A 56,137-nucleotide genomic window follows, 5' to 3' on the forward strand; every position below is an offset into this window, starting at 1 on the left:
GCAATCGGCATTGCGCGCCTATCTCTCAGCGCTGGCGGGACAGCGCCCCCCTCTGTCCTGCCGGACATCTCCCCCACAAGGGGGGAGATCGGATGTCGCGCCGGCTTTCGCCAATCTTCAGCCTGGCAGAATTGAGCGGCGCGCCAACGCTGCTAATCTCCCCCCTCGTGGGGGAGATGTCCGGCAGGACAGAGGGGGGCGCGAAGGAATGATGCGTGGGGAAAGCTTGCCTCGTGCCGCTACGCCTTTTCTGGGCTTCGCCCGCCTGCTGCGCCGTCACGCCTTCGCCATCGCACCCGAACAGGTAACTAGCTTCATGCAGGCAGTCACCCTGCTCGGACCGCGCTCGATGAACGACATCCGCGAAGCAGCCCTTGCCACGCTGGCGCCCTCGCCCGACCGCCGCGGCGAATTCGACGCGCACTTTCGCGGCTACTTCTATGGCGACGCCAAGCCTTTGATCGAAGGCGAGGAGGACGACGAAACCCGCGTCAAGGACGATCGCGGCGCGCGGGAGGAAGAAAATCAGGTCACTCGCCAGGAAAAGGGCGGCGAACTGTCCTCAGCGCTCGAGCAGTTGAGCGCACGCGACTTCCAGCGCCATCCCGATGACCTTGGCTCATTCCGCCGCAAGCTTGCTGGTGCCCTGCCCGTGCGCCGTTCCTTTCGCACCGCGCGCACCCGCTCGCGCGGCACGCTCGATCTCCGCCGCTCGCTCAGCGAAATCGTCAGCGCCGACGGCGACATCCCCGCGCCGCAGCTGCGCCGTCGCCAGACCGTATCGCGAAAACTGCTCCTGCTCATCGATGTGTCAGGCTCGATGAAGCAGCACACCGCCGACTACCTCAAGCTGGCCCACGCGGCCGTGCAAGGCGTGGACCGCGCCGAAGTCTTCACCTTCGGCACGCGCCTCACCCGCATCACCTCGGCGCTGCGCATTCGTGACCGCGAGCAAGCGCTTGCCCGCGCCGCGGCGCTCGTCGACGATTGGGACGGCGGCACCCGCATGGGGCCGACATTGCTTGCCTTCCTGTCGGTGCCGCGCTTTTCCGCCTTCGCGCGCGGCGCCTGCGTCGTCATCCTGTCCGATGGCCTGGAACGCGGCGACCATTCCGACCTCGAAACCGCGATGCGCCGCTTCAGCGCCCGCGCTTTCCGGCTGTCGCTGGCGACGCCGCTCGCCGGCGATCCGCGCTTTCGCCCGGCGACGGCGGCACTCCGCGCCATCCTGCCGATGCTCGACGATCTGGTCGACGGCTCGTCGGTGGGAAGCCAGACCGATTTCATCCTGTCGCTCGCCCGTCCTGCGCCTGCGGCTTCAGCCATCTGGAAAAGTGTATCGTGATGCAGAAAGCCATCGACGCCCATTTCCACATCTGGCGCCAAAAGGACCAGCCCTGGCTGGTCGGCCCCATGGTGCCGCGCATCTTCGGCCCCTACGAGCCGATCCGCCGCGACTATCCGATCACGGAGTTCCTCGAAGACCAGAAAGGCTCGGGCGTCGAGAAAGCCGTCTATGTCCAGACCAACTGGGCCAAGGAGGATTTCGAAAAAGAGGTCGCCTTCCTGCAGAAGACCGCCGACGAAACCGGCTGGCCGCATGCCATCGTCGGCTACGCCGACATGACCGTGGACGATGTCCGACCGCAGATCGACCGGCTGATGAAATACAAGCTGCTTCGCGGCGTTCGCATGCAGCTCCACTGGCACGAGACGCCGGCCTTCCGCTTCGCGGCCTCGGCCGATCAGGTGATCGATCCCAAGGTGCGCGCCAACGTGGCGCGGCTGAAGGACTACGGCCTCTCCTTCGACCTGCAGCTTTTCCCCGCCCAGATGAAAGATGGTCTGACGCTTGTCGGCGAGAACCCCGAAACCGATTTCATCCTCACCCATGCCGGCATGCTGACCGATATGGCGCCCGAAACGACAGAAGCCTGGAAGGCCGGCTTGCGCACGCTATCGGCCGCGCCCAATTTCTACGCCAAGCTTTCCGGCCTCGGCACCTTCGTGCACCGCAACGATCCGGATCTGATCGCTTACATCGTCGAAAACGCGATCGAAATCCTTGGGGCTGACCATCTGATGTTCGGCTCGAACTTCCCGATCGAAAAGCTGTGGACCAGCCATGCCGAGCTGATCAAGGCGCACCGCGCTGCGGTTGCCGGGTACGGCGCCAAGGCCGAGGCGGACATCTTCTGGAACACGGCGGAGAAGGTTTACCGGCCGGTATAGCGCTCCACAAGCCGCCGCGCCGGGTAGGCGCGACGGCTTGCGGAGCAAGCAGTTATTGCGTCGGCAACATGCCTTCGACGTCGCTCGCGGCGTCGGCAAGCGCTTCCTTCGGCGTCGCCGACTGGTCGACGATGCGGGACAGATTGTCGACGATGGTCTGCGTCACCTTGACTCCGTTGGTGCCGGGGAAGGCGTACCACGGAACCATCACAGGCATCTGGCTGAGGCCGGCCTGGAACAGCGGGTTCTTCTTGTAGAAATCGCCGAGATAATCAGGTGATTTCGCGGCGAGTTCGTTGTTGGGGACATAGCCGGTGCCGGGCACCACCACCGACGCGCCGTACGGGCCGGCGGCGAACTTGGCGAACTTCCAGGCGGCTTCCTGCTTCGCGGTGTCCTTGGTCAGGATGACAACCGCATTGCCGCCGGTCGGCAAACGGCCGTTGACCGGATCGATCAGCGGGATCTTGGCCGTGCGCAGCGTGAACTTGTCGCCGACATTCTTGATCGTGTTGACCAGCGCGCCTGTGGTCTGGAATTCGAAGCCGACCTTGCCGGCCGCGAAAGCCTGCTCGCCCGCCGGCTTGGTGAAGACCGGCATGCCGCCTTCCTTCACCATCCGCTCGATAAGCTCGACAGCCTTCTCGCCTTCTGGACTGTTGAAAGCGACCTTGCTCTCGTCGCCGTTCAGCATCTTGCCCCCGGCGCCAAACAGCAGCGCCGAGAACATCCAATCATCGCCCTGCCAGCGGAAGTCGATGCCGTCGACACCGTTGCCGAGCGCCTTGATCTTGCCGCCAAGCGCGATCACCTCGTCCCAGGTCTTGGGCGGATTGTCCGGATCGCCACCGGCCGCCTTAACCAGGTCGGCGTTGTAATACATGATCGGATTGGAGGTGGCGAAGGCCAGCCCGATCTGCTTGCCGTTCACCTGCGCGAGCTTCAGTATGGTGTCGGAGAAGCCTTGCTCGGCCATGTTGCCGTCCTTCTTCACCAGCGGCCCGAGGTCGACGGCGACGTCGCGCTCGTTGAGCATGCGCAGGCGATTGAGGCCGATGAAGGTGATGTCGGGCATCTCGTCGGTGCCGGCCTGACGAAGAATGGTCTGGATGCCTTCCTCATAGGTCGCGGACGGGCTGGCGAACTGGATCTTGATGTCGGGATTCTCTTCCATGAACTTCTTCGAGATCGTGTCCATCACGTTCTTGAAGAAACCGGGCATCGGATAGTGGACCGTCAGTGTCGTGTCGGCATAGGCCGGAAGGGCCGATGCCAGCGACACCGCCGCCATGGCAATAATCCTGGAGAAATGCTTCATTGCTCGTGCTCCTTGTTGGCCGGTCAGCCTTTGAGACCGGTCATGGTGATGCCTTCGACGAAGCGCTTCTGCGCGAGCAGGAAGGCGACGACGAGAGGAAGGGTGATGATCAGCGTCGCGGCCATCAGGGCACCGTAGTCGTCGCCCGCTTCCGCGGCGCGGAAATACATCAGGCCGAGCGGCGGCGTGGCGTAGGCCTGCTTGCTGATGACGATCAGCGGCCAGTAGAGATCGTTCCAGTGCGCGACGACGGAAAAGATCGCGAAGGCGGTGACGGCCGGCCAGGCGTTGGGCACGATGACGCGTGCGACGATGCCGAGCTCCGACATGCCGTCGAGCCGCGCCGCGTGGATGAGGTCGTCGGGCATCGCGCGGAAGAATTGCAGGAACATGAAGATCGCGAACACCGAGATCGTGAACGGAGCGACCAGCGCGGTGTAGCTGTTGAGCAGCGACATGCGGTCGAACGCGACATAGAGCGGCAGAGCGGTCGCATGGATGGGAACCAGAAGGCCGAGCATGACCAGCACCATCATCATGCGCGCCGCGCGAAATTTCAGCTTGGCCATCGCGTAGGCGCAAGGGATCGCGACCGCGACCTGGAAGAAGAAGATCAGTCCGCACACGACGATGCCGTTCCACAGCAGCGTTGCCATTGGCACCCTCTCCAGCGCCTTGGCGAAATTCTCAGCGAAGAAGGGATGCTGCGGAATCAGCGAAAGCGCCGCGGTGAAGATGTCGCTCTGCGTCTTGCCGGCGGTCGAGATCATGAAGATGTAGGGCGCCAGAATCATCAGCGCTCCGAGCGAAAGCAGCGTGAAGCGGACGATGCGGCCGACCGGGATGCTGGTCATGTGTAGTGCACCCGCCGGTCGAGGACGCGATACTGCAGGAACATCAAAACGACGAGGATCGCCAGGAAAACCACCGTCATCGCCGACGCATAGCCGACGCGCATATAGACGAAGCCCTCCTGGTAGATGGTGAAGAGGAGCACTTCGGACGCCTTGTTCGGGCCTCCGTCAGTCAGCATCTTCACGGTCTCGAAAACCTTAACCGCATTGGTGATGCTGATGGTGACGACGAACAGCGTCGTTGGCCCGAGCATCGGCCAGGTGACCAGGAAGAACCGGTCGAGCGCCGATTTCGCGCCGTCGACTTCAGCCGCTGCATAGAGCTCGCGCGGGATCGCCGTCAGGCCGGCCAGGAACAGCACCATGTTGAAGCCGACCGACTGCCAGACGCCGATGATCGACAGGCTGTAGAGGACGGTGTTCGAGGCGCCGAGCCAGTTTGGGCCGGGAATGCCGACAAGCGAAAGCAGCGCGTTGAGCGGCCCGATAGTCGGATGGAAGATATACTGCCAGACGGTTGCCATCGCGACGATCAGCGAGGCCACGGGCAGGAAGTAGACGGTGCGGAAGAAAGCCCGCGCGCGCAATTCGCCTTCGATCAGAAGCGCGACACCCAAGCCGAGCGCGATCGAGACCGGGGCGACCATCGCCGTGTAGAGAGTGGTGTTCCACAGCGATTTTCGGAAGGTGCGGTCGCTGAACAGATGCGCGTAGTTCTCGAAGCCCACGATACGGAATTTGCCGTAGCCGAGCTCGAAATCGGTGAAGCCCAGAAAGACGACGGCAACCACCGGCAACAGCACGAACAGGAAGAGCAGCACGATCGCCGGCAGCGCCAGCAGCCAGGCGGTCCGGTCCTCGCTGCGCGCACGCAGTACCGCGGCGCTCAGGACATTGCCCGCCAGCGCGACGCTAGACATAGGCCGGCTCCTGCCGCGCGCCCGCCACTTCCGCGATGCGCAGCCGGCGTCCCTCAGTCCCGAAGACCATCGCCTGCTCAGGAGCCAGAAGGATGCCCACCGGCATTCCGCCGATCAGGTCCTTCGCCTCCTGCGGCGCCAGCTTGGCGATGACGCTGTCGCCGGAGATGTCGAGCCGGCAATGGGCAATGACTTCCGAGCCAAGGAATTCCAGCCGCTCAATCCGCCCGGCAACGCCGCTCCGCCCGCTGGGGGACAGTTTGACGAATTCCGGGCGAATGCCGAGGCTGATCGGGCCGTTCGCCACCTTCTCCAGCAAAGCCAGCCGCATGCCTTCGAAGTCGACACGACCGTTTTCGGCGATCGCCTGCAGGATGTTGATCCTCGGCTGGCCGACGAACCGCGCGACCTCGATATGGGTGGGGTCGTTGTAGATCGTCTCAGGCGTGGCGAGCTGAAGCAGATGGCCGCCGATCATGACGGCGACGCGATCGGCCATCGACAGCGCCTCGGCCTGGTCATGCGTCACATAGAGCGTTGGCACACCGGCGCGCCGGTGCAATTCCACGATCTCGCCACGCGCATGGACGCGCAGATTGGCATCCAGGTTGGAAAGCGGTTCGTCCATGAGGAAGATGCTGGGATGGCGCACCATCGCGCGCGCCAGCGCCACGCGCTGCCTCTGCCCGCCAGACATCTGTCCGGGCTTGCGGTCGAGCAAATGGTCGATCTTCAGCAAGGCGGCCATCTCGCGCACATCGCGCGCGATGCCGGCGCGTATCTCCCCCTGGCCCGGTAGCCAAGCGCCGATCAGCGGCAGGCGCTGCGTGAGGCTCAGCCGCTTCATGGCAAGCGGGACGGCGATGTTCTGGCCAGCCGTCAGATGCGGGTAGAGCGCGTAGGACTGGAACACCATGGCGATGTTCCGGTTGGCCGCGGCAATGTTCGACATGTCCTTGCCACCGACCATTATCTCACCGGCATCGGCATGGTCGAGTCCCGCGAGAATACGCAGCAAGGTGCTTTTCCCGCACCCCGACGGGCCGACCAGGGCGATGAATTCGCCGGGTTCCGCATCGAGGCTGACGCCATTCAGTACGGCGTTGCCGGCAAAGGCCTTGCTCAGGCCACGCAGCGACAGCACGCCCATCACCCAGCCTTCCTGCGGACCTTGTGGGCCTCGTGCGGATAGACTTCCTCGACCACGTCATCGAGAACATGAAGGGTCATGCCGGGAACGGCGACGATCTCGCTCGCGACCGCGTCATCAAAATGATGCATGACGGCGCCGATCAGTTGTTCGCCCGGCATCTTGCGTTCCATGGTGTCGACGATGAAGGCGGCGGACGGCCCCCATACCAGGGAGGTGCCGGCGTATTTGCCCTTCCACGCCCAGTGCAGGTGGCCGCTCGCATGCAGGGCCACGTCGTGGGCGGCGATCAGATCGTAGAGACGCCTGCGCTGGGTCGGCCGGATGCTCCAATAGCCGGTATCGCCTTCGTCCGGATCGTCGACAAAAAGCGGCTTGTGGGCAAACATCGCGACGCGGCGGCCGCCACGGCTTTCCAGCGTTTTCCGCAGCCATTCTAACTGGGCTTCCTCCGCGGCATCGTTGAAGCCCATCACCTGGCTGTTTAGCCCAATGAGCCGCCAGTTTCCCGCATCCTCGGACCAGTAGTCAGGACCGGCCAGGCGGCGCCAGCGCTCCAGCCGTTCCGCATCGACCGGCTGCAGCGAATCCGGCAGATGGCCGACGTCGTGGTTGCCGGGCACCAGCAGCATGGGTCTCGATACCTCCCGCATCAGCCCCATGCAGAAGCTGATGTCGTCATCCTTGTCGGCTCCGTCGACGGTCAGATCGCCGGTGTGGATGACGAGATCGGCGCCGCTTTGCTCGATCCAGTCGGCCAGCGGCTCCCAATTGCCGTTGAAATGCGGCTTGGTCGGGCTGAAATGGGTATCGGTGATCTGAACGATTTTCATGACGGCTCCGCCGCGAAAGCCGTGCCGGAAACCAAGGGCGAACGACTGCGCGTGCGGCTTCCTTAGTGCCGTTACATGTCACTTCCTTAACAGCGCCGGGGCAAAGTTTGATTCAAGCACACAAGCCTGTGAAATGCGCGAACGGCCGCCGCCGGACGATATTTTTTTTGCTGGCAGCGACACGGGAACGCCGTGACGCTCCCCCGACTCACTTCACCTCGAACTGCGGGTCGACTGGAATCTGCAGGGATGTCACCAGATGGTTCGTCTGCCCTGCCAGGCCGATGATCGACACCAGCTCGCCATGTTGCGCGTCGGTCATGCCCTTGGCCCGCGCGGCGGCCGTGTGCGAGTGGATGCAGTAGGAACAGCCATTGGCGACTGAGACCGCGATGTAGATCATTTCCTTGGTCAGCGGATCGATGGCGCTGTCGGCGACCATCACCGCCTTCAACTGCTCCCACACTCGCTTCAGCGCCGCCGGATCGTTGGCCAGCCCACGCCAGAAATTGTTGACGAAGTCGGATTTCCGCGTCGCGCGGATATCATCGAACACGGCCTTCACCGCCGGGATTTTGTCGACCTCGGCATCGCTGAGCAGCTTTGTGGTGGCCATGGTGTGGTCCTTTCGTTTGAATCGCCGTCGAGGTCGTTAAATCAAGAGTTGCGCATAGACGGCTAAGCAGTTTGTCCGGCTAGTTTTTAGCGCGGGAAAGCACGCGACTGCGGAGATTGGCCGAAGCACCTCAGCGTCGTCATTCTAGGGCGGAGCAAGGAGCGAAGCGACGCGCGCAGACCCGAGGATCCATGCCATGACCTCGCACGAAGGGTGCAGCGGAGCAGAGTTCTGGACCGTAGCGACGCCTAAAAGTCACGGAATGGATCCTCGGGTCTGCGCTGCGTCGCTTCGCTCCTTGCTCCGCCCGTGGATGACGAAATGACGGACGCCTCGGCTAATCTCCCGTGGTGTGCGATCGTCGGCCATTCCCCTGCTACCCTAGTGCACCGCCGCATACATAATCTTCTCCTCCGTCGCCTCCGCCGGCGAGAACTCCTCGACGATGCGGCCCTGGCGGCAGACCAAGATGCGGTCGGAAAGGTTCATGATCTCCGGCAGGTAGGACGAGATGACGACGACGGCGAGCCCTTCGTCGGCCAGCCGATTGATGATCTGGTGGATCTCGGCGATGGCGCCGACATCGACGCCGCGGGTCGGCTCGTCGAAGATGACGATGCGCGGCTGCTGCACAAGCCCCTTGCCGATCACCACCTTCTGCTGGTTGCCGCCGGAAAGCTCGACCACGCGGGCATTGTCGTTGATCGCCTTGATGTTGAGCGTCTTGGTCCATTCGGCGGAAAGCTGCCGCATCTCCTGCTGGTTGATCACCCAGGCCTTTTCGCGGCCCGCTGCGAGCAGCCCGCCGAACAGGTTCTCGGCGATGCCCATCGTCTCGAAGATGCCTTCGCTCTTGCGGTCCTCGGTGACGTAGACGATGCCGTCGGCCACCGCCTCGCTCGGTACGAGATAGCGCACCGGCTTGTCGTCGAGCTCGATCGCGCCACCGCGCCGAAAATCGCGCTTGTAGATGCCCGACACGATCTTGAAGGTCTCGGTGCGGCCGGAGCCGATCAGCCCGAACACGCCGGTGATCTGGCCCTCGAAGATCGAGAAGGAATTGTTGCGCACGATGTTGCTCATCGAGATGTCCTGCACCGAGAGCACTTTCTTGCCCGCCTTGCGCAATTTCGTGTCGTCGCGCTGGCGGTAGATCTGCCCCGACAGCGAGCGCCCGACCATGGCGGCGACGATCCTGTCGCGGTCGAAGGCCGATGTCTCGTCGGTGATCACCAGTTCGCCGTCCCGCAGGATGGTGATGCGGTCGGCGATCATCAGCGCCTCTTCCAGCGCGTGGCTGATGAAGACGATCGACACGCCGCGCGCCTTCAGCCGGCGGATCAGCGCGAAGAAATGGCGCTTCTCCTCAGGCGTCAGCGTCGCCGTCGGCTCGTCGAAGATGATGATCTCGGCATTGTGGTGGACGGCGCGCGCGATCTCGACCATCTGCCGCTTGGCCGCGCCAAGCGTCGCCACCATCGCGTTCGGATCGACCTGAAAATTCAGCGACTGCAGGAATTGCTGCGCCGAGATGTAGGTGCCGCGCAGCCGGTTGAGGAATTTCTCGGTGCCGAGATAAAGGTTCTGCGCCACCGTCATCGACGGCACCAGGCTGGTCTCCTGGAACACCATGGCAATGCCGGCTTCCAGCGCGGCATGCGGCGAGGCGTAAGCCGTCTCGACGCCCTTGTGGAACATCTTGCCGGAGGTGGCATCGACGACGCCGGCGATGATCTTGGTCAGCGTCGACTTGCCGGCGCCGTTCTCGCCGAGCAGCGCGTGGATCTCGCCTTTCCTCAGATCGAAGCTGACATTCTTCACTGCCGGCACGCCGCGATAAGTTTTGGTGACGTCTTCGAGACGGACGATCGGTTCCATCAGAAACCTCCCGAAGCGAGGGCGACGGCAAGCACGCAATCGCCGCCTTTCGAGGCGATGAACAGGCGGCCGTCCTGTTCCGCAACGCTGCATATGCCGTGGCGCGTGCCATTGGCGCGGCTGTGCAGGCTGAATTGCGGCTGCAGGGTCCGGTCGAGCTTCACGACGAGCCCGTAGGAGCGGCTGGGCGACCACGGCTTGTGGATGCCCATGGTGCGGATGCTGCCGCATTGCAGCGGCTCGAGAAAACTGCGGTTGGAGGCCAGCGCCGGCGCGATCCAGTAGGCCGGCGGCACCTGGTCGATCATGTCCTGGCGATAATGCGTTTCCTGCAGCACGAATTCGATCAGCCGGTTGCGCGGCGCAAACAGGGTCAGCCACGCTCCGCCGTCGCCAGATGGCGACAGGCGAGCGGGATAGCCGGGCAGATGCGTCAATACGGTCGAACGGTTTCCGGTCGCGCCATCGAAGCGGATGAGCTGATGACGCCAGCTCTCGCTCACCAGCACATCGCTGCCGACGGGATGGAGCCCATAGGGAAAAGCGAGATCACCAGCCATTTTGCGGAAGTCACCGCCGGCTGGGTCTCGCTTCCAGAGCGAGCCGGACACGCCCTTCTTCATCAGGTCGGCGGCCCATTGCGACGGCGCATGCTCGGCCGAGCCGTTGGCCAACCAGAGCGTGCCATCCTTGGCATAGGCAAGCGCGGTGATGCAGCGCACGCCAGCCGGCAGTGAAACATCCTTGCCGCCAATCAGCAGTTTGCCACTTTCGAGCGCCACCGTCAGGTCGCCTGACGGCGACTGCGCCAGTGCGGTGATGGGGGACGGAAAGGTCTCGACAATCTCGGCCTCGGCTCCGCCGGCAAGCGAATGGACGGCGTTGCCGCTGGATGCGAGTAGCCGCTCGTCGGCAATCACCAGATTGTCCGGTTCGATCAGCCCGGCGAAGGCCGGCGCGTCGTCCAGCCGCGTGTTCGGGCGGAAGGCGCCGTCGAGCGGCGGTATGGTGACCGCCTTGCCGCGGAAGACATCCAGGATCGGATCGAGGATCATGGCTTGCCTCCCCAATAGGAAGCGGGGCTCGTCCAGTTCGGATCCGCGCCGGCGATCTTGTAGCGCCCGATGCGATTGTTGAGGATGCCGCCGACGAACAGATAACCCTTGTGCTCGCGCATCGAGGTCACCATCGGATGCGCGTTGCCGGAAAGATCGCCGAGCGTCTCGACGATGCCGCCCTTCTCGTTGAACTTCACCACCCCGCCGGTGTTGATGTTGGGGAACAGCCACTCGTCCTGCGGCAGGCGCCGCGTCATGCGCTTGCGCATATCAGGGTGGCGCAGCGACAGGTCGAAGCTCGGGGTGCGCATGCCGAGCCAGGCCATCCAGTAATTGCCGTCGGAGGCCCGGTTGATGTTGTCGGCGTAGCCCGGCATGTCGCGGATGACGCATTCGGCGGTACCGGCCTTCGGCCCTTCCAGCCAGTAGCGGTGCACGCGGCAGGCCCAGCTTTCGGCGAAGAACAGAGACTTGCCGTCATGCGCCATGCACACGCCGTTGGTGTAGCGATAGCCGTCGAGCAGCGTCTTGGTCGAACCGTCCTTCGGGTCGTAGACCAGAAGGCGGCCCGTGGCGCGGTTCTCGATCGAGTCCAAGGCCCAATCGTGGGCGTCATAGCGCTTGGTGGAATCGGTGAAATAGATACGGCCGTCCGGCGCGATATCGCAATCGTTGGGATCGCGCAGCCGCGCATCGTCGACGATCGAGGTCCAGGAGCGCGTCGTCTCGGCCGACAGGCGCTTCACATCCCGCTCCGGCGAGACCGAATAGAGCCCCATGGCGCCGACGCAGCTGATCAGATTGCCTTCCTTGTCGAAGGCCAGGCCCAGCGGGAAGCCGCCGATATGGGCAAACACTTCCGACTTCACATAGTCAGGCGCGAAGAAGCGGACGATCTCGCCATGGCGCGTGCCGCAATAGAGATGGTCGTCGCGGTCGAGGATCACGTCCTCCGGCCCTTCCAGTTCGCCGAGCCCGATATGGTCCGCGGCAGAGAGCCGGTTGTCGAGTTCGTAGGACGTGCCGGAACCAGGCGCGGCTGATTGCGTCTCACCCATCTTGAGGTAGACTGGCGCGACATAGACCTCGTTCAGCACCTTGTGGCGGTTCTTCAGCCAGCGGATGTCGATGGTGACGGCGACCGCGAGCAGGATGCCGAGCACCATCTGGTTGGTGCCGGTGCCGTAACCCAGCCGGATCAGACCGTTGGTCATGGTAAGCACGATGATGGCGCCCATCAGGCCCTTGACCACAGAGCCGCGTCCGCCGCCCAGGCTGACGCCGCCGACCACCGCTGCCGTCAGCGCCATGATCTCGAGATTGAGGCCGGTGCCCGGCCCCGCCCCGCTCAACCGGCAGGCGATGAGGAAGCCGCCGATCGAGGCGCAGAAGCCGGAGAAAACATAGGTCATGAACACGGTGCGGCGCACCCGGATGCCGGCATTATGCGCCGAGCGCCGGGAGCCGCCGACCGCCAGCACATGCCAGCCGGGGCGCGATCGCGTCAGCGCGATATGCGTGACGATGGCCAGGACGATTGCCAGCCAGACCGAGACCGACAGACCCCAGAACGTGCCGTCGCCGATGAAGTCGAGCACATCGGAGCTCGCCTGGGAAAGCTGCACGTCGGCGGCATATGTGGTGACGAGGATGTCGAACAGCGCCCGCCCGAAAATGAAGGTGACCAGCGTGGTGAGGAAGGCGCGCAGCCTGAGATAGCCGACCAGGTAGCCATTGATGGCGCCGAAGACGAGCCCCGTGCAAAGTGCCGCGGCCAATGCGAGCCAGATCGACTGTTCGAGAATGAAGAAGACGTAGACGGCCGAGAAGCAGGACAGCGCGAAGATCGAGCCGACCGAAAGATCGATGCCGCCGCCCAGCATCACCACGGTCATGCCGATCACCACAAGCGAGAACTCGCCCAGCTGGCGGGTCGATTCCTGCAGCGAGGTGAGCTTGAAGAAGCCCGGAATGACCGAGCCGAACACGCTGAGCGTCGCCACCAGCGCCAGGAAAGGTATGGCGTTGTCGGTCCAGCGTTTGGTCAGGATCTCGCCGACCAGATGGTCGGGCACGAGATTGTAGCGCCAGGCCTGGAGGCGTTCACGAAAATTCATCGGCTGCTGCTGTCATCAATGGGAAAGAGGTGGCCGGAACGATCCGGCCACCCCGTGGATGCGTTCTGGCTGCGCTGCTTATTTCGCCGCCGCTTCGGCCTGCAGCGCCTTCAGGTCCCAGCAGCTGTCGGGCTTGAGGTCCGCCTTGGTCGTCGCTTTCTCCAGCGTGTAGATATAGGTGTGCGAGGTGCCCGCCGGCTGCCCGCTCTGCAGCAGGAATTTTATGATGGCGTTCATGTCGCCCGACTGGCGGGCAAGATCGGTCATCACCACGGCGCCATAGGTGCCGTCCACGAGCTTGTCGCAATCGGCCGCCTTCTCGCCGCCGCCGGTGGTGACCAGGAACACCTTGCCGTCGAGCTTGGCGTCGCGGATCGCGGCCGAGGCGCCGGTGGCGTCGCCATCCCAGAAGTCGATGATCGAGCAGATGTCCGGGTGCTGCTGCAGCATCGTCGTCGTCACGTTGCGTGAGGTGGTCGCGTCCCAGTTCGAGTCGGGCTTTGCCACCACCTGGAAGTCGGGATGCTTCTCGAGCACCTTCATGATGCCGGCATACTGGTAGAGGCTGGAGGAGTTTGCCTGGTCGCCCTGCACCAGCCCGATTTTCTTGGAGGAATTCTCGCCGCAGCCCTTGATCGCCGCTTCGGCCTCGAGCTGGCCGAGCTTGTCCCAGTCGCTGCCGACGAAGGCGTCGGCCGGGAAGTTGGCCGGATTGTCGACCAGCAGCACATAGGTGCCGGCGGCCTGCGCCTTCTTCATCAGCTTCGAATAGGAGTTGAGGTCGGGCGCATGGATGATGAGCACGTCAGGCCGCGTGTCCGAAGCGATAGCGTCGGTGATCGCCTGCGCGCCGGCATCCACGACCCAGTTCGGGTCACGGGTCTCGAAGGTGCCGCCCCAGGCCTCGACTTCCTTCTTCAGATAGTGCGCCCAGCCCTGCGCCAGGTCGAAGCCCATCGCCAGCGGCACCAGCATGACACGTTTGCCGTTGAGCGACTTGGCATAGGCGGCCGGACCCGGATCGTCGGCGGCGAAGCTCGGCGCCACGAAGGCGGTAACGGCGAGCGCCGTGGCGGCGGCCATCAATGTTCTGAGTAGTTTCATGTCACATCCTCTGGTTCGGTTTTCATTGCCGGCCGATCGTCGCGATCGCTCCGGGTACCCCGAGAGCAAGATGGGCTAGCCCATCTGCTCTAAATGTCGCCTTGTTGCGCCGTCTGTTCGTCGCGCGGATTGATGATGCCGTCGACGATGATGGCCCCTAACAGGATCGCCGCCTTGATCAGGTTCTGGTAGAGCAGCGGAATGTCGATGATGGTCATGGCGTTGAGCAGGATGCCGATCAGCGCCGCTCCCACCAGCACGTTGCGCACCCCGCCCCTGCCGCCCGAAAGGCCGATGCCGCCGATCACCGCAACCAGCACGATGTCGTAGAGCAGCGTCGAATTGACGATGCGGGTGTTGATCGAATGCAGGCTGGCCGCCGTCAGCAGGCCGGCGATCAGGGCCACGAAAGCCGACAGCACATAGCGCAGCACCAGCATGGGCCGCACCGGGACGCCGATGTTGCGGGCGGCGACCGGATTGTCGCCGGCGAAATAGATGAAGCGGCCCCATTTGGTGTAGCGCAGGAACAGGAAGACCAGGAAGGCCAGCCCGGCGAAGACGAACACCTCGACCGGAATATCGAGGAAGCGGATGCCGCCGAGCAGCTCGACCCAGTGCCCCCCGGGCACCGGCACGGCATCCTGGGTGATCAGTTGCGAGCGCACATAGCCGAACACGAAGGAGCCGGTGGCCAAAGTGACGAATATAGCCGGGACGTCGGCATAGGCGACGAGAAAGCCGTTGAGCAGGCCGATGGCGAGCACGCCCGCTAGCACATAGACGAAGGCGAGCCCCTCCGAGGTGCCGGTGTTGAGCAATTGCAGGTACCAGGCGACCGACATCGCCATGATCGCCACCGCCGACAGGTCGATGCCGCGGCCGATGATGACGACCGCCATGCCGAGTGCCAGAATGCCAAGCACAGAGACCGAGCGAACGATGGCCACCAGATTGTCGGCTGTCAGGAATCCCGGCAGGCCCAGCGCAGCGGCGGCGAACAGCAGGATGGCGATGGCAAAGACGATGCCTTCTTGATTAAGGCGCCTCCAGTTCGGCCAGCCGATCGCATTCATCGCCTATGTCTTTCGCCCCGATGGCAAGGCCGTGTCGGCTCCCATCCCGCCCGAAAGCTAATCGGCTCAACAGTGGCTCGTCAAATGAATCCGCGTTCAAGACCCGTGCCTCTGCAACTATTTTCCAAGTGGACGCATCGATTGCCGAAACTGGCGCAATAGCCGGAAACTCCTGCGCTTTTGGCTATCCGTTGCCCCGATCGCCCGGTCGGCGGAAGAGCCCGTTCGACGGCGGCGGAGCCGACGCAATTTAAGTCCGAAAAATGCGACCGGCGCGACCTCAATTGTTCGTCGAATGGCCAGAAACCTCAGCCCCGGCATTGGCCGGCAGGACCAGGAAGCGCATCGCCGCGGCGAGACCGAGCAGGCCAATCGCGACAAAGGTGATTCTGAAGTCGGCTAGGTCGGGCACGGCTTCGCCCCTGACGATCTGCGACAGATTGAGGATCGCCGCCGCGATCGCCACGCCGAACAGCATCGCTATCTGCTGCAGCATGCTGGAGAGCGTCGCGGCTGAACTTCGCTGCGGCGCGCCGATATCGGCGAAGGCAAGCGTGTTCAAAGCGGTGAATTGCATCGAGCGCGTGAGACCAGCAACCAGCATCAGCGCGACGGTCAGCGCCAGCGGCGTCTGCGGCGAGATCGCGCCGCAAGCCATGATCGCCAGCGATGCGATCGCTCCGTTCACCACCATCACGGTGCGGAAGCCGAAGCGCCTCAGCGTCGGTGTGGTCACGGTCTTCATGCCGAGATTGCCGAGGAAATAGGCCAGCACCAACAGGCCGGCATCGACTGGACGCAACCCGAAGCCGATCTGGAACAGCAGCGGCAGCAGGAAAGGCGTGGCGTTGATCGCGACACGGAAGACCGTACCCGCGGCAAGCGTCGAGATCGCGAAGGTCAGTATCTTGAAGGCCGAAAGGTCGAGCAGCGGATGCCGGGCCTGCAAGAGGTGGCGAACGGCGAACCAGCCGATCACTATGCCAATGCCGATGGAGCCTATCGTCGGCAGCAAGCCGTCCTCGGGATGCGCCAGGCGCTCAAGCCCGTAAAGCATCACCGCAAGGCCGAGCGAGGTGAGGAAAAAGCCCGGCCAATCGAATGGCTTCGCCTCGGATACGCGATCGCCCGGCACGAACCGGGCGACCAGCGCAAGTCCGGCCAACCCCAGCGGCGCGTTGATGAAGAAGTTCCAATGCCAGGAGAGATAGGTGGTGATGAAGCCGCCGAGCACCGGACCGACCACCGGCGCGAACAGGGCGGGCCAGGTGATCAGCGCCGTGGCGTTGAGCAACTCCGACTTTTCGGCGTTGCGCAGCACCAGGATACGACCCACCGGCGTCATCAGCGCGCTGCCAAGGCCCTGCACGATGCGGGCCGCGACGAACTCCGTCAGGCTCCGCGAAAAGCCACAGGCGATCGAGGCCAGCGTGAACAGCGCGATCGCCACGAGGAAGATGTTGCGCGCGCCGAACCGGTCGGCAAGCCACGCCGACAGCGGCACGAACACCGCCATGGTCAGCATATAGGCAGTGATACCGATGCTCATCGCCACCGCCGGCACGCCGAAGGACTGCCCCATCTGCGGCAGCGAGGTCGAGATAATCGTCGAATCCAGCAGTTGCATGAAGAAGGCGACCGCCACGATCAGCGCGACGCGCCGCGACTGCCTTGCGGAATCCATCGGCCGGGACACGTCTTCGTTGTCGGGGATGCTGGTCATGACGCGCTGGTTGAACAGCATAAGCATGGTCCAGTCCAGAGCTTATCCAACAAACTTCCGTGTCGCCGTTTCGCCTGTTATGGATGAGCCCGGGGTGGCCGAGGAAAACGCATGAAGCCCATCTATATCGACTACCTCAATGCTCTCGACATCGAAGCGCTTGCCATGACCGACGCCGAGATCATCGGCGCCGTGGAAGCCGGGCTCGTCGCGCAGGGCAACGGCCGGACTGTGATCGAGCCGCGCGTCCATCTCGAGCCCGACCCGTCCTTCCACGGCCACTTCAACGTGCTGCGCGGCTATGTGGCGCCGCTCGACGCCGCCGGCGTGAAGATCGTCGGCGACTATGTCGACAACTACAAGCACGGCCTGCCGTCGGAATTCGGCATCCTCAACCTTTTCGATCCGCGCACCGGCGCGCCACGCGCCATCCTCGACGCCACCGTCATCACCGACATGCGCACCGGCGCCGTCACCGCCATCGGCGCCAGGCACCTGGCGAAGAAGTCGTCCAAGGTGCTCGGCCATATCGGCGCGCGCGGCACCGCCTATTGGAATGTGCGCCTGCTCGACCATCTCTTCGACTTCGACGAGATCCGCGTCCATTCGCGCCGGCCGGAAAGCCGCGACGCCTTCGCCGCGAAGCTGGCCGCCGACCTCGGCAAGCCGGTCCTGGCCGTGGCAGACTGGAAAAGCTGCGTCGAAGGCGCGGATATCGTGGTCGAGGCCTCGCGGCTGCCGGAGCCGCAGCCGCTGCTCAAGACCGAATGGATCAAGCGGGGCGCGCTGGTCGTGCCCTACGGCACGATGAGCGCCGTCGAACTGTCGCTCACCGACACCATGCAAAAGATCGTCGTCGACGACTGGGGGCAGTGCAAGGGCGGCAAGTTCGGCTCGCTGCGCGCCCATGTCGAGACGGGACGGCTGAGCGAGGCGACGCTCCACGCCGAACTGGGCCAGATCGCGGCCGGCCTGAAGCCGGGCCGGCAAAGCGATGGCGAGACGATCCTGTTCTGGCATCGCGGCCTCTCGCTCTCCGACATTGCGCTCGGCAAGGCCATGCTCGCCAAGGCCGGCGAAAACGGCATCGGCCAGCGGCTGCGCTTCGCATGAGCCCGCTCGTTCTCACCGGCGCCGGCGTCAGCATCGAGGATGTGGTTGCCGCCGCGCGCAATGCCTGCAAGGTCGAGGTCACGCCTGCCGTCCTCGAAAAGCTCGCCAAGGCACGCCAGGTCCTCGATGCCGCCGCGGCCGGCGGCCAGCAGATCTACGGGTTGAACAGAGGTCTCGGCGCCAATCTCGTCACCGCGGTCGAAGGCGACGCGAGCGCCTTCCAGCGCCAGTTGATCGAAGGCCGCAGCGCCGCCGTCGGCGAGGCCCTGCCCGTGCCGGCGGTGCGGGCGGCGATGTTCGCCCGCCTTGCGATGCTCGCTTCCGGCGGTTCGGGTCTGTCGCCGCGCGTGTTCACGGCGCTGGTCGAGGCGCTCAATGCCGGCGTGCATCCGGTGATGCCATCGCTTGGCTCGATCGGCGCCGGCGACCTCCTGCTGATGACGGCGATCGCCAGGGTGCTGATCGGCGAAGGCGAAGCGGAATACCAGGGCCGCCGCATGCCTGCCGCCAAGGCGCTGATGATGGCGCGGCTTGCGCCCGTCACGTTCTCGCCGAAGGACGGCCTCTCCCTGATCAACGCTTCGGCGGTTTCCGCCGGCACCGGGGCGCTGGCGCTGACCGATGCGCTGTCGGCGCTCGAACAGCAACAGCAGGCCGGCGCGCTGACGATGGAAGGTATTGGCGCCAACCGCACCATCCTCGATCCGCGCCAGCACCAGGCACGTCCTGGCGCCTGCCAGCAGCTTGCGGCGAAGGCGCTGCGCGACCTGCTGGCGCGCGATGAAGCGCCGGCGCCGACCACGATCCAGGATCCGCTGTCGATCCGCTGCATGCCCTCGATCCATGGCGCGCTGATCCAGGCGATCGACCATGCGCGGCTGGCGGTCGAGATCGAGCTCAACGCCGCCGCCGACAATCCGCTGGTGCTTGCCGAGGATGCGCTGGTCATGTCGACCGGCAACTTCCACACCGCGTCGCTGGCGCTCGCCTTCGAGACGCTTGGCCTGGCGATCGCGCAATGCGCGGCGGCGTCAGCCGCGCGCTTCATCCAGCTCACCGGCTCAACCCGCCACGGCCTGCCGAAATACCTCTCGCCGATCGGCGGCGCCTCGGCGGGCTTCGTCCCGCTGCAGAAAACGGTGACGGCTATCCTGGCCGCGATCCGTCATAAGGCCAATCCGGTGATGCTCGATTTCCTGCCGGTGTCCGAAGGCGTCGAGGATCACGCGACGCAGACGCCGCTCGCTGTCGCCAAATGCGCCGAGATGACCGTGCTGTGGCGGCGGTTGATTGCCTTCGAGCTGATGGCGGCGGCGCAGGCCGTCGATTTGCGCGAGGGCATAACGCTCGCGCCGGCCACGGGCGCAATCCACGCGGCCATACGTTCGCATGTGGCCACGCTCAAGGAAGACAGGCCGCTCGGCATTGATTCCGAGGCGCTCTATGCCGTCCTCGCCAGCGGAATCTGGCGAGGTTTACCAGCTGCGGGCTGAAGCTCGCGGCGGATCAGGACTTTGCGTCCACCTTCTTCATGAAGAGGGTGAGCTCGTCCGGGTCCATGTGCACGATATGCCTGTCTTCCGGATAGGCGCCGCTGTCGACGTCGGCGACATATTCCGAAAACGCCGCGATACGTTCCGCCTGCAGCCGATCGTATTCGGCGGCGAAGTTGCGGTAGACTTTCGAGTGGCGCGGCATGTGACCGCGATTGGTGCCGAGAATATCCTCGGCGAACAGATATTGCGCATCGCAGCCCGTACCCGCGCCCATCGACAGCATGATCAGCGAAGTGCGCTCGGAGATCGCTTTCGCCACCTCCACCGGCACCACTTCGATCTCGGCGCCGATGGCGCCGGCGGCCTCCAGCTGCTTCACCGCCTCGAACACCTGCATGGCCGTATCGGCGGTCTTGCCGACCGCCTTGAAGCCGCCGGTCCAGGTGGCGCGCGACGGGATCAGCCCGACATGACCAATGACCGGAATCGCATCGTCAGCCATGCGCTTGATCGTGGCGTAGCCGGCGCTGCAATAGACGGCGTCGGCGCCGGCTTTGTAGAGCCGGAACGACCAGCGCACGAAATCGTCGGTGGTGCCGATCTCGAAAAAATTGTCGCCCGGCATGGTGAAGAGGCTGGGCGCGGCATCGCGATATTGCGGATTGACCACCAGTTCCGGCGGCACCGAGACGATGTCTACCCCTGCCCGTTCGGCGGCCTCGGCTTCCTCCAGCGTCAGCACGCGTAGCATGGTAAGCTGCCGCTTGCCCTTCATGGCGCGCAGATCGGCAACGGTCGGTCTCTTTCGGCTCATCGGTACATCCTGTTTTTGTCTGACGGCTTTCAGCCGATATCGATCATCACCTTACCGGCCTCGACCTTGACCCGATAGGTCTTGAGGTCGACGCAGACCGGCGCGCCCTTGGCCTGGCCGGTCTTGTAGTTGAAGCGGCCATTGTGCTTGGGGCATTCGATGATGTCGTCCATCACCAGCCCGTCTGCCAGATGGGCCTTTTCATGGGTGCAGAACCCGTCGGTCGCGAAGAAATCATTATCCGGCGAGCGGTAGATCGCGAAGGTACGGCCGCCATCGTCGAAGCGGATCACATCCTCCTCGTCCACATCACCCACCGCGCATGCTTCGACCCACTCCGCCATCGACCCACTCCGCCATCGTCTTTCTCTGGATTGCTGCGCCACGCCTACTCGGCGGCCGCGGCCGTTATGTCGAGATCATGAAATTCGCCACGATAGGGCTTGGCCGTCGGCGGCAATTCGCGCTTGAGATAATAGTCCTCGTATTTCAGCTGCCTGAGCAGCACCGGCCAGACCTCGCGATAGGCGTGCCACATCGACGGGTTCGGCACCGGCAGATCGTGCTTGATCAGTTCATGCAGTTTCGGCAGCGCGTGATAGGGCACCATCGGAAACATGTGGTGCTCCACATGGTAGTTCATGTTCCAGTAGATGAACCGGCTGATCGGGTTCATATAGACGGTGCGCGTGTTGAGCCGATGGTCGGTGACGTTGTCGGCCAACCCGATATGCTGCAATAGACCGGTCGTCACCATGTGCCAGGTGCCGTAGAGGCGCGGCAGGCCGATCAGCACCAGCGGTATCCACGACTTAAGCGCGATCGCGGCAGCGATCGTCGCAACATAGACCGCCATATGCCAGCGCGCCGCGGTCACCGCCTTGTGCTGCTCTATCTCCGGGACGTAGCTCTTCTCGTCGTCCGACAATGTGCCGAAGGCCTGGCGCACCAGCGTCGGCAGCGAATAGCGGAAATCGAGGATGCCGGTGAAAGCGAGCGCCGCCTTGATGAGATCCGGCGGCCGCATCACCGCGATCTCGGCGTCACGGCCGACGATGATGGTGTCGGTGTGATGGCGCGCATGGCTCCAGCGCCACTGCACCGGATTGCGCATCAGCATGAACGAGGCGATGTGATAGACGACGTCGTTCATCCAGCGCGTGCGGAAGGCAGTGCCGTGGCCGCATTCGTGCCAGCGCGAGTCGCTCGAAGAGCCATAGAGCACGCCATAGACGAACAGGAACGGCACGACCCACCAGGTGCCCCAGAACCGGACGATGCCGGCGGCCGAGCCCAGGATCGCGGCGATCCAGATGATGGTGTCGCGGATCGCCGGCCCGTCGGAGCGCTGCATCAATTCCTTCATGGTCTTGCGCGCCACGTCGGTGTGATACCACTCGGCCGAGGCAAGTCCGGTCTCGATCGCCGTACGCGTGCTTTCGCCGACAAGGCTGTAGTCGCGCTTTTTCGCCATGGTCAAATCGGCCTCCAATCAAATCCGGTCCGCCGGCCGGAGGGCTTGCTATGGATATTTGTCGCGCTCATGTCCTGCCCGCCAGTCTTGGAAACTTGCCGGAGGGCTGAGGATAATCCTGCTCGGGCTGGCGGGCGATGGCAGCGATCCTGCGTTCAGCATCAGCAATCGCCTTCTTGCCGTCGAGGACGCGGAACACCGCGTCATAGGCGCGGGTCTCGTCGTGCTCCAGCCAGATCATCTCGCCACGCTCGCGCGCGGCAAGATTGCCGAGCACATGGTGCGTCGACGGCTCGATGCCAAGCGCATACTGTCCGGCCTGGAAATTCTGCCATTCATAACAACAAGGCAACTGGTCCTTGCGGGTGACGACCTCGAAGCCGAGGCCGAGGCGGTCATTGACGACAGCCACCGGCACCTCGCCCGTGGCGTCGTCGCCTAGCTCATGCTGCCAGACCTGCTCGCTGAAGCCGAGCTGTGGCTCAGGCATGGTGCGGTAGCCGACCTCCTGCGCTTCGTAGCGCTCGCCGGCATGCGCGGCCCAGACCACGTCGCGGATCGGCGCCAGGTAGCGCGAGCCTGCGTCGAGCAGCGGATGCCCGACATTGACGTGGTAGAAATACATATGCGGCGTGCGGTGGAAGCCGTGATTGACGACGCGGTCCGAGAGCCGGATCTCGTTGCCGCCGACATCGGCCTCGATGCGGCGGATGAGGTGCAGATCCTCACCGAACACGCTCGCCTGCTGGACGATGCCTTCGGCCCACAAAACGCAGCGGTCGCCGTTCCAGGCCTCGCCATAGCCCGTGAGCCGCGCCGGAATGGTGCCGATGCGCCCATGCAGCGAATGCGTCACGGTCTTGCGTCCAGGATAATTGTAGTTTTCGGCCGGCACCTCGTTGCGGCCGAGAATGTGGTCGAGGCCGCAGGTGACCAGCAGGCCGGAGAAGGACCGTCCCCAGGCAAAGCCGTCCTCGCCTTCATAATCGTGCAGGCCTGGGTTGCGAAACCCGCTCGGCGAATGCCAGCCGATCGCTTGGCCCTTGTACTCGCAATCGGCGATGTCGAGCGCGCGGTCGACCAACGCCGTGAAGCGCAGGCCCGAGCCGGTGCGGAACTCGAGCATGCGGATGCCGCGCTCGACGCCGTCGCCAAGCGTCATCAGCCGCACCCCGGCGAATTGCGACAGCATGCCGGAGCGTTCGGCGACCTGCCGGCGCGAAAGCGTTTGTCCGTAGAGCTTCACCATGCCGTCACTGCGCCCTTTTCATCAGGGCCGACAGGTCGGCGCCGGTTATCAGGCTTTCCACCGTCAAAAGATCGGTGTCGGCGACCGTCTGTTCGGCGACGATCTCGCCGCGGCGCATGACGATGATGCGGTCGGCGACCTCGAACACATGGTGGATGTTGTGGGTGATCAAGAGCACCGAATGCCCGGCCTCGCGCATCTCTTTGACGAAGCGCAGCACGCCATGCGTTTCCTCGACGCCGAGATTGTTGGTCGGCTCGTCGAGGATGATCACCTTGGCGGCGAACTGCATGGCGCGCGAGATCGCGATCGACTGCCGCTCGCCGCCGGAAAGCGTCGAGACCAACGCGTCGGCGTCGAGCTTCTTCGAGATGCCGACGCGCTTCAGCAGCGCTGAGGCAGCATTGCGCAGCTTGGCGAGGTCGAGCGGCGCGAAGACGCCCAGCCATTTGAGATTGACCGGCTCGCGGCCAAGGAACAGGTTGCGCGCGATGCTGAGGTCCGGCGCAAGCGATGTGTCCTGGTGGATGGTCTCGATGCCGAGGTCCATCGCCTCGCGCGTCGAGCGGATCGAGACCTTTTCGCCGCGCACATAGATGTCGCCGCGATCGATCGGGAAAACGCCCGAGATCGCCTTGATCAGCGTCGATTTGCCGGCGCCGTTGTCGCCAAGCAGCGCCACCACTTCGCCTTCCTTGAGCGTCAGCGAGGCATTCTTCAGCGCGCGCACGCTGCCGAAGGATTTTTGCAGATTCTGCAGCCGGAGCACTTCCTGCATCATCATCAGCTCCTTGCGGCGTTTTTCTGCAGCAGTGCGTGCAGGATGAGCATGGCGAGGATGATGACGCCGACGAAGATGTTGTAGGCGAGCCCGGGCACGCCGACGAGCACGATGCCGTTGCGGATCGCGCGCAGCATCAGCGCGCCGACGATGGTGCCGAGGATGGTGCCGCGACCGCCGGTCAGCGCCGTGCCGCCGACCACCACCATGGCGATCACTTCGAGCTCATAGCCGGTTCCCGCCACCGGCGAGGCCGCCGAAATGCGGAAGGCGCTGATCATGCCGGCGAGCCCGGCAAGCACCGAGGTCAGGACGAACAGCCAGATCTTGACCGCGTCGGCCGGCACGCCGCGCGCCACCGCCGCGTTGCGGTTGGAGCCGATGGCGCTGATCCAGTTGCCGAGCTTGGCGTAGCGCAGGATGTAGATCGCAAGCAGCGACAGGCCGACGAACCACCACAGCGAGGTGTAGAAGCGGAACGAACCAACATTGAAGCTGCCGGCGAGCAGCGTGACGAAAAACCCGGGCTGGTCCCATGACTTCAGCGGAAAGCCCTGCGTGATGTAGAGCGCCGCACCCCGCACGATCAAAAGCATCGACAGCGTCACCAGGAAGGACGAGATGCCGATCTTGGTGACGATCACGCCGTTGATCGCGCCGATGACGATGCACAGCAAAAGCCCGGCCAGCAGCGCCACGCCGATATCGACGCCGGCGTTCTGCACCAGCAGCATCACCACCACCGGCGCCAGGCCGAACACCGCGCCGACCGACAGGTCGAATTCGCCGGCAGTCAGAAGCAGCGTCATGCCGAGCGCGATGATGCCGAGCTCCGGCAGGAACGCCATCATGTTGGAGATGTTGAGCGGCGACAGGAAATTGCTGTCGGCGACGCCGAACACCACGAGAAGCATGATGAGAATGACGAACGACGAGAATTGCGGCGAGCGCATCAGCCTCGACCTGCTCCTTGCCCCTCGTGCGCCGTCTTCCGCGGTGACTGCCATGACCTGTTGAACCATGCTTGCTGCGTGGCGCCCGCCGCTCACGCGGCGGGCGCCAGTTCCTCACTTCTTGTCGTAGAGCTTCAGGATCGGCTCGACGCTGGAGGCGTCGTAGAGGCCGAAGGTGTGGATGTCGTAGCCGATCGGCTCGCCCGAAGCCGCAAGCCCGAGCAGCGCGACAGGCATGAAGCCTTGCGCCGAGGGATACTGCCAGGCGGCGGCGTTGACGAAGCCGTCCTTCACCGCCTGCGCCGTCTCCTTGGAATTGCCCCAGCCGACCACCGGGATCTTGCCGGCCGGAATGCCGGCGCCGTCGAACACCCGCTTGACGCTGGCTGCCACGGAATCGCCCAGCGCGATGATCGCCGGCGGATTGTTGGCGACCATGTAGTCGGTCATCTTGGCGATGATGCCGGCCGGATCGGTGCCGCAGTCGACCACGTCATACTTGATGCCAAGCGGATCAAAGACGCCGGCGATGCCTTCCGTCTCGAGCTGCTGGTAGCTGGCGCCCGGAACCTCGACCGGCAGGAACACCTTGTCGCCCTGCTTCACCATTTTGTGGTCGACGAGATATTTCGCCCAGATGGCGCCGGCTTCCTTGAGGTCGGCGCCGACATAGGCCTGGCGACCGGTCGCCGGGTCGTCCGTGTTGAAGAACACGATCGGTATGCCGGCAGCCTTGGCGGCCTTCACTTCCTCGGTCCACAGTCCGGGCTGCGCTGACGTCGTGGCGATGCCGTCCGGCTTGGCGGCCAGCGCCGAGTTGAAAGCCTCTTTCTGGGCCGCCATGTCGCCGCCGCTGAAAGAGATCTTGCAGGTCACCTTGAGCTGGTCGCAGGCCTTGGTCGCGCCGGCGTTCCAGTCGATCCAGAACGCGTCGGACGGGCCGCCATGTGACAAAAGATAGAACGTCTTCTGGCCGTCAGCAGCCTGCGCCGCCGAGCCGAACGCGACGCTGGCGAACACGGCCGCCGCGGCCGCCAGCTTCAATCCAAACTTCAACATCTCGTTTCCTCCTATCTTGCAAATGCAGGGGCCGCTCCGGAATGGGCGCCGCCCTGCGATCTCACAGACCGCTGGCGCGCAGCTTCCCGTCGAGGAATTTCTTGGCGCGCGGCACGTCGTCTTCCGACAGATGCTCGATGATCATCGGGATGTTCGGATGCTTTTCGGCGAGCCGCTGAAGATAGAGGTCGTAGTTCAGCGAGCCGAGGCCCGGCGCCGGCAGTTCGATTTCGCCGACACCGCGGAAGGTGTGGCTTTCCATCGCGTCGGCGTCGCCGATATCGGCATGCTTCTCGGACTTGTCGTCGCCCGAGCGCTTCACATCCTTGGCGTGGGCTATTCTGATCTTGTCGGTCAGCGTGTCGAAGACCTGGTTGAGGATCTGGTCCATCCGGTCGATGTTGTGGGTCTCGAAATAGTTGGTCGGGTCCATCAGCAGGCCAAGGCCGGGATGGTCGACCTGCGCGAACATCTTCACCGTCTCCTCGACCGAGCCGACGACATTGTTGACATAGGTTTCGAGCAGGAACACCGCGCCGTGGTCGTAAGCCGTCTGTGCAAGGTCGGCGATCACCTTGCGGCATTCCTCGAACCCTTCCTCGGTCTTGTTCTTCGGATGATGCACCCAGTCGGACTCGGTGTTGTAGGTGCCGGTCTCCGAGATCACGTAAGGCGAGCCGAAATGGCGCGCATTGCGGATGATCTCCTTGAGATAGCCGACGCGCTTCTCGCGCTCCGCCTTGTCCGGGTGGATGATGTTCGTATAGCCCGACACGCAGCAGACCGGCAGGTTATGGTCGCGGAAGGTGTCGCGCACCTTCTTCGCCTTGTCCCTGGTGATCTGGCCGGCCGACAGGTCGACATCCTTGAAATGCAGATCGAGCTGCACCGTGTTGAAACCGAGGCCGCGGATCTTTTGCGCCGTCTCTTCGAGGCCATACGGGAAATAACCCGTGAAAATGCCTGCCTGCATCATGATGTGAATTCCTCCCTGTAAGCGATTCAGTTGCCAGTAATTTCAGTTGATTGGGTTGATTCAGTTTGTCGGGATTTCGGAGAGCTTGACCGTGCGGCCCGAGGCCATCGAGCGGTAGCCTGCCTCGACCAGCGCCATGGTCTTGACGTTGTCGGCGACGGAGAGCGCCGGCGGCGTGCTGGTCTTCACCGCGTGCTGCAACTGCTCCATGACGCCGATGAAGGCGTGCGGGAACCACATCGTTTCCCAGCTCGGGCTCACCCATTCGCCGCCGGTCGTCTCGGCCGAAGCGTAGGTCAGCGTCGAGGCGGCACCGGTCGGCCAGCCGATCGTGCCCTTGGCGACGCCCTTGGTGCCGTCGACACGCCAGTTGATATGTTGGTCGTCCTTGTAGCCGTCCTGGCGCGGGCCGGACCACACGTCCTCGAGCGACACGGCAAGCACACCCGACGGAAAGCGCAGCGTCGATACGGTGATGCCGTCGGAGTGGTCGAACTGAGTACGCGGGTCCTTGCGCGTCAGCGTGGTGATCTCGTCCGGGTCGCCGAACAGGAAGCGCAGCACGTCGAGGTGGTGCACGCTCATATTGGCGAGCGTCAGCCGGTCGTAGCCCTGAAGGAAAGTCTGCCAATGCGGGATCGCGTGCATGTCGATCTGCGCGAAGACGATGTCGCCGAGCGCGCCGCTGTCGATGATCTGCTTCAACACGCGCATCGACTGGTCGTAGCGCATGTTCTGGTTGACCGAGAGGACCTTGCCGGCCTTCGCCGCCTCGTCGCGCAGTTTGACGGCTTCCTCGACCGACAGCGCCAGGGGCTTCTGCGCCAGGATCGCCTTGATATGCTTCTGCTTCAACGCGTGCCGGATCAGCGCCGGCTGCTGGTCTGGCGGAAAGGCCAGGTCGATGATGTCGACGTTGGTATCCTCGATCAGCTTTTCCGGCGTGTCGTGAACGGTCGGAATGTCCCAGCGGGTGGCGACCTTCTCAGCATTCGCCTTGGTGCGCGAGGCGATCGCCACCACCGGAAAGCCGGCTTCCTTGTAAGCCGCCAGATGGCACTCGGCCATGATCATGCCGGCGCCGACGCAGCCGATTTTGTAATCCCTGGTGCGAACCTTGACGTCCGGCTCGAAGCCTTTGCCTGCCATCTCTTCCTCCCGAAATTCTTTCCTCGCGGCCGTCGTCACAGCGCGCCTCCATCCTGGCCGAAATAATGCACGCGACCCGGCTCGCAGGATATCGTCACCATCGCGTCCGGCCTGATATCGGGCTGGCCGCGCAGCAGTGCCCTAAGCCGCGCTTGCCCTGCCGCGAGCGTCACCACGGTGTAGCCGCCGAGCGGCTCGACCTCGAACACCCGCGCCGGGCGGCCTTCCACTGTCCCGTTGTCCGTCCAGGGCCGGACCTTGAGGTCTTCCGGCCTGAGTCCGATCTCGATCGCCTCGGCCGGCGCCTTGGCACCGGTGATGCGTATTGTCCCTTCAGCAGCCTCGATCCCACCCACGCCGTGCACCGACGGCAGGATGTTCATCATCGGCGAGCCGAGCATGCGCGCCACATAGGCGCTTGCCGGCCGATCGTAGATCTCGGCCGGCGCGCCGATCTGCCGGATCCGGCCATTCTCCAGGATCGCCATGCGGTCGGCGACCGACATCGCCTCCTCCTGGTCGTGCGTGACATAGATCAGCGTCTTGCCGAGCTCCCGCTGGATGCGCTTCAGCTCGACGCGCGTCTCCTCGCGCAACCTGGCATCGAGCGCCGAGATCGGATCGTCCATCAGATAGGCCGCCGGGTCGCGCACCAGGGCCCGCGCGATCGCCACGCGCTGCCGCTCGCCGCCGGAAAGCTGCGCCGGCGGCTTGTGCAGGATGTGGCCGATGTGCAGCTTGGCGGCGACGTCGGCCAGCCGCTTCTCGATCTCGGCCTCGGCCACCTTCCGCTCGACCAGCGGGAAGCGGACATTGTCGCGCGCGCTCATATGCGGAAACAGCGCCAGGTTCTGGAACACCATGGCGACGTTGCGCTCGGCCGGCGAGACGCTGTTGACCGGCTTGCCGCCGATCAGGATCTCGCCCTGATCCGGCGCTTCCAATCCCAGCACCAGGCGCAGGATCGTCGACTTGCCGGACAGCGGCGGCCCGAAGAAGCAGAAGAACTCGTTGTCGTTGACGGTGAACGAGGCGTCGTCGACGGCAAGCGTGTTGCCGTAGCGCTTCGTGACATTGCGAAAGATGATGTCGGCCATGTCTCAGCCCGCCTTCACTGCGAGGCCGCTGGCGGCGTCGAAGACGCGCACCGACGAGGCCGGCGGCGCGACGACCGCCGTCTGCCCGACCGACAGCCCGACATCGTTCTCGAACACCGCCTTCACCGCGCTCTCGCCTTCGCCGAGATGGACGATGGTGCGCGCGCCGATCCGCTCGACGAAGCTTACCGGCATCGACAGCCCGCGCTCTGCAAGCGCCACCTGCTCGGGCCGGAAACCGTAGAGCACGTCGCCGCGCGCCGCTCTCGCAGCTGAAGCCAGTTCATCCGGCAAGGGCGGCGTGACGCCGAGGGGTCCGAGATCGATCACCAGTCCGCGATCGCTTTCCGCCGGCCTGCCTTTCAGCAGGTTCATGCCGGGCGCGCCGATGAAGCGCGCGACGAAGACGTTGGCCGGATTGTTGTAGACCTCGAGCGGCGTGCCGACCTGCTGCAGCACGCCATGATCCATCACCGCGATGCGGTCCGCCATGGTCATGGCTTCGAGCTGGTCATGCGTGACATAGACCATGGTCTGCCTGAACTGGCGCTGCAGCTGCTTGAGCTCGGTGCGCATCACCGCGCGGAAGGCGGCGTCGACATTGGACAGCGGCTCGTCGAGCAGGAAGATCGCCGGCTCCATGATCGCGGAGCGGCCGATCGCCACGCGCTGCAGGATGTTGACTGACAGCCGGTCCGCCTTGCGGTCGAGCAGCGGCGAAAGCTGCAGCATCTCGGCGATGGCGCCGACGCGGCGATCGATCTCGGCTTTGGCGGCGCCGCGCATCCTCGGCCCGTAGGCGAGGTTCTGCCGAACCGTCATATGGGTGAAGATGGCGTAGTTCTGGAAGACGAAGCCGACGCCGCGCCGCCCCATCGGCACGCCGACCATGTCGCGCTCGCCGAACAGGATCTTGCCGCTGGTCGGTTCCTCCATGCCGGCGATCATGTTCATCGTCGTCGACTTGCCGCAGCCGGACGGCCCGAGCAGCGCCATGAACTCGCCGTCGGCGATTTCGAGGTCCATCGTCTTCAGCGCGGTGAAGTCGCCGAATGTCTTGACCAGGTTCTTGAGGTGGATGGCGCTCATGCCGGCACCTCCCGCGCCTTCTCCATGCGCTTCATGGCGTAGACCGCGACGATCGAAAGCACGATCAGGATGGCCAGCGCGATCGCCGCCACATAGCCCCAGATCAGGTCCTGCGTGGTGACCTTGTAGATGTAGACCGAGATCGTCTCGGTGGCCACGCCGGGACCGCCGCCGGTCATGATGTAGAGCGTGTCGAATATCTTGAAATTCTCGATCACCCTTATCGCCAGCGCGATGATGATGATCGTCTTCATCTTCGGCAGCACGATGGTGATGAAGCGCTGCCAGGCATTGGCGCCGAGCAGGGTCGCCGCCTTCATCTGGTCTTCCGGCACGCCGACCAGGCCGGCGAGCAGGATGAGGAACATCAGCGGCGTCCACTGCCAGATGTCGGCGATCATGACCGCGATCAACGCGAGGTTCGGATCGGACAGCCAGGCAATCGTCACCGGCGTGCCGACGATCCGCGACAGGATGTCGTTCACCGGGCCGCCCGACTGGAACAGCATGAAGAACATGTAGCCGGCAACCGCGGGCACGACCATCATCGGCATCAGCAGGATCGAATAGAAGATGCGCTTGCCGGGAAACTCGTCGGCGAACAGCGTCGCCAGAGCCAGGCCCAGCAGGAACTCCGCCGGCACGCAGACCAGCATGACGATCGCCGTGCGCTGCAGCGCGCTCCAGAAGCGGGTATCGGCCGCGAGATCGGTGTAGTTGGCGAAACTGTTCCACATCTCCCAGGCGTTCCACCAGCCGGCGCCCGAAAGCGGCGACCAGTCGGTGACGCTGATGTAAAGCTGCATCAGCAGCGGAAAGGCCGAGATGAACAGCACCAGGATCTGCGCCGGCAAGGTCAGTCGGAAGCCCAGCCTCGCGCCCTCGTCAGGCGTGGCGGGCTTTGTCCGCACGCCCATCTCGTCCTCCGAAATCGTCGCCGTCACCGCGCTCATTGCTTGAGCGCTCCGAAGGTCAGCCCGCGCACCAGGTGGCGCTGGATGGCGATGCCCATGATGACCGGCGGCACCGCCGCGATCAGGCCGAGCGCGGCCTTGGCGCCGTAGAGCTGTCCGGTCATCGAGGACGACAGCGACGCCATGTAGACGGGGATCGTCACCCATTCGCGCGTGGTGAGCAGCAGCGCGATGAGATAATCCGACCAGTTGAGGATGAACACGAAGAGCGCGGCACTCGCCAGCGGCGCGCGCATCATCGGCAGCGTGATGCGGGTGAAGACGCGCAGCCGCGAGCAGCCCTCGACAAGTGCTGCCTCCTCGATCTCGCGCGGCATGTCGTCGAAGAAGGTCTTCATCAGCCAGAAGGCGAAGGGCAGCGTGACGATGCCGTAGATAAGCGCCAGCCCCCACCATGTGTCGTTGAGATTGAGGAATGCCCACATGATCATCACCGGGATCATGACGGCCATCGGCGGAAATAGCCTCAGCTGGATCAGCGCCAGCGGCAGGTTCTGGCCGGAGCCGAAGCGCGACAGGCCGTAGGCCGCGGCGGTGCCGGCCGACATGGCGATCACGGTCCCGAACACCGCCGACAAGAGCGACGACAGGATCGGCTTCAGCGCCGTGTGGTCGAGCGCGACGATCAGATCGTTGTCGGATTCGCCGAACACGAAGCGGAAATTGCTGAGCGTGGGTTGCTTCGGCCACCAAGTGAGGTCGGCGCCGGTCGCCGACCACTCGCCGATCGGCTTGAAGGCCATCGACACCATCCACAGGATCGGCACCAGCGTCACCGCCATCGCCGCGAAGATCGCGGCGTAGCGGAATATCTCGAAGGGAACGGAACGCTTCATCTGGCTGCTTTGCTGGTGGCGTTGCTGGCGAAGGGGAGGAGCAGTCGCCCCTCCCCTCCTTTTCTGATCCAGGGAGACGGATCAGCTGATCGGATCGAGAACGGTGGGCCATGCCTCCTTGTTGGTCTTGATGGCTTCGAGAAGCTTGTCCTCGCCGATGCGGCGCGCGATCTTCTTCCATTCGCGTTCGGTATCGGCCATCGCCTGCTCCGGCGTCTTGGCCTTGGTCAGCGAGGCCATCAGGTTCTCGTCGAGCGCATTGTGGAAGGCGGTGGCGCCGGGATAGTTGATGGTCGGCACCGTGCGCGCCACCGTCTCGCGAACGACGTCCATGTGGTAGGCGTGATAGGTCTGGCGGACCAGCGGATCGGCGAAATCCGAGAGCCGGAACGGATCGAGATAGCCGCCGGGATTGGCGCTCATCCAGGCATAGATGCGGGCCGAGCCCAGCCACTGCAGCAGAAGGTAAGCAGCCTCCGGATTCTTCGACTGCGACGACACCATGCCGGTCAGCGAGAACCACAGAACAGAGCGGCTGATCAGCTTGCCGTCGATCTCGCGTCCCGGCGGCAGCATCGAGCCGATCTTGCCGGTGACGGCGGAATCCTTGTTGCCGGCATTGTCGAGGAATTTAGGCAGGTTGGAGAAGGCGCAGGTCATCGCCGCACCGCCCTTGGCGAAATTGCCATACTGCTCCGGCCAGCCCCACGAGATCGCGTCCGGCGAATGATGCGCCAGCGAATCCACATATTCCTTGGTGGCGGCGATGCCTTGCTCGGAATTGATCAGCGGCTTGCCGTCGTCGCCGAACAGGAACTGGTTGGGCGAGGCCATCGAGACATAGCGCTGGTACCAGTTGGTGTAGCCCCAGCCCTGGTTGCGCAGGTCGGTGGAGCCGAACAGGCCCTTGTCCGGCCGCTGGAAGAAGGCCGCGACATCGCTGTGCTGCTTCCAGGTCTTCGGCGGCGCAAGGTCGTAGCCGTACTTGTCCTTGAACGCCTTCTGCTCCGCGGCCTCGCCGAACAGGTCGGCGCGGTAGACCCATGTCTGGAAGTCGCCGTCCAGCGACACGCCGTAGGTCGAGCCGCGATACTGGTTGAGCAGCGACACGCCCTTGGCGCCGTTGACGTAACCCTGCTTCGGGTCGTCCCACTCCGGCTTGTGCTTGGCGACGAAGTCGTCGAGCTTGGCGATGCCGCCGGTTTCGGCGAGATCGCCGAGGCGGTTCCATTCGGTCGAATAGATGTCGTAGGCCCCACCCTTGGTGGAGATGTCCTGCATCGTCTTGGTGAATTCCTGGCCGTTCGGCAGGCCGACGATCTCGATCTGGATGCCGGTTTCCTTCTCCCACAGGTCCTTGATCGACGGCGCGCCGGCGGGGAACGGCTTGGTCAGCTGGCCGATCGAGCCGTCGGAGAGGCCAAGCACGATCTTCGCCGGCGCCTTGCCGGCCGCCTTCAGGGCCTTGGCAGCCTCGACCGCACGCCCTTCCGGCGTGTCGGGTCCGTACTGGTAGCGTTCGGCGCCGTCGAAGCCGGTCGGCCCGCCGATCATGCCGGGCGCCAGCGCATCCGCCGCGAAGGCGCGGCCGGGACGAATGAACTGCGGTGCGATACCAGTCGCGGCGACAAACACCGCCGCCTTTCCTCCGGACGCCAGCAGGCGGCGCCGCGACATGCGGATCAAATGAGACATCGAATTCCTCCCTCGGGGCCTGTTCCTCCATGGCCCACGTGAGGGATATTGACGACAGCGCGTGAAGCCTGTCAACATCATAAATACTCAAAACACGTCATAAGATCGCAAATGAGGGAGAAAATGCAGTCCGCCGAACCCGTCACGTCGCACCCATTGCTTGGATTTGAGGGGCTTTCGCCTCAATCCGACCGCCTTGGCCGGACCTTCGCCGCCTTATGTAGCGCGCCGGCTTGCGCGCAAGCCAAGGGCGGTTACATCATTTCACATCAGAATCGCGGTCGCCGCCGAGGCGTTTTCCGGAACTGAGTGGAAGCTGCGTGATTTTGATGCTTGCGATGAGGTGCTCGACGTGCGGTCAACCCTGACAGACATAGCCCGGGAAGCCGGCGTTTCTCCGGCCACGGTCGACCGCGTGCTCAACAACCGGCCAGGCGTGCGCGCCCGCACGCGCGAGATCGTCATCGAGATGGCGCAGCGCCTTGGCTATATCGCCGAGACGCCGAACGGCGTGCCGCAGCGAACCGCGCCGGGACAGACGATCAGGCTCGACTTCGCGCTGCCCGCCGGCACCAACTCCTTCATCAAGCTGCTGCACCGGCACATCGAGGCGCAGGCGCTGACGCGGCCCGATCTCGACGTCCGCGTGACGACCATCGAAGGCTTCAACCCCGACCGGCTCGCCCGCCTGCTGCAGGACCTGCATGGCCAGACGCAAGGCGTCGGCGTCATCGCGCTCGACCATCCGACGGTGCGCGAGGCGATCCGCTCGCTGTCGGCCAGCGACATCAAGGTCGTCACCATCGCCTCCGACATCCTGCATGTGCCGCGGGTCGCCTATATCGGCATCGACAATCGCGCCGCCGGACGATTGGCCGGCTATCTTCTCAACCGCTTCATGGGCGCCGGACGTCCGGGCAAGGTGGCGCTGTTCGCAGGCTCGCTCGCCTATCGCGGCCATGAGGAACGCGAGATGGGTTTCCACCATATCCTCGCCGAAGAGTCCCCCAACCTCGAGATCGTCGAGATGCGTGAAATGCTCGACGACCGCGAAAAGGCCTATTCGGAAGCCTCCGCTTTGCTCGAGCGCCACCCCGACCTCGCCGCGATCTACAATGTCGGCGCCGGCAACACCGGCATCGCCCGCGCGCTGAAGGAACGCGGACGCGCCAAAGAGATCATCTTCCTCGGCCATGAGGTGACGGACGGCACCAAGGAACTCCTGCTCGACGGCACGCTCGACGCGGTGATCGACCAGAACCCGCGCGTCGAGGCCAGGGAGGCGCTCAACATCCTGGCCCACTCGGTCAGGAGGTTGCCCTACGAGCTCCACCAGCCGCGGCTGCAGGTGATCTTCCGCGAGAGCATCCCGGAGATTTGAGCGATCTCAGCCCGGCTGCGAGGATCGGCAGTCTCAGGCCGCGATAAGCACCGTGCTGTCCGGCGACCAGCTAAGAACTACGGGCTGACCTTCGGCAAGCCGCTCGGCGCCCGTGTTCTGGACGATCACTTTCAGCGTCTGGCCGTCGCGGTCGACGAAATAGGTGCTGTTGTTGCCGGCAAAGATGCGTTTCGAGACTTGTCCCTTGAGCGTGTTCGCGTTGCCTTCATCAGCCTTCCCCGCGCCGGTCGAAATCCGGATGCGTTCGGGCCGCACGGCACAGCTCGCCTTGGCCCCGGCCGGCACCGATGCGCCTGTCGATGCCGCGATCGTCGTGCCGTCCGGCAGCTTGATCCCGGAGCCGGTCGCATCGCCGCGAAAAATATTGGCGTCGCCGAGGAAGGTCGCGGCGAACTCGCTTTGCGGCCTGTCGTAGATCTCCTCCGGCGGCCCTTCCTGCACCAGCCTGCCGTCGCGCAGGATGCCGATGCGGTCGCTCATCGTCAGCGCCTCTTCCTGATCGTGCGTGACGAAGATGGTGGTGATGCCGATCTCGCGCTGGATGCGCTTCAGCTCGATCTGCATGTCAACGCGCAGCGCCTTGTCGAGCGCGCCGAGCGGCTCGTCGAGCAGGAGCACGCGCGGCTTGGTGACGATGGCCCGCGCCAGCGCCACGCGCTGGCGCTGGCCGCCAGAGAGCTGGTGCGGCTTGCGCGCGCCGAGCTTGCCGAGTTGCACGAGATCGAGCGCGCGCTGAACCTCCGAAGCGATCGTCGCCTTCGCCTCGCCGCGCACCGAGAGGCCGAAGGCGACATTGTCGGCGACACTCATATTCGGGAACAGCGCATAGTTCTGGAACACCATGCCGATGCGGCGTTTTTCGACCGGCACGCGCTCGACGCTTTCTCCGCCGATGGCGATGCGGCCGGCGTCCGGAAAGTCGAAGCCTGCGATCTGCCTGAGCAGCGTGGTCTTGCCGCTCCCCGATGGCCCGAGCAGCGCGTAGAAGCCGCCATCGGCGAAATCGATCGACACGTCGTCCAGCGCCTTGTGCGCGCCGAAACTGCGGGAGACGTTCGCGACCTGGACGCCAGCCATCATTTTTCTCCGCCGAATTTGAAGAAGCGCGCCGTGAGCAGCATCAGCGCCATCGACACCACGATGATGATCGTCGAGACCGCGTTGATCTCGGGCGTGAAGCCCTTCCGGATCGCGGCGTAGATTTCGACCGGCAGCGTCGTCTGGCCGGGCGTCGCCAGGAAATAGGAGACCACGAACTGGTCGAACGACACGGCAAAGGCGAACAGCCCGCCGGCGATCACGCCGGGCATGATCCAGGGCAAGGTCACGCGCATGGTCACCTGCCACTGGTTGGCGCCGAGCGAGCGCGCCGCCTCTTCCAGCTCAGGCGCGAAGGTCTGCAGCCGCGCGGAGACGACGACGATCACATAAGGCAGCGCCAGCGCGACATGGCCGAGCAGGATGGCGACAAGCCCACGACCGATGCCGATGCCGAAGAAGAAGATCAGCATCGCCGTGCCGGTGATCAGCCACGGAATGGCGATCGGCGGGAAGAGCAGTGCCTGCAGCACTTTCTTGCCGCGGAACTCGTAGCGATAGAGCGCCAACGAGGCCATCGAGCCCAGCACGGTCGAGATCAAAGTGGTGATGACGGCGATCTCGATGCTGTTCCAGGTCGCCGCGATCAGCTGGTCGTTCTGCCAGAGCGAGGCGTACCAGTCCGTCGTCCACTCGAACGGCAGCTGGTAGAAGGGCGAGGCGTTGAAGGACATCGCCGCCATGATGACGATCGGCAGGTAGAGGAAGCCGAGCAGAAGCACGATATAGAAGCGCCCGAGCCATTCGAGGATGCGTGTCGTCGCCATCAGCTGGCCCTCCGCAGGACCGGCGCCGCCAGCGCCAGGATGATCAGCACGACCGCGAGCAGGATGAAGGAGAGCGCGGCGCCCAAGGGCCAGTTGAACACGGCGACGAACTGGTCCTCGATGACGGTGCCGTAGAAGGTGCCGGTGCGGCCGCCGAGGATGCGCGGCTCCATGAAGGAGCCGACGACCGGTACGAAGATGAGCGCTGAGCCCGCGATCAGGCCCGGCATCGACAGCGGGATGATGACCCGCCACAGTACCTGCCGCCGCGAGGCGCCGAGCGAGCGGCCCGCCTCGATCAGCGAGTCGTCGATGGCCTGCAGGGTGAGGTAGCAGGTCAACACCATGTAGGGCACATAAGAGTGCACCAGGCCGATGATGACGGCCGGATAGGAATACATGAGATCGATGTTGATCTTGAACGGCAGCACCGCGTTGAGCGCCGTGTCGAGGATGCCGCCTTCGCGCAGCACCATGGCCCAGGAGAATATCCGCACTAGCCCGTTCGACCAGAACGGCAGGATGACGAGCAGAAAGATCGCCTCGCGGCTGCGCCCTTTGAGCACCTTGGCCAGCACATAGGCCGCCGGATAGCCGATGACGACGCACCACAGCGTCACTTCGAGGCCGAGCCGCAGCGATGAAAGCAGAAGCCGCGAATACAGGCTCTGAGAAAAAAAGGCGGCGTAGTTGCCGAGCGTGAACGACCATTCCTTTCCGGCCAGCGGCAGGTCGGTCATGAACGAGAAAAAGACCATGGCCGATAGCGGCAGGAAGATCGCCACCGTCAGCCACAGATAGGCGGGAAGGAGAAGCGGCAGCGCCGGCTTCAGTCCGCGGCGCGAACCGATCGCAAGCTGGTCAGCCATTCTGCCTCTCCTCCCCGAAAGACGCCGATTACTTCACGTTGACCTTCAGCTCCTGCCACAGCGCCAGGTATTTTTCGCGCTGCTCGTCGGTGATCGGCGCCTGGAACTGGATGCGCTTGGCGACATCCGGGCTGCCCATGACCTTGCGGTTGAAGGCGTCCTCCGGCAGCGCATCGACCGCCTTGGTGTTGGCCGAAACCGGCGCGCCGACCTTGGTGACCCATTCGACATAGAATTTCGGGTCGATCATGTAGTTGATGAAGGCCTCGGCTCCGGCGACGTTCTTGGAGCCGACGGGAATCGAGAACGCATCCAGCCAGGCGACCGAGCCTTCCTGCGGGATGACCAGCGAGACCGGCAGCTTGAAATGCGTCTTGGCGCGATCGGCCGAACCGCTCCAATAGGTGCCGATATCGATCTGGTTGGAAGCGACCATCTGGTTCCAGTCGTTTTCCGAACTCCAGAAGGTCTTGATCTGCGGCATCAGCGAAGTCAGCTTCGCCTTGACCGCTTCCATATCCTTGATGTCGTTGATGTTCTGCCCCGAAGCGAGCGCGCCGAACTGCACCGCCTCGACGGCGTCGTCGCGGATGATGACGCGGCCCTTATGCGCCGGGTCCCACATCTCGGCGATGCTCGTCGGCGGCTTGTCGAAGGACTTGTCATTGATGGCGAGAGCGGTCAGGCCCCAGACCCACGGCACGCCATAGACCTTGCCGTCATGGTTGAGCATCGGCGAGCCGGCCTTGTCCTTGGCGATGTCGGCATAGTTGGAAAGCTTCGAGACGTCGATCGGCTGGATCAGCTTGCCGGCCATCGCCTGGTCGTTGAAGGCGGCATTGATCATGACGACGTCGTAGAGACCGGGATTGGTGCGGATCTTGGTCAGCATCTCCTGTTCGGAGTTGAAGAAGTCGTTGACCACCTTGAAGCCGGTCGCCTTCTCGAAATTGGCGACCGCCCACGGCTCGTCGGCGCCATAGCCCTTCCAGTTGAGCACATGCACTTCCTCGGCCGCTTGTGCTGCCAAAGGGAATACACAAACCGTGAATGCGGAGACGAAGACGGCGGTGGCCGTCAGAAAAGCGGTCAGTCTGGGCATGCGCATGGTATTTTCCTCTCATTGTTTGCCCGATTGACGGGCTTGTTAAGTCGCTTCCGCTCGGCCAAGCGCGGCCGTCGCTGCGCCGCGCTGGGTCAGGAACTCCTGGATCTCTTCATCGGTCGGCGCCGAAGACCCGCCATGGCGGGTAACGGAAAGGGCCGCGGCGGCGTTGGCGTAACGGGCCGCATCGCAAGGGCGCATGCCCTGCGACAGGCCACTGACAAAGGCGCCGATATGCGTGTCGCCGGCGCCATTGGTATCGACGGCCTCCACCTCGAAGCCGGGCACCGCGCGGGTACCGCCGTCGGCCATGCGCACCAGGCAGCCATGCGCGCCGGCCCGGATGACGACGCCTTCGGCTCTGGGGCAATGCTCGGCGAGCAACCGGATGGCGACGGTTTGGGCGTCGCCGGCGCCGGCAATCTCTGCGGCCTCGTCGGTGTTGCAGCTCAGCCAGGTCGCGCGCGCCAGCACCCTGTCCAGGATCGGCCGCGGAATATCGGCGATCACCGGCGTCGGATCGAAGACCAAAGGAATGTCGGCCGGCAGCCCCTCGATCCAGTCGGTGAGCGCGTCACGGCTGCCGGGATAGCTCAGCGTATAGCCGGAGGTGAAAACCCAATCGCCGGGAACGACGTGGACGGGCGCCATCATGTCGAGCGCGAGCCGGCTCTCGGCGCCCGGCCACGAGACGAAGGTTCGCTCCGCGTCGCTGCTGATCATGGCAACACAATTGCCGCTATCCATGAGGGGCGACGGCGGCGTCAGCGCCTCGATGCCTTCTGCCACGAAGGCGGCGCGCAGGAAGTCTCCGTCCGGCCCGGTGCCGAGCTGGCCGCCGAACACCACCTTCATACCGCTGCGGCTTGCCGCGACCATCATGTTGAAGCCGCCGCCGGCGACGCGGGCGTAGCTCGTCGCGGTCTTTTCCGTGCCGGTCGCCGGCAAGGCATCGATGCGGTAGACATAGTCGACCACCGCGCTGCCGACATGGACGAGCCGCCCACTCACGCCGCGTTCTCCTTGCCTGGACCGGTCTTGGCCGTCCGGGCCGCGACCAGATCCCCAACCAGCGCGCGGACATCCGCGATGTCGATGCCATGCAATTCGGGGATGCGATCCTGCGGCAGCCTCGACAGGCCGGCGCAGGCGCCGGCCATGCCCGCGGCAATCGCCCCGATCGTGTCGGTGTCGCCGCCGAGATTGGCCGCGATCACCGCAGCCCGCCATGCATCGCCTTGCGCGACCTCCAGCACGGCGAAGGCCGCCGGCACCGATTCCTGGCTGGCGACGCCCGTGCCGACCAGGTCGACGATCAGCTTGATTGCTTCCTTCTCCGCCTTGCCGCGGACGAGCGACTGCGCCCAGAGAATGCGCGCGGCGATGTCGCCGCCGGTGACCCAATGGCCGAGCACCGCACCCAGTCTTGCAGCCGCGGCGGCATGGCCGGAAGCGGCCCGCCAGTCGCCACCCGAAACACCGAGGCTGACCGCGGCGGCGACCGCCGCAGCCGAGGCAATGGCTATCGAGGTGTTGTGCGTGGCCCGGCATGTCTGCGCCACCTTTGCGACGAGTGCATCGAGCGGCTCCGGCGGCATCATGATGCCGACCGGCGCGATGCGCATCGCCGCGCCATTGGTGTCGCCGCCGCGTCCGGCCTCTTCGGCCGGCACGCCGCTGTTGATGGCGTCGATGGCGCGCTTGGTCGATGGTCCAAGCAGGTCGTAGCTGCCGCGCGCCTTGACGTCGCGCTCCCAGTCGAGCAGCGCACCGACCCAGCGCGCATGGTCGAAACGCTCGCCGGACTCGACCAGGATGCGGCCAAGCAGCAGCGCTTGTTCGGTATCGTCGGTGATCGCGCCGGCCGGCAGTCCCTTCGACACCGGGTGGTCGGCGGCAGGCGCGACGAAATCCTCGACATGGCCGTAGAGCTCGGCGATGCGGGCCGGCGACAGAAGCTGCGTCGGCATGCCCAGCGCATCGCCCAGCGCCCCGCCGATCAGTGCGCCCATTGCCCGATCAATCGCGTCGGCCGCCATGCTCAGAACTCCAGGTGAAGCGCGAAATGCGCGGGGTTGAGCAGGCTGGTGACGAATTCGATGGCGCGCCCGTCGGCGGCGCGCGTCAGGCGGCGTGTGCGCAGGAACGGCGTGCCGGGGGCGCAGGCGAGGATCGCGGCGTCGGCCGCGCTCAGCATCTCGATATCGACCCACTCCTCGCCGTGATCGGGCACCAGCCCTGCCCCGCGCAGCGTCTGATGCAGCGTGCCTTCGCGCAAGCCGCGCAGGGGTATGTCTTCCAATTCGGGCGACAGCGGCAGACGGCTGCGCTCGATCGAGATTGCATGGCCGTCATCGGCATTGGTGCGGGCGCGGTCGACCGCAATGAAGGACGAGCTCTCGACGCCGAGCCTAGCCGCCAGTCCCGCGTCCTCGATGATCTCGAGCCGCAAGGTTCGGGTTTCGGCATTGGCGCCCGCATTGGCAAGCGCGCGCGACCAGCCGATCGCGTCATCGACCGGCATGCCGTCGAAGGTCACGAAGGAGCCGATGCCGACCTTGGTGGTAATCAGCCCGCGGCTCGACAGCTCCTCCAGCCCCTTGCGGACCGTGTTGCGACTGACGGAGAAGCGTTGGACAAGTTCGCTCTCGCTCTGCAGGCGGTCGCCGAAGCCGAGCAGGCCGGAGCGTATCTCATGTTCCAGAACCGTTGCGATCTGCTCGGGCTTGCCCGTGCCGGGAGTGATCTGCATCGCGCGACGGACCATATCGATACCTGTTCAATGAACCTGTATAATCCTGTTCATTAGCGTATTTGAAATGAACCGTCAACGGCCTTCGGCCCAACGGGTCGGTTGGACATCAAACGAAGAAGAATTCCTCGACGCGCTGCTTGGCCTTCCGCAGCACCGGCAGGATGTCGCGCTCCATCGCCTCGACCGAGAAACGCGCCGACTGGGTCGAGACGTTGATGGCGGCGACTGTGCGGCCGGCGCGATCGACGATCGGCACCGCGATCGAGCGCAGGCCGAGCTCCAGCTCTTCGTCCACGACGGCGAAGCCCTCCGCCCTCGCCTTGTTTACGGCCTTGCCGAGCGCGGCGCGGCCGGTGATCGTCTTCGGCGTCCGCCGCTCGATGGACGCTTCAGCAAGGAAAGTCTTCAAGTCATCCGCCGACAGGCCGGAAAGCAGCACCCGCCCCATCGACGTGCAATAGGCCGGCAGCCGCGTGCCGACGTCGAGCGCCACGCTTAAGATTCGCCGCCCGGGGATGCGCGCGACATAGACGACGTCTTCGCCCGACAGCACGGCTGCGTTGCAGGCTTCGTCGAATTTGCCGGCCACCTCGCGCATGACAGGCGCCGCGAAGGTCCAGAGCGAAGCACCGCCGAGCCAGGTCCGCGCGACGGTCAAAAGGCGTGGTGACAGCGAAAACAGCCGGCCGGATTGCGTCGCATAGCCCGTCGCGACCAATGTCAGCAGAAAGCGCCTGGCCCCCGCGCGCGTGAGATCCGCCTCCTCTGCCATCTCGGTCAGCGTCATGCCGGCCGGGTGGCGCGCGAGGATTTCCATCACCGCCAGACCGCGCTCCAGCGAACCGACATGGTCGCGTGAAATTGCTTCTTCTTCCACGAGCGCCTCCAGGCCGGCGTTGACTCAATGCAAAGGTTGGAGTTAAAAGTATCTCATACAAAACACATGTTCGCAATACGAACTTTTCGCACCACGGAGCCCGGAGATGGTCAAGTTCCTGCCGCTGAAAGAGGCGGTCGCGGAGAATCTGCATGACGGCGACACCGTCGCTTTCGAGGGCTTCACGCATCTGATCCCGACCGCCGCCGCGCATGAGGCGATCCGCCAGGGCTTTCGCGACCTGACGCTGATCCGTATGACGCCCGACCTGATCTACGACCAGATGATCGGCATGGGCATGGCGAAGAAGGTCGTCTTCTCCTATGTCGGCAATCCGGGCGTCGGCCTGCTCAGGCGCGCCCGCGACGCCATCGAGAACGGCTTTCCCCGTGCCATCGAGGTCGAGGAACACAGCCACGCCGGCATGGCCAATGCTTATGAAGCGGGTGCCGCCGGCCTGCCCTGCGCGGTGTTTCGCGGCTATCGCGGCGCCGGTCTCGCCACGGTCAATCCGAACATCAAATCCGTGACCTGCCCGTTCACCGGCGAGGTGCTTGCCGCCGTTCCGGCGATCCGGCCCGACGTCACCTTCATCCATGCGCAGAAGGCGGACCGGAAAGGCAACGTGCTGGTCGAGGGCATCATCGGCATCCAGAAGGAGGCCGTCCTTGCCGCAAAGCGCGCTGTTGTGACGGTCGAGGAAGTGGTCGACAATTTCGATGACCTCCACCCCAATCTTACCGTGCTGCCGAACTGGACGATCGCGGCGATCTCCGTCGTGCCGGGCGGCTCGCACCCCTCCTACACGCATGGCTATTACGAGCGCGACAATGCCGCCTATCTGGAATGGGACGAGATCGCCGCCGACCGCGACCGCTTCCAGGCGTGGATCCAGAAGAACGTCATCGAGAGCAACGCGGACGACTTTGCCGGTCGAGTCGAGCATCTGAGGAAAGCCGCATGAGCGACGCGAAGGATATGGGCCTCACCCCGAACGAGATGATGACGATCGCCGCCAGCCGCGCGCTGAAAAGCGACGATGTCTGCTTCGTCGGCATCGGCGCGCCGTCGGCCGCCTGTAATGTCGCGCGGCTGACGCATGCTCCCGACATCACGCTGATCTATGAGAGCGGCACCATCGGCACCGCGCCCGACGTGCTGCCGCTGTCGATCGGCGACGGCGAGTTGTGCGAGACGGCGGTCACTACCGTCGCGGTGCCGGAGATGTTCCGCTACTGGCTGCAGGGCGGCCGCATCTCGATTGGCTTCCTGGGCGCCGCCCAACTCGACAAATTCGGCAACATCAACACCACCGTCATCGGCGACTATGCGCATCCCAAGACCCGCCTGCCCGGCGGCGGCGGTGCGCCGGAGATCGCCACCTCGTCGAGGCAGGTCTACATCAACATGGCGCAGTCGAAGCGCGGCATGGTCGAGAAGATCGACTTCTTCACCTCCTTCGGTCATGGCGACGGTGGCGACCACCGCAAGCGCCTCGGCATCGACACGGCCGGCCCGACTTTGCTGATCACCGACCTCGCCATCTGGAAGCCGGACCCGGTGACCAAGGAATTCACCGTCGTCTCGCTGCATCCGGGCGTCAGCCGCGAGCAGGTGCAGGAAACCTGTGGCTGGACGGTCAAGTTCGAGCAGGCCCTTGACGAGACGCCGGCGCCGACGGAACTCGAGCTGAAGACATTGCGCGACCTGCAGGCCCGCACCAAGGCGGCGCATCAAGGGGCCGCCAAAGGGAAAGCTGCCTAAATGACCGAAGCCTTCATCTGCGATTACATCCGCACGCCCATCGGCCGCTTCGGCGGCGCGCTGTCCTCCGTCCGCGCCGACGATCTCGGCGCGATTCCGTTGAAGGCGCTGGTCGAGCGCAATGCCGGCGTCGACTGGGCGGCCGTCGATGACGTCATCTATGGCTGCGCCAACCAGGCCGGCGAGGACAATCGCAATGTGGCGCGCATGGCGCTGCTGCTTGCCGGCCTCCCGCAGGACATTCCAGGTTCGACCGTCAACCGTTTGTGCGGCTCGGGCATGGATGCCGTCACCATCGCCGCGCGCGCCATCAAATCAGGCGAGGCCAAGCTGATGATTGCCGGCGGCGTCGAATCGATGAGCCGCGCGCCCTTCGTCATGCCGAAGGCCGACACCGCCTTCTCGCGCAATGCCGAGATTTACGACACCACCATCGGCTGGCGCTTCGTCAACCCGCTGATGAAGAAGCTGTATGGCGTCGACTCCATGCCCGAGACCGGCGAGAACGTCGCCGAGGATTTTTCCGTCAGCAGAACCGACCAGGACGCCTTCGCGGTACGCAGCCAGGACAAGGCGGTCGCCGCGCAAGCCAATGGCCGGTTGGCGAAGGAGATCACGCCGGTGACCATCCCGCAAAGGAAAGGCGACGCGATCATCGTCGTGAAGGACGAACACCCCCGCGCTGGCACCACCATCGAGACGCTGGCCAAACTGCCGACGCCGTTCCGCCAGGGCGGCAGCGTCACTGCCGGCAACGCTTCCGGCGTCAATGACGGCGCTGCCGCTCTCATCATCGCGTCCGAGGCAGCCGCGAAGAGGCATGGCCTGACGCCGATCGCCCGTATCCTCGGCGGTGCCGTCGCCGGTGTGGCGCCGCGCATCATGGGCATCGGACCGGCGCCGGCGACGAAGAAGCTTTGCGCCCGCCTCGGCCTGACACCCGAACAGTTCGACGTCATCGAATTGAACGAAGCCTTCGCCTCCCAGGGCATCGCCGTGCTCCGCCAAGTCGGAATTTCCGAGAAGGCGGAGCATGTGAACCCCAATGGCGGCGCGATCGCGCTCGGTCATCCGCTCGGCATGTCCGGCGCCCGCATTACCGGCACGGCGGCGCTCGAGCTGCGCGAGCGCGGCGGCAAGCTGGCTTTGGCCACCATGTGCATCGGCGTCGGCCAGGGCATCGCCATCGCACTGGAGCGGGTCTGACCGCCCAGGCGGATCAATAGGGCAGACCGACGTAGTTTTCGGCCAATGCCGTGGAAGCAGCCTTGGAATGCACGAGATAGTCGAGCTCGGCTTCCTGGATGCGTTGGCCGAACTCGCCTGTCTCGGGAAAACGGTGCAGGATCGTCGTCATCCACCAGGAGAAGCGCACCGCTTTCCAGACTCGCGCCAGCGCTTTTGACGAATAGGCGTCGAGCCCGGCCTCTGACTTCCCGTTGTAGAATTCGCGAAGTCCGGCAAACAGATAGCGCACGTCGCTGGCAGCGAGGTTGAGGCCCTTGGCGCCGGTCGGCGGCACGATATGGGCGGCGTCTCCGACCAGGAACAGCCTGCCGAAGCGCATCGGCTCGGCGACGAAGGAACGCAGCGGCGCGATCGACTTCTCGAAGGACGGCCCAGTGGTGACGGCGGCCGCTATCCGCGGCGGCAGGCGCGCGCGCAACTCGTCCCAGAACCGGTCGTCGGACCAGGCCTCGACGCGCTCGTCGGCGTGAACCTGCACATAGTAGCGGCTGCGCTGCGGCGACCTCATCGAGCAGAGCGCAAAACCGCGCTCGTGATTGGCATAGACCAGTTCGTGGTCGGCCGGAGGCACCTCCGCCAGCACGCCCAGCCAGCCGAATGGGTATTGCCGCTCGAACGTCTTCAGAGCGCCTTCCGGCACCGATTTGCGGCTGACGCCGTGGTAGCCGTCGCAGCCGGCGATGAAGTCGCAGTCGATGCGATGCGTGAGGCCGTCCTTGTCGTAGGTGACGAAGGGCGACGCGCTGCCGAAATCATGCAGCGCGACATTCGATGTTTCGAAGACGGTCGGGAGTCCCGCCGCTTCGCGCTTCTGCATCAGATCGAGCGTCACCTCGGTCTGGCCATAGACGGTGACATGCTTGCCGCCCGTAAGCGTTGTCATGTCGATGCGATGCGCGCGGCCATCGAAGGCGAGCGAGATGCCGGCATGCGGCAGGCCCTGGGCGTGCAGCCTGTCCGCCGCGCCCGCTTGGCCGAGCAGGTCGACCGTGCCCTGTTCGAGCACACCTGCGCGCACACGTCCAAGCACATGCTCGCGGCTCGACCGTTCAAGCATGATCGTCTCGACGCCAATGGTGGCGAGCAACTGACCGAGCAGCAGGCCGGACGGTCCGGACCCAATGATGGCGACCCGTGTGCGCATCAATGACCGAGGCTCTCGATCTGTCCGGCCAACTCGGCCGCAAGCCTGAGCGCGGCCGCGGTCGCCACGACCATCTGCGGCAGGATGAGCCATTCCAGCGTCCAGGCCGCGCCCGAGCGCTCCTGCTCATGCACCAGTGCCTGATGCATCCCGGAGAGCTGCGTGGCGTTGAAGCGCGCCAGCGCCACCAATGCTTCCGCCTTCACCGGATTCTGCTTGTGCGGCATGGCCGAGGAACCGCCGCCGCCGGACAGCTTGATCTCGGAGCCCGTCTGCGCCATCAGCGCGACGTCCTGTCCGAACTTGCCGAGACCGCCGGTCGCCAGCGACAGCCAGCCGGCGAATTCGGCAAGCGTATCGCGCTGACTATGCCATTGCGGCGCATCGTCAAGACCGAGCTTGGCGGCAAGCGCGGCGCGCACCGCGCCGGCCTTGCCGCCGAGCTTTTCCAGCGTGCCTGCGGCGCCGCCGAACTGAACCACTAGCAACCGACCCGAGAGCTCTTTCAAGCGCTCCTGGTGACGCTCAAGCGGCACCCGCCACGAAACGACCCGATCGCGCGCAGTTATTTGTATTGCCGGCTGCATGCGCGTCGTCGCCATGAGCTCGCGGCTCCCGAAGTCCAGTTCCAGCCCGGTGAGGCGCACGATGTTCTCGCCGAGCAGCAGGCCGATATGGTCGACCGCGCCGCGCAGCCTGAGCACCAGTGAGCTATCGATGACATCCTGGCTGGTCGCGCCGAAATGAACGTGCGTATCGTGCGGCGCTCCGACAGCAGCCTTGATCTGGCGCACCAACTCCGGCACCACCACACCGTCCTTGGCGACGCCCGCCTTCAGCTTGGTCGTATCCGGCCGGAACGATCCCAGTGCTTTCACGATCGCTGCCGCGGCATCACGTGGAATGACGCCGCACTCGGCTTCCGCCTCGGCCAGTGCCCGCTCGAAAGCGAGCATCGCAGCGATGTCGGCTTCGACGGAAAAATACCTGGCCGCCTCTTCGTCGCCGAGCAGGCCGGAAAGCAGCGGGTGATCGAAGGGCGAAACGGTCATGGCGGCCACGGTCAGCTGTCGAAGAAGACCGTCTCCTTTTCGCCCTGCAAATGGATATCGAAGACGTAGGTATTGCCCTGACGCTCGGCGATCAGCGTCGGCACGCGCAGGCGATGCTCGATGCGCGCAAGGATAGGATCCTCGGCATTGGCCTTCTCCTCGTCGGAGAAGTAGAGCCTGGTGTGCAGGCCGATATTGATGCCGCGTGCCACGATCCACAGCGTGATATGCGGCGCCATCAGTCGCCCGTCGCGGAACGGCACCCGGCCCGGCTTGATCGTCCGGAACAGGCAGACGCCCGTTTCCATGTCGGTCGGCTGCCGGCCCCAGCCCTGGAAGTTTGGATCGGCGGCGCCGCGCATCTCGGCCGGTGAATTGTAGAGCCCCTCGGCATCCGCCTGCCAGATCTCGACCAGCGCGTCCTTGAGCGGCGTGCCGGTGCCGTCGAGCACGCGGATGCGCAACTCGATGCGCTCGCCCTTGGTCTCACCGTTGACCATCGCCGAACCGAGGTCGCTCGCGTAGACGCCGCCTATACCGCAGAAATTGGGCGTCAGCCCGATATGCACATAAGGGCCGGCGGTCTGCGAAGGGCTCTCCTTCAGCCGGTCGAGCGACTGCGTCATCAATTGCCCTCCGGCCTGTTCTCGAACAGCGTCGAGCGTCGCCCGCGCAGCACGATGTCGAACTTGTAGGCAAGCGCGTCCATCGGGATGGTCGACTGCATATCGAGCGCCGCGATCAGCGCCTCAACCGCGACCTTGTTGGAAATGCCGCCGACGATCGGACAACGCCAGATCAGCGGATCGCCCTCGAAATACATCTGCGTGATCAGCCGCTGCGCGAAGCCGTGGCCGAATACGGAAAAATGGATGTGCGCCGGCCGCCAGTCGTTCGGCCCGTTCGGCCAGGGATACGGTCCGGGCCTGACGGTGCGAAACGCGTAGCCGCCGTCCTCGCCGGTGATGGTGCGGCCGCAGCCGCCGAAATTCGGATCGAGCGGCGCAAGATACCCGTCCTTCTTGTGACGGTAGCGGCCGCCTGCATTGGCCTGCCAGAATTCGAGCAGCACGCCAGGAACGCCCTTGCCGCGCTCGTCCAGCACGCGTCCATGAACGATGATGCGCTCGCCGATGGCGCTCTCGCCGGGTCTGGCGAAATTGTGGATCAGGTCGTTGTCTAGCTCGCCGAGCATCGCATGCCCGAACACCGGGCCGGTCAATTCCGACAGCGTGTTGTCGAACGACAGCAGCGCTTTCTGCGGCGAACGCAGCACCGAGCTTTTGTAGTTCGGCGTCAACGCCGGCGGATGCCATCGGCGGTCGCGCTGGAAGAAGGCGCCGGTTTCCGGCGCCTGGTTGGAGCCGGCCTCAGCCATGATCGGCTCCGTCCATCTGCGCGAACACCTGCTTGGCGATCTTGAAGGCGCGGTTGGCGGCCGGCACGCCGGCATAGATCGCGACATGCAGGAAGGCCTCGCAGATGTCGTCGCGCGAGGCGCCCGTATTGGCGGTGGCGCGCACATGCATGGCCACTTCCTCGTCATGGCCGAGCGCTGCAAGCAGCGCCAGCGTCACGATCGAGCGCTCGCGCTTCGACCAGCCGGGTCGCGCCCATACCGTTCCCCAGGCGGCTTCGGTGATCAACTGCTGGAACGGCCGGTCGAAATCGGTCGCTGCATCCTCGGCGCGGTCGACATGCGGACTGCCGAGCACGGAGCGGCGGACCTCGAGCCCGGTACGGTAGCGGTTCTTCGTGACATCATCCATGAGCAGACTTTCCCTCAGGCAATGAGGCGACGAAATCGCGGATCAGAGTGACGAGCGCTTCGGGCTGCTCGATGCACGGTATATGCGCGGCATCGCGGATCACTTCGAAGCGTGCGCCGGGGATCATTCCGGCCAGCGAGCGGACAAGATCCGGCGGCGTCGAACCGTCCTGGTCGCCAACGATGCAAAGCGTCGGCACCGCGATGCGTCGCGCGCTGTCGGTGAAATCGGCATCGCGCACCGCCATGCATGTGCCGATGTAACCAGGCAGTGCCTGCCTGGTCAGCATGTTGCAGCAGCCGGCCAGGTCCGCCGCACGCTTGGCATGGAATTGCGGCGTGAACCACACTTTCATGATGCCTTCGGCGATCGCCTCGATGCCGTCGCGCTCGACAGTCGCGATGCGCGTGTTCCAGCTTTCGGCGGTGCCGATCTTGTGCGCCGTGTCGCTGAGGATCAGAGCCTCTACACATTCGGGATGGCGGGTATAGAGCCGCTGCGCAATCATGCCGCCGACGGACAGGCCGAAGAGCACGACCTTGTCGAAACCGAAATGGTCGATGAGGGCGGCCAGATCATCAACATGGTCGTCGATGGAACGTACGCCGCCGCCGAAGTCCGACAATCCGTGGCCGCGCTTGTCGTAGACCAGCATCGGCATTTCACCAGCAAGCCGCGCGACGACGTCGTCCCAGATGCGGAAATCGGTGCCCAGCGAATTGATGAAGACGATCGGACGCGACGTGCCGGGCGCCTCGATATGGCGGTGATGCAGCGTGACGCCGCCTATGCTGACGAATGGCACGATTTCGATCCTCCGAAGCCACATTGCACGAGCGGTTTGGTTCGGTAAAATGATATTTTGCGGCGTTTCATTAACTCTGAGGTTATCGAACCATGGCCGAAAGCCGGATCCGCTTCCGCCATCTTCAGGCGTTTCTCGAAGTCGCGCGGCAAGGCAGCGTCGCGCGCGCGGCCGACTTCCTGCATATCAGCGCGCCGGCCGTGACCAAGACCTTGCGTGAGCTCGAAGAAGCGCTCGGCGTCGCCGTGGTCGAGCGCGACGGGCGCGGTATCCGTGTCACGCGTCTCGGCGAAATCTTCCTTGGACATGCCGGCTCGGCGATTTCGGCGCTGAAACGCGGCGTCGATTCCGTGCGCCAGGACGGCGCCCTCAATCGCGACCCGATCCGCATCGGCGCGCTGCCGACCGTATCGGCGCGGGTCATGCCGCTCGCCATGAACCTGTTCCTCGAGGAAAACACCGGCGCCGCGCTCAAGATCGTCACCGGAGAGAATGCGGTGCTGCTCGAACAGCTGCGCGTCGGCGCGCTCGATCTCGTCGTCGGCCGCCTCGCGGCGCCGGAGCACATGACCGGCTTCTTCTTCGAGCACCTTTATTCCGAGCAGGTGCTGTTCGTGGTGCGGGCCGGACATCCCCTGGCCGAGCCGGACGCCGACATCTTCGCGCGGCTCGACGAGTTTCCCGTCCTGATGCCGACGCGGGAATCCGTCATCCGGCCTTTCGTCGACCGGCTTTTCATAACCAACGGCATGACCGCGCCCGCCACGGAAATCGAAACCGTTTCCGATTCCTTCGGCCGCTCCTTCATGCGCCAGAGCAACGCGGTATGGATCATCTCGGCGGGCGTGGTCGCCAATGAGATCGCCAGCGGCGCCTTCGTCGCCTTGCCGGTGGATACGGCGGAGACCAAGGGGCCGGTGGGCCTGACCATGCGCACCGACACCGCGCCCTCGCCCGCCTTCACCATCCTGTTGCAGACGATCCGCGAGGCAGCACGGCACCACGCCTGACGATCGGCTTATCGGTTCGAATTCCACTAACCCAGGGGTTAATGAAACACCGTAAAATATCATTTTACCGAACCAAACCGCTAGTGCAATGTGGCCTTCGGAGGATCGAAAGCCGTGCCGTCCGGCCGCAAACGGAAGACCCGTTTGCCGCCGCGTCGAACGGCGACTGAGGGAGGAGCAGATGTCTCATATTATCGGCAGCAAACCCGCTCTGTCGGGCATTTCACGGCGCCAGTTCATCGCCACTTCGGTGGCCGGCGGCGCCGCACTGGCATTCGGCCGCAGCACCGCCTTCGCGCAAGCCGCCGACACGCTCAAGGTCGGCTTCGTCAGCCCGCGCACCGGCCCGCTCGCCGGCTTCGGCGAGACCGACGGTTACGTGCTGGATCTTGCCCGCAAGGCCCTGGCCAACGGCATCGAGCTTGGCGGCAAGAAATACAGCGTCGAGATTGTCGACCAGGACACCCAGTCGGATCCGTCCCGCGCCGGCCAGCTCGCCAAGGACCTGATCAACAACCAGGCCATCGACCTGATGCTCACGGTCTCGACGCCGGAGGTCATCAATCCGGTGGCGGACGCCTGCGAGGCAGCCGGCGTGCCTTGCCTGTCGACGGTCATGCCCTGGGAGGCCTGGTATTTCGGCCGAGGCGCCAAACCGGGCCAGCCCTCGCCGTTCAAATGGACCTATCATTTCGGCTTCGGCGTCGAGGAATTCTTCAAGGCCTATATCTCGCAGTGGAACCTGATCGAGACCAACAAGAAGGTCGGCGTCATGTACCCCAACGACGCCGACGGCAACGCCATCCGCGCCCATCTGGCGCCGTTGCTCGCCAAGCAGGGTTTCACCATCGTCGATCCCGGCGCTTACGAGACCGGCACCACCGACTATTCCTCGCAGATCGCGCTGTTCAAGCAGGAAGGCGTCGAGATCTTCAACTCCTTCCCGATCCCGCCCGACTTCGCCGCCTTCTGGCGCCAGGCCGCGCAGCAAGGCCTGACCCGGCAGATCAAGATCGCCCAGGTCGCCAAGACCGGCCTGTTCCCGTCCGACATCGAGGCGCTCGGCGACCTCGGCATGAAGATTTCAAGCGCCGCCTATTGGCACAAGGCCTTCCCCTACAAGTCGCCGCTGACCGGCGTCTCCGGCACCGAGCTTGCCGACGGTTACGAGACGGCGAGCGGCAAGCAGTGGACACAGCAGCTCGGCGCCTCGATGTCGCTGCTCGACGCCGGCTTCGCAGCTCTTAAGGCAAGCGCCAACGCCAAGGACAAGGCGGCTGTCGCCAAGGCGCTGAGCACGCTCAAGACCGAGACCATGGGCGGCAAGGTCGATTTCACAAGCGGCCCGGTCCCCAATGTCTCGCCCGGCCCGATCATCGGCACGCAATGGGTCGCAGCCAAGGAAGGCTCGAAATTCCCGCTCGACTATGTCGTGACCGAGCACGCCACCGACCCGAACGTGCCGATCGAGGCCAAGCTCCAGCCTTACAACGGCTGATCTGTCGAGGGACCGCATCGTGAACGCCATGCCCAACGGTGCGATCCTCAGCGCCGCCGGCATCCACAAGCGCTTCGGCGCGCTTGTGGTGCTCGACGACATCGACTTCGCCATGGGCGCCGACGAGGCGGTCGGCATCGTCGGCCCCAACGGCGCCGGCAAGACCACGCTGCTCAGCGTGCTCTCCGGCGCCTATCCGCCGAGCGCCGGAACGATCGCCTTCCGAGGCGATGACGTGACTGCCTTGCCGGCAACGCGGCGCTGCCGGCTGGGCCTGGTGCGCACCCACCAGGTGCCGAAACCCTTCGGCGGCATGACCGCTTTCGAGAATGTCTTCGTCGCCGCCTCGCATGGTGCCGGGCTCGGCCGCGACGAGGCCTATGAGGAAGCGCTCGGCTCGCTGAGGCTGTGCGGCATGCTTGGCGTCGCCAACCGGCGCGCCGAGACGCTCGGCCTGCTCGACCGCAAGCGGCTGGAACTGGCGCGCGCGCTCGCCGCAAAACCAACGCTGCTTCTGCTCGACGAGATCGGCGGCGGCCTGACCGACGGCGAGGCCAGCGAACTCGTCGAGACCATCCGCGAATTGCGCCGCCGCAAGATCGGCATCGTCTGGATCGAGCACATCGTCCACATCCTGTTGCAGGTGGCCGAGCGGCTGATCTGCATGGATGCCGGAAAGGTCATCGCCGACGGCGAGCCGCACGCGGTGATGGCCGACCCGCAGGTGATCAGCGCCTATCTCGGCGGAGGCCCGAAATGAGCCTGCTGTCGGTCGAGGATCTCGTTGTCCGGCATGGCCTGCTTCAAGCAGTGCGCGGCGCCAGCTTCGGCGTCGAACGCGGCGAGACGCTGGCCCTGGTCGGCGCCAACGGCGCGGGCAAGACGACATTGCTCAGGGCAATCGCCGGCGCGCATCAGGCAGCCTCCGGCCGCGTGGTCTTCGACGGCGCCGACCTTTCCGGCGTGCCTTCGCATGAACGTGTCCGCAAGGGCATCGCCCTGGTGCCCGAGGGCCGGCGGCTCTTCGTGCAGATGACGGTCGAGGAAAACCTCCTGCTTGGCCGCAGCGCCGGTCGTCCCGGCGAGTGGAGCGTCGAGCGCGTGCTCGAAACCTTCCCCAACCTCAAACCGCGCCGCCACGCCAAGGCCGGGCATCTCTCGGGCGGCGAGCAGCAGGCGACGGCGATCGGCCGCGCGCTGATGAGCAATCCCGACCTCCTCCTGCTCGACGAAGTCTCGCTCGGCCTGTCGCCGCTGGTCGTCGATCGCGTCTATGCCTCGCTGCAGGGGCTGATCAGTTCCGGCACGACGATCATCCTCGTCGAACAGGACCTCAACCGCGCACTCTCCGTCTCCAGCAAGGTCATCTGCATGCTGGAGGGCCGGATCGCGCTCGCCGGCGACAGCAAGACCGTTTCGCGCGACGAGGTGACCAAAGCCTATTTCGGCCTGCACCGGAAAGGCGCCACAGGCGTGCCGGCATGATGAACCAGATCGTCCAGGGCATCCTGCTCGGCGGCTACTACGCGCTGATCGCCTGCGGCCTCTCCTTCATGTTCTCGGTGATGCGCATCATCAACCTTGCGCATGGCAGCCTCGCCGTGCTGTCGGCCTTCGCGCTGTGGCTGCTCGCCTCGCGCTTCCACATCCCGCCCTTCCTCGGCTTGCTCATCGTGCTGCCGTTGATGGCGGCGATCGGCTGGGCCTTGCAGCGCTTCCTGCTCGAGCGCAGCGCGCGCGGTGGCGCGCTGCTGCCGATCCTCACCACCTTCGGTCTCGCCATCGTCATCGACAATGTGCTGTTCGAACAATTCGGCGCCGACACGCGCTCGCTGGCGCCTTTCATAGGCAGCCTGTCCTACGATTCCTGGGAATGGCCGGGCAGCATCTATGTCGGCAAGCTCGCGGTCATCATCTTCGTCGCCGCCGTCGTCCTGCTCGGCGGACTGCAGTTGTTTCTGACCCGCACCGGGCTCGGCCGCTCGATCCGTGCGACTTCGGAAGACCCTGATACGGCGGGGCTGGTCGGCGTCGATGCGCGTCGCGCCAACGCCATCGCCGCGGCGATCGCCATGGTCACCGTCGGTCTCGCCGGCGCCTTCCTCGGGATGCGCGCCACCTTCGATCCCTACGCCGGCGCCACGCAACTTCTGTTCGCCTTCGAGGCGGCCGTGATCGGCGGCGCCGGTTCGCTCTGGGGAACGCTGATCGGCGGCATCGTCCTCGCGCTCGCCCAGACGCTCGGCGCCAAGATACATCCGCAAGGTTTTCTCATCGGCGGTCATGTCGCTTTCCTGATCGTTCTGTTCATCCGCCTCTACACCTCAGGCCTCGGCCTGCGCGGCTTGCTGCGCATCTCCACGGGGAAGGCATCATGAGCGCCGCCTCCCCTGTCATCGAGCGCGGCACCGCCGCCTCGCGCTTTGCCGGCATCGGCGTGGCGGCCGTCATCCTGCTGCTCGCCATCGCACCGCAGTTCCTGTCCGCCGGCGCCGTCGACCGCATGACCGCGCTGTTCATCTATGTGATCCTCGCCGCCATGTGGAACGCGCTCGCCGGCTTCGGCGGACTGGTGTCGGTCGGCCAGCAGGTGTTCTTCGGGCTCGGCGCCTATTTCGCCATCCGGCTCGCCAATGCCGGGCTCAATCCGTTCGTCTCGCTCTTCATCTCGGCGGTCATTGTCGGCACGGTGTCCTGGCCGATCTCGCTGTTCATGCTGCGCTTGAAGAATGGCGAGTTCGCCATCGGCATGTGGGTGATCGCCGCCCTTACTCACCTGCTCGTCAATCTCGATCGGCTGATCCAGGGCGAGACCGGCACGTCGCTGATCTCGCTCAACGTCTACGATGCATCGACACGCAGGCTGACCATCTACTGGCTGGCGCTGGCATCGATGACGGCGCTGCTCGCGATCCTCTTCGGCCTGCTGCGCGGCAGCACCGGTGCGGCCATCCGCGCCATCCGCGACAATGAGGATGCGGCAGCCTCCGTCGGCGTGCGCGTCACCGGCACCAAGCGGCTGCTCTTCGTACTTGCCGCCTTCGGCATCGGCGTCGCCGGCGCGCTGTGGCTGGCGACCGCCATCACCTTCCAGCCAAAGACCTATTTCAGCGTGCAGTGGACGGCCTACATGATCTTCATGGTGCTGGTCGGCGGCATCGGCACCTTCGAGGGAGCCATCCTCGGCGCGCTGCTCTTCTTCCTCATCGAAACCTGGTTCGGCGGCACCGGCGTCTGGTACCTGATCGGGCTCGGCGCTACGGCGCTGGTCTTCTCGCTGCTCTTGCCGCGAGGCCTCTGGGGCACGCTCGAGGAGCGGTTTGGCTGGCGACTGCTGTCG

The 56,137-nt window shown here is 64.7% G+C and carries 54 protein-coding genes (1 of these 54 cut by a window edge); 14 read left to right on the forward strand and 40 right to left on the reverse strand.

From position 1 onward, the window contains the following. Positions 1-208: 208 nt before the first annotated feature. Together FJ424_RS16220 and FJ424_RS16225 are read left to right on the forward strand one after the other, a co-directional pair. Positions 209-1,345: a VWA domain-containing protein gene (locus FJ424_RS16220; protein WP_140656862.1), complete on the forward strand. Its 1,137-nt coding sequence runs from the start codon at positions 209-211 to the stop codon at positions 1,343-1,345. Further along, positions 1,345-2,232, forward strand: a complete 888-nt coding sequence (locus FJ424_RS16225; RefSeq protein ID WP_181182111.1) for an amidohydrolase — start codon at positions 1,345-1,347, stop codon at positions 2,230-2,232. Before FJ424_RS16220 ends, FJ424_RS16225 begins: the two co-directional genes overlap by 1 nt. A 52-nt stretch (positions 2,233-2,284) precedes the next feature. On the opposite strand, the gene FJ424_RS16230 is transcribed toward FJ424_RS16225, so the two are convergent. The 12 genes from FJ424_RS16230 to FJ424_RS16285 form a co-directional block, all read right to left on the reverse strand. Next, a complete protein-coding gene (locus FJ424_RS16230) occupies positions 2,285-3,550 on the reverse strand; it encodes an ABC transporter substrate-binding protein (protein ID WP_140656858.1) in 1,266 nt (421 codons plus the stop codon). 23 nt (positions 3,551-3,573) lie between these two features. Beyond that, positions 3,574-4,404 carry a carbohydrate ABC transporter permease gene (locus FJ424_RS16235; protein WP_140656856.1) on the reverse strand — a complete coding sequence of 277 codons (831 nt, stop codon included), beginning with the start codon at positions 4,402-4,404 and terminating at the stop codon, positions 3,574-3,576. Next, a complete protein-coding gene (locus FJ424_RS16240; protein ID WP_140656854.1) occupies positions 4,401-5,324 on the reverse strand; it encodes a sugar ABC transporter permease in 924 nt (307 codons plus the stop codon). The genes FJ424_RS16235 and FJ424_RS16240 overlap by 4 nt, the downstream gene beginning before the upstream one ends. After that, a complete protein-coding gene (locus tag FJ424_RS16245) occupies positions 5,317-6,474 on the reverse strand; it encodes an ABC transporter ATP-binding protein (protein WP_140656851.1) in 1,158 nt (385 codons plus the stop codon). Before FJ424_RS16245 ends, FJ424_RS16240 begins: the two co-directional genes overlap by 8 nt. Beyond that, complete coding sequence (locus FJ424_RS16250) at positions 6,474-7,307, reverse strand: metallophosphoesterase (protein WP_140656849.1); 834 nt, start codon at positions 7,305-7,307, stop codon at positions 6,474-6,476. The genes FJ424_RS16245 and FJ424_RS16250 overlap by 1 nt, the downstream gene beginning before the upstream one ends. 208 nt (positions 7,308-7,515) lie before the next feature. Continuing rightward, positions 7,516-7,923, reverse strand: coding sequence for a carboxymuconolactone decarboxylase family protein (locus tag FJ424_RS16255; RefSeq protein WP_140656847.1), 408 nt, complete (start codon positions 7,921-7,923; stop codon positions 7,516-7,518). Positions 7,924-8,304: 381 nt separating this feature from the next. Beyond that, positions 8,305-9,801, reverse strand: coding sequence for a sugar ABC transporter ATP-binding protein (locus tag FJ424_RS16260; protein ID WP_140640022.1), 1,497 nt, complete (start codon positions 9,799-9,801; stop codon positions 8,305-8,307). Further along, positions 9,801-10,856, reverse strand: a complete 1,056-nt coding sequence (locus FJ424_RS16265; protein WP_140640024.1) for a hypothetical protein — start codon at positions 10,854-10,856, stop codon at positions 9,801-9,803. Before FJ424_RS16265 ends, FJ424_RS16260 begins: the two co-directional genes overlap by 1 nt. Beyond that, positions 10,853-12,976, reverse strand: coding sequence for an SMP-30/gluconolactonase/LRE family protein (locus tag FJ424_RS16270; protein ID WP_140656845.1), 2,124 nt, complete (start codon positions 12,974-12,976; stop codon positions 10,853-10,855). The genes FJ424_RS16265 and FJ424_RS16270 overlap by 4 nt, the downstream gene beginning before the upstream one ends. 78 nt (positions 12,977-13,054) lie before the next feature. Next, the gene (locus FJ424_RS16275; RefSeq protein ID WP_140656843.1) at positions 13,055-14,080 is read right to left on the reverse strand and encodes a sugar ABC transporter substrate-binding protein; all 1,026 of its coding nucleotides are present in this window, start codon (positions 14,078-14,080) and stop codon (positions 13,055-13,057) included. An 89-nt stretch (positions 14,081-14,169) separates the two neighbouring features. Beyond that, positions 14,170-15,156: an ABC transporter permease gene (locus tag FJ424_RS16280; RefSeq protein WP_140656841.1), complete on the reverse strand. Its 987-nt coding sequence runs from the start codon at positions 15,154-15,156 to the stop codon at positions 14,170-14,172. A 280-nt stretch (positions 15,157-15,436) separates the two neighbouring features. Continuing rightward, positions 15,437-16,879, reverse strand: a complete 1,443-nt coding sequence (locus FJ424_RS16285) for an MFS transporter (RefSeq protein ID WP_140656872.1) — start codon at positions 16,877-16,879, stop codon at positions 15,437-15,439. 111 nt (positions 16,880-16,990) lie between these two features. Here FJ424_RS16285 and FJ424_RS16290 point away from each other — a divergent pair, with 111 nt between their 5' ends. After that, positions 16,991-17,992, forward strand: coding sequence for an ornithine cyclodeaminase family protein (locus tag FJ424_RS16290; RefSeq protein WP_140656839.1), 1,002 nt, complete (start codon positions 16,991-16,993; stop codon positions 17,990-17,992). Next, a complete protein-coding gene (gene hutH / locus FJ424_RS16295) occupies positions 17,989-19,485 on the forward strand; it encodes a histidine ammonia-lyase (RefSeq protein ID WP_140656837.1) in 1,497 nt (498 codons plus the stop codon). The genes FJ424_RS16290 and hutH overlap by 4 nt, the downstream gene beginning before the upstream one ends. Positions 19,486-19,498: 13 nt before the next feature. Here hutH and FJ424_RS16300 read toward each other — a convergent pair whose 3' ends face one another. The 14 genes from FJ424_RS16300 to FJ424_RS16365 form a co-directional block, all read right to left on the reverse strand. After that, complete coding sequence (locus FJ424_RS16300; protein WP_140656835.1) at positions 19,499-20,302, reverse strand: 3-methyl-2-oxobutanoate hydroxymethyltransferase; 804 nt, start codon at positions 20,300-20,302, stop codon at positions 19,499-19,501. A gap of 29 nt (positions 20,303-20,331) precedes the next feature. Next, positions 20,332-20,646, reverse strand: a complete 315-nt coding sequence (locus tag FJ424_RS16305) for a MocE family 2Fe-2S type ferredoxin (RefSeq protein ID WP_140656834.1) — start codon at positions 20,644-20,646, stop codon at positions 20,332-20,334. A gap of 44 nt (positions 20,647-20,690) precedes the next feature. Beyond that, positions 20,691-21,776: a fatty acid desaturase family protein gene (locus FJ424_RS16310; RefSeq protein WP_140656870.1), complete on the reverse strand. Its 1,086-nt coding sequence runs from the start codon at positions 21,774-21,776 to the stop codon at positions 20,691-20,693. Positions 21,777-21,843: 67 nt separating this feature from the next. Continuing rightward, on the reverse strand, positions 21,844-23,025 hold the full coding sequence (locus FJ424_RS16315; protein WP_140656831.1) for an aldose 1-epimerase family protein: 1,182 nt from the start codon (positions 23,023-23,025) through the stop codon (positions 21,844-21,846). A 4-nt stretch (positions 23,026-23,029) separates the two neighbouring features. Further along, positions 23,030-23,806 carry an ATP-binding cassette domain-containing protein gene (locus tag FJ424_RS16320; RefSeq protein ID WP_140640041.1) on the reverse strand — a complete coding sequence of 259 codons (777 nt, stop codon included), beginning with the start codon at positions 23,804-23,806 and terminating at the stop codon, positions 23,030-23,032. 2 nt (positions 23,807-23,808) lie between these two features. Beyond that, entirely contained in the window at positions 23,809-24,813 is a 1,005-nt protein-coding gene (locus tag FJ424_RS16325) for an ABC transporter permease (RefSeq protein WP_140656829.1), read from the reverse strand. A gap of 60 nt (positions 24,814-24,873) precedes the next feature. Beyond that, the gene (locus FJ424_RS16330; protein ID WP_140656824.1) at positions 24,874-25,818 is read right to left on the reverse strand and encodes a substrate-binding domain-containing protein; all 945 of its coding nucleotides are present in this window, start codon (positions 25,816-25,818) and stop codon (positions 24,874-24,876) included. 61 nt (positions 25,819-25,879) lie between these two features. Beyond that, positions 25,880-26,794, reverse strand: coding sequence for a sugar phosphate isomerase/epimerase (locus FJ424_RS16335; RefSeq protein ID WP_140656818.1), 915 nt, complete (start codon positions 26,792-26,794; stop codon positions 25,880-25,882). A 60-nt stretch (positions 26,795-26,854) separates the two neighbouring features. Next, positions 26,855-27,943, reverse strand: a complete 1,089-nt coding sequence (locus FJ424_RS16340; RefSeq protein ID WP_140656813.1) for a Gfo/Idh/MocA family oxidoreductase — start codon at positions 27,941-27,943, stop codon at positions 26,855-26,857. 35 nt (positions 27,944-27,978) lie between these two features. Beyond that, complete coding sequence (locus FJ424_RS16345) at positions 27,979-29,040, reverse strand: ABC transporter ATP-binding protein (RefSeq protein ID WP_140656809.1); 1,062 nt, start codon at positions 29,038-29,040, stop codon at positions 27,979-27,981. A gap of 3 nt (positions 29,041-29,043) precedes the next feature. Next, on the reverse strand, positions 29,044-30,129 hold the full coding sequence (locus FJ424_RS16350; RefSeq protein ID WP_140656803.1) for an ABC transporter ATP-binding protein: 1,086 nt from the start codon (positions 30,127-30,129) through the stop codon (positions 29,044-29,046). Beyond that, on the reverse strand, positions 30,126-31,082 hold the full coding sequence (locus FJ424_RS16355; protein ID WP_140656797.1) for a sugar ABC transporter permease: 957 nt from the start codon (positions 31,080-31,082) through the stop codon (positions 30,126-30,128). Before FJ424_RS16355 ends, FJ424_RS16350 begins: the two co-directional genes overlap by 4 nt. Further along, positions 31,079-31,939, reverse strand: coding sequence for a carbohydrate ABC transporter permease (locus FJ424_RS16360; protein ID WP_140656793.1), 861 nt, complete (start codon positions 31,937-31,939; stop codon positions 31,079-31,081). The genes FJ424_RS16355 and FJ424_RS16360 overlap by 4 nt, the downstream gene beginning before the upstream one ends. Before the next feature lie 81 nt (positions 31,940-32,020). Further along, positions 32,021-33,634 (reverse strand): extracellular solute-binding protein, encoded by a 1,614-nt coding sequence (locus FJ424_RS16365; protein ID WP_140656788.1) that lies wholly within the window; start codon positions 33,632-33,634, stop codon positions 32,021-32,023. Positions 33,635-33,986: 352 nt separating this feature from the next. Here FJ424_RS16365 and FJ424_RS16370 point away from each other — a divergent pair, with 352 nt between their 5' ends. Next, positions 33,987-35,015, forward strand: a complete 1,029-nt coding sequence (locus tag FJ424_RS16370; RefSeq protein WP_140656783.1) for a LacI family DNA-binding transcriptional regulator — start codon at positions 33,987-33,989, stop codon at positions 35,013-35,015. Between the two features lie 33 nt (positions 35,016-35,048). On the opposite strand, the gene FJ424_RS16375 is transcribed toward FJ424_RS16370, so the two are convergent. The 8 genes from FJ424_RS16375 to FJ424_RS16410 form a co-directional block, all read right to left on the reverse strand. Continuing rightward, the gene (locus tag FJ424_RS16375; protein ID WP_140656778.1) at positions 35,049-36,113 is read right to left on the reverse strand and encodes an ABC transporter ATP-binding protein; all 1,065 of its coding nucleotides are present in this window, start codon (positions 36,111-36,113) and stop codon (positions 35,049-35,051) included. Then, positions 36,113-36,901, reverse strand: a complete 789-nt coding sequence (locus FJ424_RS16380; protein ID WP_140656772.1) for an ABC transporter permease — start codon at positions 36,899-36,901, stop codon at positions 36,113-36,115. The genes FJ424_RS16375 and FJ424_RS16380 overlap by 1 nt, the downstream gene beginning before the upstream one ends. Further along, on the reverse strand, positions 36,901-37,770 hold the full coding sequence (locus FJ424_RS16385) for an ABC transporter permease (protein WP_140656767.1): 870 nt from the start codon (positions 37,768-37,770) through the stop codon (positions 36,901-36,903). Before FJ424_RS16385 ends, FJ424_RS16380 begins: the two co-directional genes overlap by 1 nt. Before the next feature lie 28 nt (positions 37,771-37,798). Beyond that, positions 37,799-38,878 carry an ABC transporter substrate-binding protein gene (locus FJ424_RS16390; RefSeq protein WP_140640069.1) on the reverse strand — a complete coding sequence of 360 codons (1,080 nt, stop codon included), beginning with the start codon at positions 38,876-38,878 and terminating at the stop codon, positions 37,799-37,801. Positions 38,879-38,917: 39 nt separating this feature from the next. Beyond that, positions 38,918-39,886, reverse strand: coding sequence for a PfkB family carbohydrate kinase (locus FJ424_RS16395; protein ID WP_140656761.1), 969 nt, complete (start codon positions 39,884-39,886; stop codon positions 38,918-38,920). Next, on the reverse strand, positions 39,883-40,914 hold the full coding sequence (locus FJ424_RS16400; protein ID WP_140656756.1) for an ADP-ribosylglycohydrolase family protein: 1,032 nt from the start codon (positions 40,912-40,914) through the stop codon (positions 39,883-39,885). The genes FJ424_RS16395 and FJ424_RS16400 overlap by 4 nt, the downstream gene beginning before the upstream one ends. A gap of 2 nt (positions 40,915-40,916) precedes the next feature. Then, positions 40,917-41,642 (reverse strand): GntR family transcriptional regulator, encoded by a 726-nt coding sequence (locus FJ424_RS16405; protein ID WP_140656750.1) that lies wholly within the window; start codon positions 41,640-41,642, stop codon positions 40,917-40,919. A 94-nt stretch (positions 41,643-41,736) separates the two neighbouring features. Then, the gene (locus tag FJ424_RS16410) at positions 41,737-42,507 is read right to left on the reverse strand and encodes an IclR family transcriptional regulator C-terminal domain-containing protein (RefSeq protein ID WP_140656744.1); all 771 of its coding nucleotides are present in this window, start codon (positions 42,505-42,507) and stop codon (positions 41,737-41,739) included. A gap of 106 nt (positions 42,508-42,613) precedes the next feature. Here FJ424_RS16410 and FJ424_RS16415 point away from each other — a divergent pair, with 106 nt between their 5' ends. The 3 genes from FJ424_RS16415 to pcaF are packed head-to-tail and all read left to right on the forward strand — an operon-like array spanning position 42,614 to position 45,477. After that, positions 42,614-43,471 (forward strand): CoA transferase subunit A, encoded by an 858-nt coding sequence (locus tag FJ424_RS16415; protein ID WP_140656740.1) that lies wholly within the window; start codon positions 42,614-42,616, stop codon positions 43,469-43,471. Continuing rightward, on the forward strand, positions 43,468-44,271 hold the full coding sequence (locus FJ424_RS16420; protein WP_140656734.1) for a CoA-transferase subunit beta: 804 nt from the start codon (positions 43,468-43,470) through the stop codon (positions 44,269-44,271). The genes FJ424_RS16415 and FJ424_RS16420 overlap by 4 nt, the downstream gene beginning before the upstream one ends. Further along, on the forward strand, positions 44,272-45,477 hold the full coding sequence (gene pcaF / locus FJ424_RS16425; protein WP_140656728.1) for a 3-oxoadipyl-CoA thiolase: 1,206 nt from the start codon (positions 44,272-44,274) through the stop codon (positions 45,475-45,477). It begins immediately after the preceding gene. Positions 45,478-45,490: 13 nt separating this feature from the next. On the opposite strand, the gene pobA is transcribed toward pcaF, so the two are convergent. Genes pobA through pcaD form a run of 6 tightly spaced genes read right to left on the reverse strand, consistent with a single transcriptional unit; the run spans position 45,491 to position 50,313 of the window. Further along, positions 45,491-46,663, reverse strand: coding sequence for a 4-hydroxybenzoate 3-monooxygenase (pobA, locus tag FJ424_RS16430; RefSeq protein WP_140656721.1), 1,173 nt, complete (start codon positions 46,661-46,663; stop codon positions 45,491-45,493). After that, positions 46,663-47,715: a 3-carboxy-cis,cis-muconate cycloisomerase gene (locus tag FJ424_RS16435; RefSeq protein WP_140656715.1), complete on the reverse strand. Its 1,053-nt coding sequence runs from the start codon at positions 47,713-47,715 to the stop codon at positions 46,663-46,665. The genes pobA and FJ424_RS16435 overlap by 1 nt, the downstream gene beginning before the upstream one ends. Before the next feature lie 11 nt (positions 47,716-47,726). Further along, a complete protein-coding gene (gene pcaG / locus FJ424_RS16440) occupies positions 47,727-48,341 on the reverse strand; it encodes a protocatechuate 3,4-dioxygenase subunit alpha (RefSeq protein WP_140656707.1) in 615 nt (204 codons plus the stop codon). Further along, complete coding sequence (pcaH, locus tag FJ424_RS16445; protein ID WP_181182109.1) at positions 48,341-49,093, reverse strand: protocatechuate 3,4-dioxygenase subunit beta; 753 nt, start codon at positions 49,091-49,093, stop codon at positions 48,341-48,343. Before pcaH ends, pcaG begins: the two co-directional genes overlap by 1 nt. Further along, a complete protein-coding gene (pcaC, locus tag FJ424_RS16450) occupies positions 49,086-49,484 on the reverse strand; it encodes a 4-carboxymuconolactone decarboxylase (RefSeq protein WP_140640091.1) in 399 nt (132 codons plus the stop codon). The genes pcaH and pcaC overlap by 8 nt, the downstream gene beginning before the upstream one ends. Further along, complete coding sequence (gene pcaD / locus FJ424_RS16455; protein ID WP_181182108.1) at positions 49,477-50,313, reverse strand: 3-oxoadipate enol-lactonase; 837 nt, start codon at positions 50,311-50,313, stop codon at positions 49,477-49,479. Before pcaD ends, pcaC begins: the two co-directional genes overlap by 8 nt. Positions 50,314-50,381: 68 nt before the next feature. Between pcaD and pcaQ the strand changes: the two genes are divergently transcribed. From pcaQ to FJ424_RS16485, 6 genes are all read left to right on the forward strand, one after another. After that, on the forward strand, positions 50,382-51,299 hold the full coding sequence (gene pcaQ / locus FJ424_RS16460) for a pca operon transcription factor PcaQ (RefSeq protein ID WP_140656693.1): 918 nt from the start codon (positions 50,382-50,384) through the stop codon (positions 51,297-51,299). A gap of 181 nt (positions 51,300-51,480) precedes the next feature. After that, positions 51,481-52,797, forward strand: a complete 1,317-nt coding sequence (locus FJ424_RS16465) for an ABC transporter substrate-binding protein (protein ID WP_140656686.1) — start codon at positions 51,481-51,483, stop codon at positions 52,795-52,797. 28 nt (positions 52,798-52,825) lie between these two features. After that, positions 52,826-53,557 (forward strand): ABC transporter ATP-binding protein, encoded by a 732-nt coding sequence (locus tag FJ424_RS16470; protein WP_140656866.1) that lies wholly within the window; start codon positions 52,826-52,828, stop codon positions 53,555-53,557. Next, positions 53,554-54,282 carry an ABC transporter ATP-binding protein gene (locus FJ424_RS16475; protein ID WP_140640099.1) on the forward strand — a complete coding sequence of 243 codons (729 nt, stop codon included), beginning with the start codon at positions 53,554-53,556 and terminating at the stop codon, positions 54,280-54,282. Before FJ424_RS16470 ends, FJ424_RS16475 begins: the two co-directional genes overlap by 4 nt. After that, positions 54,279-55,175 carry a branched-chain amino acid ABC transporter permease gene (locus FJ424_RS16480; RefSeq protein WP_140656681.1) on the forward strand — a complete coding sequence of 299 codons (897 nt, stop codon included), beginning with the start codon at positions 54,279-54,281 and terminating at the stop codon, positions 55,173-55,175. The genes FJ424_RS16475 and FJ424_RS16480 overlap by 4 nt, the downstream gene beginning before the upstream one ends. Beyond that, positions 55,172-56,137: the 5' portion of a branched-chain amino acid ABC transporter permease gene (locus FJ424_RS16485; protein ID WP_140656676.1), read on the forward strand. The gene runs 96 nt beyond the window's last position; the window shows 966 of its 1,062 coding nt (coding positions 1-966); the start codon lies at positions 55,172-55,174; its stop codon lies off the right edge, out of view. Before FJ424_RS16480 ends, FJ424_RS16485 begins: the two co-directional genes overlap by 4 nt.

Origin of the sequence: Mesorhizobium sp. B3-1-8, assembly GCF_006439495.1 — a bacterium.
GTDB lineage: Bacteria > Pseudomonadota > Alphaproteobacteria > Rhizobiales > Rhizobiaceae > Mesorhizobium.

Excerpts from the sequence above, each read along its gene's own strand:
- FJ424_RS16300 (WP_140656835.1), bottom strand. The coding sequence starts at position 20,302 with ATGAGCCGAAAGAGACCGACCGTTGCCGATCTGCGCGCCATGAAGGGC.
- pcaF (WP_140656728.1), top strand. The coding sequence starts at position 44,272 with ATGACCGAAGCCTTCATCTGCGATTACATCCGCACGCCCATCGGCCGC.
- FJ424_RS16330 (WP_140656824.1), bottom strand. The coding sequence starts at position 25,818 with ATGTTGAAGTTTGGATTGAAGCTGGCGGCCGCGGCGGCCGTGTTCGCC.
- FJ424_RS16270 (WP_140656845.1), bottom strand. The coding sequence starts at position 12,976 with ATGAATTTTCGTGAACGCCTCCAGGCCTGGCGCTACAATCTCGTGCCC.
- FJ424_RS16225 (WP_181182111.1), top strand. The coding sequence starts at position 1,345 with ATGCAGAAAGCCATCGACGCCCATTTCCACATCTGGCGCCAAAAGGAC.
- pcaG (WP_140656707.1), bottom strand. The coding sequence starts at position 48,341 with ATGACGCAGTCGCTCGACCGGCTGAAGGAGAGCCCTTCGCAGACCGCC.
- pcaC (WP_140640091.1), bottom strand. The coding sequence starts at position 49,484 with ATGGATGATGTCACGAAGAACCGCTACCGTACCGGGCTCGAGGTCCGC.
- hutH (WP_140656837.1), top strand. The coding sequence starts at position 17,989 with ATGAGCCCGCTCGTTCTCACCGGCGCCGGCGTCAGCATCGAGGATGTG.
- FJ424_RS16230 (WP_140656858.1), bottom strand. The coding sequence starts at position 3,550 with ATGAAGCATTTCTCCAGGATTATTGCCATGGCGGCGGTGTCGCTGGCA.
- FJ424_RS16405 (WP_140656750.1), bottom strand. The coding sequence starts at position 41,642 with ATGGTCCGTCGCGCGATGCAGATCACTCCCGGCACGGGCAAGCCCGAG.
- FJ424_RS16315 (WP_140656831.1), bottom strand. The coding sequence starts at position 23,025 with ATGGTGAAGCTCTACGGACAAACGCTTTCGCGCCGGCAGGTCGCCGAA.
- FJ424_RS16380 (WP_140656772.1), bottom strand. The coding sequence starts at position 36,901 with ATGGCGACGACACGCATCCTCGAATGGCTCGGGCGCTTCTATATCGTG.
- FJ424_RS16305 (WP_140656834.1), bottom strand. The coding sequence starts at position 20,646 with ATGGCGGAGTGGGTCGAAGCATGCGCGGTGGGTGATGTGGACGAGGAG.
- FJ424_RS16325 (WP_140656829.1), bottom strand. The coding sequence starts at position 24,813 with ATGGCAGTCACCGCGGAAGACGGCGCACGAGGGGCAAGGAGCAGGTCG.
- FJ424_RS16415 (WP_140656740.1), top strand. The coding sequence starts at position 42,614 with ATGGTCAAGTTCCTGCCGCTGAAAGAGGCGGTCGCGGAGAATCTGCAT.
- FJ424_RS16480 (WP_140656681.1), top strand. The coding sequence starts at position 54,279 with ATGATGAACCAGATCGTCCAGGGCATCCTGCTCGGCGGCTACTACGCG.
- FJ424_RS16350 (WP_140656803.1), bottom strand. The coding sequence starts at position 30,129 with ATGAGCGCCATCCACCTCAAGAACCTGGTCAAGACATTCGGCGACTTC.
- FJ424_RS16390 (WP_140640069.1), bottom strand. The coding sequence starts at position 38,878 with ATGCGCATGCCCAGACTGACCGCTTTTCTGACGGCCACCGCCGTCTTC.
- FJ424_RS16235 (WP_140656856.1), bottom strand. The coding sequence starts at position 4,404 with ATGACCAGCATCCCGGTCGGCCGCATCGTCCGCTTCACGCTGCTTTCG.
- FJ424_RS16355 (WP_140656797.1), bottom strand. The coding sequence starts at position 31,082 with ATGAGCGCGGTGACGGCGACGATTTCGGAGGACGAGATGGGCGTGCGG.
- FJ424_RS16375 (WP_140656778.1), bottom strand. The coding sequence starts at position 36,113 with ATGGCTGGCGTCCAGGTCGCGAACGTCTCCCGCAGTTTCGGCGCGCAC.
- FJ424_RS16265 (WP_140640024.1), bottom strand. The coding sequence starts at position 10,856 with ATGATCCTCGATCCGATCCTGGATGTCTTCCGCGGCAAGGCGGTCACC.
- FJ424_RS16285 (WP_140656872.1), bottom strand. The coding sequence starts at position 16,879 with ATGACCAGCATCCCCGACAACGAAGACGTGTCCCGGCCGATGGATTCC.
- FJ424_RS16275 (WP_140656843.1), bottom strand. The coding sequence starts at position 14,080 with ATGAAACTACTCAGAACATTGATGGCCGCCGCCACGGCGCTCGCCGTT.
- FJ424_RS16335 (WP_140656818.1), bottom strand. The coding sequence starts at position 26,794 with ATGATGCAGGCAGGCATTTTCACGGGTTATTTCCCGTATGGCCTCGAA.
- FJ424_RS16400 (WP_140656756.1), bottom strand. The coding sequence starts at position 40,914 with ATGGCGGCCGACGCGATTGATCGGGCAATGGGCGCACTGATCGGCGGG.
- FJ424_RS16240 (WP_140656854.1), bottom strand. The coding sequence starts at position 5,324 with ATGTCTAGCGTCGCGCTGGCGGGCAATGTCCTGAGCGCCGCGGTACTG.
- FJ424_RS16280 (WP_140656841.1), bottom strand. The coding sequence starts at position 15,156 with ATGAATGCGATCGGCTGGCCGAACTGGAGGCGCCTTAATCAAGAAGGC.
- FJ424_RS16365 (WP_140656788.1), bottom strand. The coding sequence starts at position 33,634 with ATGTCTCATTTGATCCGCATGTCGCGGCGCCGCCTGCTGGCGTCCGGA.
- FJ424_RS16310 (WP_140656870.1), bottom strand. The coding sequence starts at position 21,776 with ATGGCGAAAAAGCGCGACTACAGCCTTGTCGGCGAAAGCACGCGTACG.
- FJ424_RS16360 (WP_140656793.1), bottom strand. The coding sequence starts at position 31,939 with ATGAAGCGTTCCGTTCCCTTCGAGATATTCCGCTACGCCGCGATCTTC.
- FJ424_RS16475 (WP_140640099.1), top strand. The coding sequence starts at position 53,554 with ATGAGCCTGCTGTCGGTCGAGGATCTCGTTGTCCGGCATGGCCTGCTT.
- FJ424_RS16255 (WP_140656847.1), bottom strand. The coding sequence starts at position 7,923 with ATGGCCACCACAAAGCTGCTCAGCGATGCCGAGGTCGACAAAATCCCG.
- FJ424_RS16260 (WP_140640022.1), bottom strand. The coding sequence starts at position 9,801 with ATGGAACCGATCGTCCGTCTCGAAGACGTCACCAAAACTTATCGCGGC.
- pcaH (WP_181182109.1), bottom strand. The coding sequence starts at position 49,093 with ATGGCTGAGGCCGGCTCCAACCAGGCGCCGGAAACCGGCGCCTTCTTC.
- FJ424_RS16385 (WP_140656767.1), bottom strand. The coding sequence starts at position 37,770 with ATGGCTGACCAGCTTGCGATCGGTTCGCGCCGCGGACTGAAGCCGGCG.
- pobA (WP_140656721.1), bottom strand. The coding sequence starts at position 46,663 with ATGCGCACACGGGTCGCCATCATTGGGTCCGGACCGTCCGGCCTGCTG.
- FJ424_RS16220 (WP_140656862.1), top strand. The coding sequence starts at position 209 with ATGATGCGTGGGGAAAGCTTGCCTCGTGCCGCTACGCCTTTTCTGGGC.
- FJ424_RS16245 (WP_140656851.1), bottom strand. The coding sequence starts at position 6,474 with ATGGGCGTGCTGTCGCTGCGTGGCCTGAGCAAGGCCTTTGCCGGCAAC.
- FJ424_RS16250 (WP_140656849.1), bottom strand. The coding sequence starts at position 7,307 with ATGAAAATCGTTCAGATCACCGATACCCATTTCAGCCCGACCAAGCCG.
- FJ424_RS16340 (WP_140656813.1), bottom strand. The coding sequence starts at position 27,943 with ATGGCAGGCAAAGGCTTCGAGCCGGACGTCAAGGTTCGCACCAGGGAT.
- FJ424_RS16345 (WP_140656809.1), bottom strand. The coding sequence starts at position 29,040 with ATGGCCGACATCATCTTTCGCAATGTCACGAAGCGCTACGGCAACACG.
- FJ424_RS16435 (WP_140656715.1), bottom strand. The coding sequence starts at position 47,715 with ATGACCGTTTCGCCCTTCGATCACCCGCTGCTTTCCGGCCTGCTCGGC.
- FJ424_RS16420 (WP_140656734.1), top strand. The coding sequence starts at position 43,468 with ATGAGCGACGCGAAGGATATGGGCCTCACCCCGAACGAGATGATGACG.
- pcaD (WP_181182108.1), bottom strand. The coding sequence starts at position 50,313 with ATGTGGCTTCGGAGGATCGAAATCGTGCCATTCGTCAGCATAGGCGGC.
- pcaQ (WP_140656693.1), top strand. The coding sequence starts at position 50,382 with ATGGCCGAAAGCCGGATCCGCTTCCGCCATCTTCAGGCGTTTCTCGAA.
- FJ424_RS16465 (WP_140656686.1), top strand. The coding sequence starts at position 51,481 with ATGTCTCATATTATCGGCAGCAAACCCGCTCTGTCGGGCATTTCACGG.
- FJ424_RS16320 (WP_140640041.1), bottom strand. The coding sequence starts at position 23,806 with ATGATGCAGGAAGTGCTCCGGCTGCAGAATCTGCAAAAATCCTTCGGC.
- FJ424_RS16470 (WP_140656866.1), top strand. The coding sequence starts at position 52,826 with ATGCCCAACGGTGCGATCCTCAGCGCCGCCGGCATCCACAAGCGCTTC.
- FJ424_RS16290 (WP_140656839.1), top strand. The coding sequence starts at position 16,991 with ATGAAGCCCATCTATATCGACTACCTCAATGCTCTCGACATCGAAGCG.